Origin of the sequence: Desulfovibrio sp. (genome assembly GCF_041907885.1) — a bacterium.
In the GTDB taxonomy this organism is placed as follows: domain Bacteria; phylum Desulfobacterota; class Desulfovibrionia; order Desulfovibrionales; family Desulfovibrionaceae; genus Desulfovibrio.
On the sequence record NZ_JAYRGM010000008.1, the window covers coordinates 1,135 to 58,805 of the forward strand.

Genomic DNA, 57,671 nt, shown 5'->3' on the forward strand with positions numbered 1-57,671 from the left:
GATCAACAACATCGCCAAGCAGCACGGCGGTTCGTCGGTTTTCGCGGGTGTCGGTGAACGTACCCGTGAAGGCAACGACTTGTACCACGAACTTAAGGATGCAGGCGTTCTGGAACGCGCCACGCTTGTTTACGGTCAGATGAACGAACCTCCGGGAGCCCGTGCCCGCGTGGCCCTTACGGCCCTTGCCTGCGCGGAATACTTCCGTGATGAAGAACACCAGGACGTGTTGCTCTTCATCGACAACATCTTCCGTTTCACGCAGGCTGGTTCCGAAGTGTCCGCTCTGCTTGGCCGCATGCCCTCGGCCGTGGGTTATCAGCCCACCCTGGGTACTGACCTTGGTGCCTTGCAGGAACGCATCACCTCGACCAACAACGGTTCGATCACGTCGGTGCAGGCCGTTTACGTCCCTGCTGACGACTTGACTGACCCGGCCCCGGCCACCACGTTCTCGCACTTGGACGGCACGCTCGTGCTTTCCCGCCAGATCGCGGAACTGGGCATTTACCCCGCCGTGGACCCGCTCGACTCCACCTCGCGTATCCTCGACCCCAACGTTGTGGGCGAAGATCACTATATGGTGGCCCGTCGTGTGCAGATGGTTCTCCAGAAGTACAAAGAACTTCAGGACATCATCGCCATCCTCGGCATGGACGAACTGTCTGACGAAGACAAACTGACTGTTGCGCGTGCGCGCCGCATTCAGCGCTTCCTCTCGCAGCCCTTCCATGTGGCCGAAACCTTCACCGGCACCCCTGGCCAGTATGTGAAGCTTGAAGACACCATCAAGGGCTTCAAGGGCATTCTGGACGGCGAATTCGACCACATGGCAGAAGGTGACTTCTACATGCTGGGCGGCATTGAACAGGCCGTTGCCAAGTACGAACAGCGCAAGCTGCAGGAAGAGAAGTAAGGCGTTAATCGCAACGCTTTGAGGTTCTGGGTCGCGCCATACAGGCGCGACCCGAACCCGGCCATCTGCGTATATCAGGAGCGAAGGAGTACCTATGGGCACGCTGCAACTTGAAGTGGTTACGCCGGACAAAACCGTGGTCAGCGGCGAAGTGGAAATGGCCGTTTGCCCTGGAATCGAGGGCGAATTCGGCGTGCTGCCCAAGCACGTTTCCCTGCTTTCCGCCCTGAAGATCGGTGGTCTGCGCTACCGCACCGGCGGCAAGGATGAGCATGTTTTCATCTCTGGCGGTTTCGCCGATGTGAACAATGATGTACTCACCGTGCTGGCCGAATCGGCAGAGCTGGCGGACAGCATCGACACCGCACGCGCCATGGCAGCCAAGGAACGCGCTGAAAAGCGTATTGCCGGCCATAACGAAAAGGTGGACATGACCCGCGCTGAAGCCGCTTTGCAACGCGCCATTGTGCGCTTGCAGCTGGCCCAGCTTCGCTGAGCTACCAATTTTCAGATTTGTGGAGCCGCAGCCGCGTGGATTTATTCCACGCTGTTGCGGCTTTGCTTTTGTGGTGGATGGCATCATGGATAACATACACAAAGCATCGGCGATAAAATTCATTAAAATTCGTTACCCAGAGCTTGCAATCACTCCTTAAAATACTGTTTTTTCTACTCTCAACAAGAACAGGCCTGTTTGGTGGATGACCCCAAACAGGACAAAGTTGATAGAGATCTTTTTTTCATTCTTAGCGACAAGAACATACAATTATATGTATTTTTGATTCCAGCTCAGGGGGTATGTGATCCATTGACTGCTTTTCGTCAGCATAATGGAGATAAGGTTTCAATAGAAATATCTTCTACAGATCCAAACTTTGTTGATGTCCATAAGAAAAGCACTTCTTTCAAAAAGTTTTTTCTTCACCAAGTATCTATATCCTGAGGATTTCCTGTCATCGGGTAACACCCGCACCAGTAAATAGACTTCCGCGCGAATCTTGGATATATATTCAGGTTCAACGCGGAAAAACTCGCCGCCAACCAATCCAGTTTCCCAGGACATCACCATGCCCAAGCAGGAAAATATCCGCAATTTTTGCATTATCGCCCATATCGACCACGGCAAATCCACCCTGGCCGACCGCATTCTTGAGCTGACGCAGGTTGTCAGCAAGCGGGAATCGCGCCAGCAGTATCTGGACAAAATGGACCTGGAACGGGAACGTGGCATCACCATCAAGGCCCAGACGGTGCGTATTCCCTACAAGGCCCAAAACGGGCAGGAATACGAGCTGAACCTCATCGACACCCCCGGCCACGTTGACTTCAACTACGAAGTGTCGCGCTCGCTGGCCGCCTGCGAAGGCGCGCTGCTGGTTGTTGACGCCACTCAGGGCGTTGAAGCGCAAACCCTGGCCAACGTGTACCTCGCTCTGGATCACGACCACGAAATCGTGCCTGTGCTCAACAAAATCGACCTGCCCAGCGCCGAAGTTGACCGCGTAAAGGCTGAAATTGAAGAGAGCATCGGCCTTGACTGCTCACAGGCCATGCCTGTTTCGGCCAAAACCGGCATGGGCGTGGATGCGGTGCTTGAAGCCGTTGTAAACCGCCTGCCCGCCCCCAAGGGTGACGAAAACGCCCCCCTCAAGGCACTGATATTCGACTCGTGGTACGACAGCTATCAGGGTGTGGTAATTTTGTTCCGTATCATGGACGGAACCATCAAGCGCAATGATATGGTGCGCCTGATGAGCACGGGCAAGGAATATGAAGTGTTGCGCCTCGGCGTGTTCTCACCCGAAGCCACAGACGTGAACCTGCTCCACGCTGGTGAGGTGGGCTTTATGTGCGGCTCCATCAAGGAGCTGGGCGATGCCCGCGTGGGCGATACAATCACCCTGGTCAACAATCCCGCCAGCGAAGCAGTGCCGGGCTTTACCGAAGTTAAACCCATGGTTTTCTGCGGCCTGTACCCCACAGAGTCCGACGAATACGAAAACCTCAAAACCGCCCTTGAGAAACTTCAGCTCAACGATGCGGCCTTTTCCTTTGAGCCAGAAACTTCTCAGGCTCTTGGTTTTGGCTTTCGCTGCGGTTTTTTGGGCCTGCTGCATATGGAAATTATACAGGAGCGGCTTGAGCGCGAATTTGAGGTCAGCCTCATCGCCACTGCTCCTTCGGTGATCTACAAGGTAGACACCAACGACGGAAAAACATTACAGATCGACAACCCGAGCCATCTGCCTGACCCCACGAAGATCCGCGCGCTCTACGAGCCCTACGTGAACATGGATATCCATGTGCCCAACGACTACGTGGGCAACGTCATGAAACTGTGCGAAGAAAAGCGCGGCATGCAAAAAAACCTGCACTATCTGGCCACCAACCGCGTGGTGGTTACCTACGAACTGCCCTTTGCAGAAATAGTGTACGACTTTTTTGACCGGCTCAAGTCTGCCACGCGCGGCTATGCCTCCATGGATTACCACCCGCTCGACTACCGCGAATCTGACCTGGTGCGGCTCGACATCATGCTGAACGGCGAAACCGTTGACGCCCTGGCTGTCATTGTACACCGCGACAGGGCCTACACCTACGGACGCGGCCTTGCGCTCAAGCTCAAGCGCAGCATCCCGCGCCAGCTTTTCCAGGTGGCCATTCAGGCGGCAATCGGCCAAAAAATCATTGCCCGCGAGACCGTTTCGGCCTTCCGCAAGGACGTGACCGCCAAGTGCTACGGCGGCGATATCACCCGTAAGCGCAAGCTGCTTGAAAAACAGAAAGAAGGCAAAAAGCGCATGAAGCGCATGGGCAATGTGGAATTGCCGCAGGAAGCCTTTTTGGCAGCCCTCAAGGTGGGCGACGAATAAATCTGCTTTGGCTGCATACATGCAAGAAGGGGTGACCGTACTGGTCACCCCTTCTTTTCAATATGGCCTCAAAAAACCAGGCATGCCCAATTTTGCCGCAAAAGTGGCCCTAGCGGGCCAGAACTTCTACGCGGCGATCAGCACATCAAAAACGTCAAAAAAGAAGCTTAAACGGCCCGCACCGTCGGGGCTGATTTCACTGGCTGGCACACGCACCACCCAGCCAGATCAGGGCAGGCGCAATCTGCGCAGCTGTTCGTCGCTGACCTCAAACCGCCGCATGCACATATTGTAGTACGCCCGCCAGGGAAAATAGCTGGTGTCTCCCCGCCATTCGCTGTTCATCTGGCTTGCTTCATCACGGCATTGCCTGTTGGCAGCCAGGGCCTGCTGGTCGTCAAACGACAGCGGGGGCCGCTGCTGTGGCGTACATCCGCATACCGCACCGCCAAGGAACAGGCAGAGCAAGGCACTGCCCGCAACGGTACACTTGATTTGCACGGCTCTGCCTCCCCTTGCATGCGCGCGCCCGCATGCCCAGACCAGTTACATGTCGATACGGCTGATTACCCCGTGTACTGCATGTACGGGCATTTTATAAAACTGCACAAACGAGGGGGCCAGTTTTTTTATGATGGCATATATGCGCCACAGGGGCGAAGTGGTGAGAATGTCTTCCACCCCATAAAAGATAACGCGCGGCTTAATGCCAGCTTCTGACATGATGTGGTCAATATCCACCACTTCCATGTAACCGGCAGAAACTTCAAAAACGCGAATCCCCTCGGCCGGATCATCCGCAAAACGCCACACCACGCCCGTAGGCTCATACGTGCGCGACATGCAGAGCATGATGTTCTGCTCATAAATGATACCGTTGCTGAACATGGTTTTGACAATGTAGGGCGAAACCTTGTCCAGACTGCGTAAAAAGAAAATGGCCGAACCGCGTATGGGATGACCGTGGGCTTTTTCTTCCGCAAACTTTTTCAAAAACTGTTCCTTGCCCATGGGCCGCATGCGCTGATAGGCGGCCCGCTGCCCCTGCGTGTAAATCAGAATAACTGAAAGCGGAATGAGCGAGATAAGAATGGACCAGTACCCGCCGTGAGGAAATTTATAAAAGTTGGCGAGAAGATAAATAAAATCAAGCGCGCAGATAAAGGCCGCAATCACAGCGTTGAAATGCCGCCCTTGCAGGTGGAATATCCACACCATAAATACGCCGGTTATGGTCATGGTTCCCGTAACAGCCAGTCCATAGGCAGCTGCCAGCTTGTGTGACTCGCCAAAACCGCAGATGACACACACCACGGCAATAAACAAACCCCAGTTCACGGAGTTTATATATATCTGGGAATGCAGTTCCTTGGATGTATAATCCACCTTGAACAAGGGCATGATGTGCGTGGCCATGCTTTGATACATGATGGAGAACAGGCCGCTGATGAGGGCCTGCGATGCAATAACCGTGGCCAGCAGACTCAGCACAAGAAAGGGAACGTAGAGGTAGTGCGCCTGACTGTTGATCATCTCAAACAGCACATTTTCCGCACCTGGATTGCGAATAAGAAAGGATGTTTGCCCCATATAGCTGGCCACCAGGGCCACAAAAACGATACCCCACGCTGCGATGATGGGCTTGCGCCCCATGTGCCCCATATCGGCATAGAGGGCCTCACCACCAGTGGCGCACAATATGACCTCAGAAAGCACAAAAAAGCTCACAAGCCCGTTGTGAAGCATAAAATCAACGGCGTACCAGGGGTTGAGAGCCTTGAGCACCTGCGGGGTCTGCGCAATGGAAACACAGCCAGAAAGTGCCAGCACCCCAAACCATATGGCCATAATGGGGCCAAAAACCACCGAAACAGCACCACTGCCGCGCCGCTGCACGGCAAAAAGCACAAGGGTAATAACAAGCGCCAGGCCCACAATTGCAGCCTTGGGTGTTTCCTCAAGGCCCGGCACAAGTGTCAGACCTTCCACCGCCGAAAGAATGGAAATCGCTGGCGTGATGACGCCATCACCAATCAGCAGCGAAACACCCACAAAGGCCAGTACCGAGGCCACACCAATTTTTTTCGTAGACTTGAGCAGGGGGCGCAGAATGGAAAGCAGCACAATGGTGCCACCCTCGCCGCCCTTGCTCAGGCTCATGGCAAGCCAGGCATAGCCTACGCTTACAAGCAACAACAAGGTCCAGATAATCAGCGACAAAATGCCGATAAAGTGGGCTTCCGTGCGCTCAGTGAGCAAAAAAATGACAGCAAGCGTGTAAATTGGGCTTGTGCCGATATCGCCGAATACAAGACCCAGCGATTTGATGATCGTAGAAAAAGTTACCTGCTGCGAATCCATGTGTCCTCCAAGCATTGCAGCGCACCATAAAACACGCAGCCCCGGCTGGCAAGGTGGACACAAAGGCTCAAGTATCAAGGGATCCCGGCGCTTTCAACTCGTGACGTGGGGCAAGAAGGAAGTGCTTAGCCCACACAACAAAAAACGCCGCCCCTTGCGGGGCGGCGTCACATTACGGAAGGAAAACCACGTTTACGGCAGCATCCAATGCAGCACGTTGGACTGCAAGTAGGTGAGCACGCAGATAAAGGCCGTCATGGCCAAGCTGTGGCCAAGCGTAAAGCGGAACAGGTCGCCTTCGTGACCAACCAGATTGGTGGCAGCGGTTGCCACACTGATGGACTGGGGCGAAATCATCTTACCGGTAACACCACCGGAAGAGTTGGCGGAAACGGCCAGGGCCGGATCCATGCCCACCACTTCGGCCGTCGAGCGCTGCATACCGCAGAACAGAGCGTTCGAAGAAGTGTCCGAACCGGTAAGGAACACGCCCAGCCAGCCCAGAAGGGGCGAGAAGAGCGGGAACAGGGGACCGGTCAGGGTAAAGGCAATACCCAGGGTGGAGCTCATGCCGGAGAAGTTCATGAGGTAGGCCAGACCCAGAATCATGGCGATGGTCAGGATGGGGAAGCGCAGCTGGTGAATCGTGCGGAACAGGCAGCTAACAGCCTTGCCGAACGAATAACCGGGCATGAAAGGCACAGAGAAGAAACCAGCCAGCAGAATGGCCGTACCACCGGCGGAGAGCCAGTTGAACGTGAACACAGCTGCGTAGTTGGGATCCTTGCCAGCGGCCAGAATGGGGGCAGCCTTGTGGACCATGCCGTCAAGAGCGGGCCAGGAGAACTTGAGCACCGAGCCGGGCACGGCGTTCAGCATGTTCTTGAACTGGGGCAGGCCCCACAAGAACACCATAACGGCCAGCACAATGTAGGGCAGCCACGCACGCAGCACCACGCCCGTTGCGGGGGCGGCACCGCTCAGCACGGTTTCCTTTTCACCTTCAAAGCGCCAAACGGTCTTGGGCTTCCACACGCGCAGCAACAGCACCATAGCAATAATGGTGATCAGGGCCGACATGATATCGGGCAGGGTTGCGCCGTGGTAGTTGGAGAACAGGAACTGCGAACCGGCAAAGCTCACGCCAGCCACGATGATGGCGGGCATAACTTCCATGGCGCGCTTGAAACCGCACATGACCACGCAGAGCCACAGCGGAACCAAGATGGACAGGAAGGGCAGCTGACGGCCCACGATCTGGCTCACGTGCATTTCAGGAATACCAGAAACCTGAGCGCCGACGATGATCGGGATACCAATGGCGCCAAAGGCCACAGGAGCGGTGTTGGCGATCAGACAGATACCAGCGGCGTACAGGGGGCGGAAGCCCAGGCCCACCAGCATGGCAGCGGTGATGGCCACAGGCGTACCAAAGCCAGCGGTACCTTCAATGAAGGAACCAAAGGCAAAGGCGATAAAGATGGCCTGAAGGCGACGGTCGTCCGTAAGACGGGCGAGCGATTCTTTGATGTACTCAAATTCGCCCGATTCCACGGTCATGTTGTACACCCAGACCGCCGTGATGACGATCCAGATGATGGGGAAGAGGCCAAAGGCGGCGCCATAGCTCAGCGCGCCCAGGGCGGTGCCAAAAGGCATGCCCCACACGGCAACAGCCAGAACGAAAGAAAGGCCCACGGCAAGAGCCGCAGCGTAGTGCCCCTTAGCACGGCGCACGGCCAGCATGTAAAAAAGGCTGATCAGGGGGATACCTGCCAGCAGGGCGGAAACCACAGCTCCGCCAACCGGATCATACACTTGTGTCCAAGCCATATAACAGACCCTCAACTGTTATGTGTTACTAGGGGGCGTATGGCAGTGGGAGTCCCTTCCGTGCGACCCGACAATACTACCCTATCCCCCTCTAAGACCATTGAGAGCGAATATAATCTTTTAGCCAAAAAAACAACACGTTTTTCCTATAATGACGACACAAAACTTAGCGTTATTGTCGCAAATTGGCGGGCAGCGCGAAATACAGGCGGGCCGCAATGTCAAAAAAAACTCCCGGCAGATAACTTGCCCACCAGAAAAGCTTGTATTTAAGGCCGCTGTTTCGCCAGGGCCGCACGGCCTCGCGGGCGGCACTGTTGTGCCCCTCCCGCCACAGGGCCACTGCTTTCTGAAAACCCGCCCGGCGGGTCATCAGGGACACAAGATGCGAATATTGCTGATCATATCCAGGGTACAAAGCGCGGTGTTTTTCAAGAATACGCAGCGTTTCATCCGCAAACTGGCCAAACTTTCTAAAGGTCGTATTGGCCCCGTGTACCCGCCAGAGTGTCAGGGGTTCATCCACATGGTCCAGTTCCCAGTCGTGGGCGATGCGATAAAAAACATCGGCCTCTTCACATACGTTGAGGCTCTGGTCAAACCAACCCCCGTTGATACCCTGGCCAGAAGAAATTTTTTCTGCCGAAAGACTGGTCAGCGCCTCGCGGCTGACCATGGCCGATGACATGGATATCCACTGGCGCTGCATCAGTGCGGCAAAAGCCATGCCCCTTTGGGGCGAGGTTTCGGCAAACAGGCGCTTGAGCACCCGCCTGCCATCAAAAATCTCTGTATCTGTACACACAAGCCCCACACGGGGATTGGCTTCAAACAGGGCAACCTGCCGTTCCAGCTTGGTCGGCTTCCACAGGTCGTCGCAATCGAGAAAAGCCAGATACCGCCCACGCGCCTGCGCCAGGGCCAGATTGCGGCCCTCGCCCAGCGGAACAATGCTTTCTCCCCTGAAATAACGCACCTTTTCGCCATAGCTCTGGGCAATGGCCGGGCTTTCGTCGGTTGAGCAGTTGTCCCAAAAAACAACCTCAAAATCCGTAAAGGTCTGGGCCATGAGACTGTCCATGGCCTCGCGCAGATCGCGGGAACTGTTCAGGCAGTTCATGATAACCGAAACAGCGGGGGCATTCATGCTTTATCCTCGTTGCGTGCGGGGTGGGGGGTGGCAGCTTGCTGCACCGGGGGCTGGCCTGGCCCGAAGTTCTGTGGCGCAGACCTCTCTGTCTCAGAATTATCTGGCTCAGAACTCTCTGGTGCAGACGGCGCAAAGGAGGCCTGCTTTTTGAAGACCCATACCTTGCAGAGCATGTAGACCATGACCGGCACAAGCAGCACGGCAACGGGCATGGCCCAGGCATAGGGCACGCCCATGTTAACGAGCAGCCAGACAATGGCTGAATTGCAGCACAGGCCCACGGCCTGCGTTGCCGCAAAACGCGGCAGCATGGTACGGTGCGTGGCAATGCCCGCACCCGCCTCGGCAGCGCGAAAGGTCCACAGGCATTGCCCAAGGTAGGACACGATAAAACTGAGCGCATAGGCCAGGGCGTTGCCTGCCAGCGTGGGCAGGCCCAACACGCTGACAAACAGCAGGCCCAGCACAAAATAACACACCGAGGCCGCACCGCCCACTATGCCAAAACGCACCCAGCGCCTGGCAAGAAGGCCACGCACCAGAGCCGCAATCCCGGTGCAGCCGGGCACGCTCTGCCAGCCCCTAGCCACGGCAACCTCCGCCCGCGTGGGCAGCGGTTACTTCAGTGCGGCAATCAGTGCGTCGCACACGCTCTCCACGTCTTCGGTGCTCAGGCCGGGGTGCAGGGGCAGTGTCACCAGTTCGGCATAGAGCTGCTCGGTCACGGGCAGCGACTGCGCACCGCCGCCAAAGCAGCTCAGCAGATGGTTGGGCTTGTAGTGAACGCCGGTGGGAATGTCGCGCGCGGCCAAAAATTCCTTAACCGCGTCCTTGCGGCCCCCCAGCACGCGCACGGGCATGATGTGGCGCACCACAAAATCCTGCGCATCGGTGTGCAGCAGTGCCAGACCATCAACATCGACAAGTCTTTGCTCGTAAATGGCGGTCAGCGCCCGGCGGGCCGGGATGAATTCCGGCTCAAGACGCGCAAGCTGCACCCGGCCAATGGCTGCCATGATGTTGCTCATGTGGTAGCGCCAGCCCTGCCGTTTGACATCGGGATCCCACGAGCGGCCACCCGTAAAACGCTTTTGCGCGTCGTTGGCCACCGAAAGCAGGCGTGCATCGGAAGCCAGCTGCCCGGCCTCCTCGTCAAAGGCCACCAGACAACCGCCCTCGCCGCAGGTGATATTTTTGATGCCGTCAAAGCTGAAGCAGACCATGTCGCCAAAGCTGCCGATCTTGCGGCCATGGCTTTTGCAGCCAAAAGCATGGGCGGCGTCTTCCACCACGCGCAGGCCATTTTGACGGGCAAAGCTGTAGGTGGCATCGAGCTGCCAGGGGTTGCTGGCATAGTGAACGGGCATGATGGCAATGGTGCGGGGGGTCAGGCGGCGTTCGGCATCGGCCAGATCAATGGTGCCGGTTTCGGCCAGCACATCGCAGGCCACAGGCGTGCAGCCAGCAGCAGTGATCGCCTGAAAAGACGCCACAAAGGTAAGCGAAGGAACAAGAACTTCGGGGGTTCCCGCCACATGGCACTGGGCGGCAACGGCATCCACGGCCAGGTGCAGGGCCGCCGTGCCGGTATTGACCGTGATAACCTGGCTTGGCTTAACGCCAAGGTACTGGGCCACTTCTTCTTCAAAAAGGCGCACTTCGTTGCCCATGCCAAGATAGCCGTCTTCAGTAATGACGCGGCTAACGGCGCGGGCTTCAGCTTCACCCACAACGGAACGGGAAAGACGCATGGACATAAGGCCTCCTGCTGCGGCGGCATGACCGAGGCAGGCAGACCACCCCGGCTGGCGTTGGCTTCAGGCTGCGCGTCGTCACTCAAAAAAACCGCAGGCTCCGGGGCTTAAAAAACCCGCCGTCCGTGCAGATTCAGGGGTGCGCGCCTGGCCGCCATGCTAACCCGCATCGGCGTTCATGTCGCTCAATAACGTGTCGAGGTCAAGCAGAATGAGCAGACGGTCTTCAAGCTTGCCAACGCCGCGTATGTACTCCGAGCCGATGCCGCACACAACCGGGGGCGCGGCTTCGACAGTGGAGGCGGGAATGCGCAGCACCTCTGAAACGCCGTCCACAAGAAAGCCCACAATTTTCTGGTTGAACTCCATCACCACAATGCGCGTGTTGCCGTCGTGCTCCACCGGGGGCAGATGAAAACGCGTGCGCATGTTGACGACAGGAATAACCTTGCCGCGCAGATTGATGACACCTTCTATAAAGGAGGCGGCATGCGGAACCATGGTAATCTGCATGAGGCGGATGATCTCCTGTACAGACAGGATATCGACCCCGAACTCTTCTTCGCCGATACGAAAGGTGACCAGCTGGAGCAGATCGCCCTCGTGTTCCAGGCCAGAGCCCTGATGTGACTCAAACGTTGGTGTATTTACCGCGTCCATTGTATCCGTCATGGGATGGCCTCCATGGTATAAGGGGCGTATGAGCCCGCAAAGCGCCGCAGCGGCGGCGACTGAAACCCATTATTTGCAGTGGGTCTGCCGCAGATATTGCGGTCTTTCAGGCCCGGCTTTCTCACTTATCGGCCAATGCACAAAATACTTCATGCCCCTGCGCAAATTCGGGCGTGCCGCGTTAAAACCACGATTCCACAAGTGTGCGCTCGCCGGGGTGCAAATAATCAAGCCAAAGACCGCGCATGTAACTGTAGTGGTTGATGAGCAGATCCTTGAGCTTTGTCCTGTTGTGTTCCCACGGTTTGGGGCCGTGAAAATGCACGATTTTCGCCTCATCCCGGCATTCCGCCCGGTAGGGGGGGCAATTCCAGCAGTCGTCCAGCCGGGTAATGCGCTTGCCGAAAAAATAATTTATCAGGGATTGATCAAGGTTGCCGATACGCGATTCGTTTTCCTTACAAAAAGCCATAAAATGACCGATGAAATCGCGTTTGCGCAGCTTTTCAAGGTTAAACAGGGCCACGCCGCTGGAGTATGTCCAGATGGGAAAGGGCAAGGGCACGGTATAGCGCGCGCCCCGGAATTCATACGAAAGCTGCTGGTGCTGGTGAAAAAATGGTGCTGTGTACTCTCTGGCCATGCCCACATAGGCCGGATGCTGTGCAAAAAGTTCGTCCAGAGGGCGGTAAAAAAGCACATCCGTATCGCAGTAAAGCACGCGGTCGTCGTGGGCGAGTTCTGGCACAAGCGCAAGCTCGAGCTTGAGAAAACAGCCCGCGCAAGCCTGCCCCAAGGGCGTGAAATCATGGGGATCAAGCTGTGGAGTGTAACGCGCCACAGGAACATTCTCGGCCTCCAGCTCGGCCAGCAGGGCGGCATCCTGCCCGGCGTACACGCACAGGCAGGGGGCGTCGCTTCCCTGCACGGCACGCAACGAACGCACCGCCACCTTGAGCAGGGTCAGGTACTGAATCTTGTCGTCAAGGCAGAATACTACTTTCATGCATTCCCGCCCCGCAAACGGTGTTGCAGGGCAGCGGCCTGCCCCTGAAGCGCGCCGTTGTCAAAATCCTTTACTGCGGCAAGAACAGCGGAAAGGTCTTCTGCGTATGGAGTGCCGTCCACAAAGGGCAAAAAGCGCTCCAGCGAGCTTTCTGCATTGCCCCAGTCTGTTTCCACAAGATCTGGCAACTCGGCCAGCAGAACCAGCAGGCCTTCGCGGTGCTCTTCGTCCAGATGCATGGAACCCGTGGTGGGCGTGCGGCTTGCGCCTTCCAGACAGCGCACGCGCATCAGCACCTCGTTCATGCTCTCTTCAAATTCGTCAATCAGGCTTTCGCTGGGCGGGCTAAGGGGCAGCGAATTTTCCATACGCCGCGTGAGCCGGCACACGCGCTCGACCCCCAGGTTGGCGGCCACCCCCTTGACGGTATGCGCCAGACGAGCAGCGCCGCGCAGATCGCCGAAGGCCAGCAGCCCGCGCAATTCTCTTGCGCTGTCGCCATAGTGCTCTACAAAACGCAGCAAAAGCTCGCTGTACAGATCGTGGTTGCCACCCACGGTGGCAAGCCCGGCCTCCACATTGATGGCAGGGCAATCTGGCTCGGCAATGGCCGCAGCAGAATCGCGCATCACGTCCAGCTCCGTACCGCCGTTTTCACGCGCCAAGTTTTGCTCTGGCGCGGCGCTCTGGGCCAGGGGATTGTGCTCAAGCCCGCCGGGCAGCCATTGTTCCAGCGCGGCATAAAGGGCTGCGGGGTCAACGGGCTTGGTGAGATAGTCGTTCATGCCCACATTTTTGCCGTCCAGACGCGAGGCGGCATCGGCGTGCGCGGTCATGGCCAGAATGGGCAGGCTTTCAGAAGAATAACCCAGCTCGCGTATGCGCGTGGTGGCCTCCAGCCCGTCCATGATGGGCATCTGCACATCCATGATGACAAGATCAACGCCGCCAGCGCGCACTTCGTTTACAGCCGCCAGGCCGTTGGAGGCCACACGCACGGCCAGCCCTGCCTGCGCCAGAAGCTCGCTGGCAATCTGGGCGTTGATGTCATTGTCTTCCACCACCAGCACGGTGCGCTGCTGCATATCGGCGGGGTTGAATATGCTTTCCACCGCCTCCTGGGCTTCCTGAGCGGGCGAAGTTTCTGTTGTGCAGCAAGGCTGCACGCGCCCAAACGAAAGTTCAAAGAAAAAGCGGCTGCCCTTGCCGGGTGAACTTGCCACAGAAAGCTCGCCCCCCAGCAGATCAACCAGTTGCCGCGCAAGGGCCAGCCCAAGGCCAAGACCGCTGTTTGCACGGGTCAACGATTCGTCGCCAAGGGCAAAGGGTTCAAAAAGCTTTTCCCTAAGGGCCGCATCCATGCCGGGGCCGCTGTCGGCCACCACAAAAAGCAGGCGGCACACTTCCCCCTGCCCACCATCGTGCGCGTACTGCACGCTGCACTCCACAGTGCCGGTGCGGGTATACTTGACGGCATTGTCCAGCAGAATGCGCAACACCTCTTCCAGATGGCGCTCATCGCCTTCAATAACCGGGGGAACTGCGGGATCAATGGTAAAATTGAGTTCCAGATGTTTTTCCAGAGCACTGCCTGCCACACTTTGCCGCAGCAGTTCAAACAGACGCGACAGGTGAAAGGCGCGGCTTTCGCGCCGCAGCAGGCCCTCGTTTGCGCTCGAAAAATCAAGAATGCGGTTGACCATGTCGAGCAGCACACTGCCAGCCTTGTTTATCTGCGAAATATAGTCGCGCTGCACCCCGGTGGGGCCAGCCTGAAGGCTCAGATAACTCATGCCGATGATGGCGTTGAGAGGGGTGCGTATTTCGTGGCTCATGCGCCGCAAAAAATCCTCCTGCACGTGCGAGGCTTTTTGGGCCAGCTCAAGCGAGGTAAGGGCCTGCGCCCTGGCAAGCACGGCCTGCTGTTTGCTTTTGCGGGAGCGGCGCTCGGCCTCCTTGAGCTCGCGTATGCGCGTAAAGAGGGTTCCCTTCATGCGCTGCAAGGCCTCAAACATGTTGGAAAGTTCGTCCTGATGCCCAAGCTTGACCGGCGCGGGGTCGCCCCCCTCGGCCACGCCCCCGGCATAGCGGCTGACCTCGCCAAGAGGTTGCACCACACGCTTCTGAAAAATATAGATATTGACCACAGCGCTGGCACCAAGGGCCAGCAGGGCAACGGCCATGGCCCAGACCATCTGCGCAAGCGGGCTCTCCTGAAGGCTTATCTGGTCGAGAAAACTGCGGTACTGCACCTCGCGCAGGGCCTGGGCGCTGAACAGAACCTGCTGCACTTCGCTGTCCAAGTTTACCCTGTCGGCCCAGGCCTGCGCACCGCGCAGATCAAGGCCGTCCCTGTCCCAGTGCGGGGGGCCGCTGTTGCCAAGGGCCATGCTGACGGCTTTATCAAGCAAAGAATCGAGGTGTTTGCGCTGGGCCAGCAACGACTGCACCTGCGCCTGCATGCCCGCAGAAAGATTGATCTTGCGCGCTGTATCCTCAAAGGAAACACCGCGCGTGGCAACATCCTTCGCGGCCCCGTCGCGAATCTGGCTCAAAATCTGCCAGTTGGCGTACCTGTCTGGGCTGCCTGTAAAAATAAATGCGTGGGCTTCTTCAAAGCACTGGCGGGCATTGGTTTCCACATCCAGCAGCAATGAATCGAGCTCGTAGTAATTTTCGAGCATTCGCCTGCTGTCGTGCAGGCCGCGCCCAAAAGCCACCAGGCAAAGCCCCAACAGCAAAAGAAGCAGAAGCTGCGCGAGATTGGAAGTCTTGATAATGGTTTTGATGCTCATGCTTCTTGCTCCCGCAAACAGTAGGCCTTGCCTTTCGCCAAACCACACAGCCAGCAGGCCGATACCCGTCGCAACCCCAACCATGCCCGTCTCTTGAAGTATTGGGCTTCTTACCATAGGCTGCGGCAAAAATCATCCGCGACAATTCTGGAGAATCCGAAAAATCACCATGCCCCCCTCTGCCTCCAAACTACTGCCCCACATGGCCCTGCTGACGGCCATGGCCTTTTGGGGCTCAACATTTGTGGTACTGCGCATTGCCCTGGCGACCTTGAGTCCCCTGCAAACCATGGCTGGACGAATGCTTGTGGCCTGCGTGGTTTTTTTGCCCCTGTGCCCCCGCCTCTGGCGTGAACTGAAGATCCACGGGCATTGGGGAACCCTGGTGCTCATGGCCCTGTGCGAGCCCTGTCTGTTTTTTTTATTTGAAACACACGCCCTGCGCCTTACCACCGCCTCTCAGGCGGGCATGATCACCTCGCTGCTGCCCCTGCTGGTGGCCGCAACCGCCTTTGCCGCCCTGCGCGAACGCGCGGGCCTGCGCATGTGGCTGGGTTTTTTGCTGGCTGTTTGCGGGGTGACATGGCTGACACTGGCCGCAGTGCCCGACGACAAGGCCACCAACCCCCTCCTTGGCAATATTTTTGAAGCCCTGGCCATGTTCTGCGCCGCCGGTTACACCGTGCTGGCCCGCCATCTTTCCACACAGTACAGCGCCCTGTGCATAACGGCAGTGCAGGCCTTTGTGGGCATGGTCTTTTTTTGTCTGCTAGCCCTGACCATCCCAGAGTCAGACTCCTTTGTCAGCCTTGGCAAAACTTTTCCGGCCTGGGCTCCGTGGGCCTGCCTGCTGTACCTTGGCGGCATTGTTACCTTTGCCGGATACGGCCTGTACAATTTTGGCGTCAAACGGCTTTCTGCCGGACGCGCGGCAGCCTACACCAATCTTATTCCCGTCTTCGCCCTGCTTTTTGGCCTTGCCCTGCTGGATGAAAAACTGCTTCAGGCCCAGTACGGCGGCGCAGCCCTCATTGTGCTGGGCGTGCTGCTGAGCCAGTGGAAAGGCAGCAGCCCGGCCTGCAAGCCAGAGCCGCACACCGCAACCCCGCCCGCCTAGCCGCCGCAAGAAACCGTAACGCCTCGCGGCGCTCAGCCAAGGCCCAGCTGGGAGAGAATGGCGGGCATATCCAGTGCGGCTTCCACGGCGTCCGCCAGCCTGTCCAGCTCCGGCCCCAGGCTGTAGGTTGCCAGCGGCGCTGGCGGCAGCCCGGCCCCGTGCCGCAGGCTCTGCAACAAGGCGTGGCGGAACTCGTCCGCATCAAAAAGCCCATGCAGATAGCTGCCCCATACCCGCGCGCGGCCCTGATCATCGCAGAGACCCCAGCCAAGGGGCTGCTCCTCGCTGTCGGCCATGACCACGCGCACAGGCCGCTGCGCCAGTGCCTGCGTGCCGGGCTGCCCGGCAATGGGGGCATCAACCGGCGGCCCCGCTGGCCGGGCCGTGGACACAACCACGGTCTGCCCGTGGTGGATTTCGTATCCGCACACAGGTTGGCGCTCAAAACCGGTGAGGCAGGGGTGCGCCCAGCCTCCCGTGCGGCACAGCCGCTTGGCCGCCAGCAGCTCGGTGCGCAACGGCAGCAGGGCAAGCCCCGGCTCGCAGCCGCCTTCTTCAAGCCCCAGAGGGTCGGCAATTTCGGCTCCAAGCATCTGCAAGCCCCCACATATGCCCACCACGGCCCCGCGCCCCTCTTGCAGGCACTGATAGGCAAATCCGCGTACACAGGCGGCCAGCCCGCTACGCTGCAAAAAACGCAGATCGTCCACAGTGTTGCGGCTACCCGGCAAAATCACCGCATGCGGCGAACCCCAGTGCTCTGCACTGCGCACAATGCGCAGCCGCACACCGGGCTCGTCGCGCAGGGCATCGAGATCGGTGGCATTACTCAGGTGCGGCAAGTCGGGAACCACAATATCCAGCAACCCTGCTCCGCCTTCTGGCGCATTTTCTGCCCCGGCCCCGTGCGCGCCCGCATGCAGACCGGGCGTCAACCCCTGCTTGAAGCTCACGGAATCTTCTTCCGGAAGCCGCAGATTTTCCAGCATGGGCACAACGCCCCAGAAAGGCTTGCCCGTGCGGCGTTGCAGCAGGCTCAAGGCAGGATCAAGCAGGCTGGCATCACCCCGGAACTTGTTGAGAATAAACCCGCCCACCCTGCTGCGCTCTGCGCGGGTCAGCAGGGCCATGGTTCCCGCAAGGGCCGCAAACGCGCCGCCCCGGTCAATATCGGCCACCAGCGCCACCAGCGCCCCCGCATGGCGGGCCATGCGCATGTTTACAATGTCGTGCGCCCTGAGGTTGATTTCTGCCGGGCTGCCCGCACCTTCAATCACCATCACGTCCATGTCTGCGGCCAGGCTGCCGTAGGCACGGCGCACGGCCTTCCACGCCGTTGGCTTGTAGGTGAGATATTCGCTTACGCGCATCTGCCCCACCGGCTCGCCCAGCACAATCACCTGTGATCCCGTGTTGGATGTGGGCTTGAGCAGCACCGGATTCATTCGCACATCTGGCGCCAGACCGCAGGCCGCCGCCTGCAAAACCTGTGCGCGCCCCATTTCCTTGCCATCGCTGGTTACAAAGGAATTCAGAGCCATATTCTGCGCCTTGAAGGGCGCAACCCGCAGGCCGCGCCGCGCAAGCAGGCGGCACAGGGCAGCCGCCAGCAGGCTTTTGCCCGCATTGGAGCATGTTCCCTGAACCATCAGGGCAGGCGGCAGGGGCGGCTGCCCTGCGCGCCCTTGCCCGGTGGCAGACCGATGCGTTTTATCAAGCCCCATGCGGATGCTTCTCCTTGCACTTGCAGACCTTGCCGCGTGCTGTTTTGAACACTTTCTGTCTTTTTTCGGCAATATATGGATTGCGCGGCACTACCGCAACTGCCCTGCCCAAGACGGGAAGGGCCGTTTACCAGTTTTCTGCCCTGTTGTTTCTTCGTCTTGCACTGCTTGCGGGCATTTCGTATAAAGGAAACGGTGGTCATATCCATACCCCGCTGCCGAAAGGCACGGTCGGTTTACGCGGCCGCCAGGGCCGCGAATAGCCAGCGGAGATTCAATGAAGCGCATGATTATATGGATTCTGGGCGGCATTGCCGTGCTTGCAGTGGCGGCGGTCATTCTGATCAGCCGTGTGGACACGGATTTTGTGGTACGGCAAATCGCCGACGCCACAGCCAAGGCCACCGGCCAGCCTCTTCAGTTCGACACCCCGCCAGGAATTTCCTTTTTTCCTCCCGGCGTCCACTTTGGTCAGGCGCACTGGGGCAATGCTGACGAAGCCCAGGGCGTGTCCATTGCCGTCAAGGGCGGCATGGCACAACTGGAGCTAAGCCCTCTGCTTGCCGGCAATGTGGTTGTGCGCGAAATTCGCCTCGACAGCCCCGTTGTGGAAATTCGCGAAGGCAAATCCGTTGCCCCGCCAGAAACCACACCAGAACCGCCCAAGGCAGAAACGCCAAAACCCAATGCGTCCAAGCCTGGCAGTTCCAAGCCTGGCGCTGCCAAAAATGCGCCTTCAAAGGCCGAAACCGCCCCCGCCGACCAGCCCGCCCCTGCGGCAAAGACAGCTTTGGAGCCACCCGCCCTGCCCATTGAACTGAAGCGCCTGGTGCTGCGCCAGGGCTCGATTACCTATACGGGCGCTGCCGGGCAAATCCTGCGCATCAACGACGTCAACCTCTCGGTGGAAAATCTGCGCATCGGCCAGGAGGCCACGGTGCAGTGCGACTTTTCCTTTGCCCTTGGCAACAGCCAGAGCGATGCAGCCAAAGAGGCGAACAATCTTTCCGGCACGCTGGCCTTTACATCGCGCCTGCGCTATGCGCCGCCCCAGCTGCTTTTCAGGCAGACGGCCCTGACAGTTACCCCGCTGACCGGCGCACTGCCCAAGGAGGCTGGCCCCCTGCAACTCACCTGCGAGGGCACGTTGCGGCTCACCGATCTGCATTTGCAGCTTACGAGAGCCATCCTGGGCACCCCCCAGGCACGCATGACCATATCTGGCGAAGCGTCCCTGAGCGTGCCCACCTTTAACGGATCGCTGGAAATCGAGGGCTCGCCCCAAAAAATGGCGGCTCTTGCGGGCCATACCATCAAGCCCGCTCCCGGCAAGGACGAACTGCGCTTCAGAACCATGCTGCGGTATGTTCCCAATGCCATGAATCTCAGCCAGATGCAGTTGCAGACAGACGATATTTCCCTGCGCGGCGGGCTGCGTTTTGAATTCCCGGCAGATGCCCCTCTGGGCATAACCGCAGATATTCAGGCTGGTGCGATCAATCTCACGCCCTATCTGTCTGCGGCGGAAACCCCGCCTGCCAGCGGCAAGGCTCACGATGCCAAGGCCACCTCCAGCGAGGCAGAGACGGCACCTGCCAAAAAGGCGGCCAAGCCCGACCCCGCAGCGGCACAAAAAATGCCCGCACTGGACATTCGCGCCAAGGTTGCCTCCATCAGCAAGGGCGGTTTGCAGGCAAAGGACATTTTTCTGGCCATCAAGGGCGAAAAAGGCCGTTACGCCCTCACCTCGCTTGCTGCCACCCTTGGCAGCGGCGGCAGCATCAAGGCCACGGGCAGTGTAAATATGGCCAACGAAACCTGCGCCATCAAGGCCAATGCGGCCGATGTGGATCTGGGGCCGCTGCTGGTTGCCCTGGGCAAAAAGCGCACGGTGGATGGCCTCGCCATGCTGGAAACAGATCTCACCATGAACTGCGGCGGTGCGGCCGAAGTTCGGCAAAGTCTTGCTGGCCGTGGGCAAGTTGAAATCCGCCAGCTGCATGTACCGGCCATGGCCGAGCTTGGCAAAAGCCTGCCCATGCTTGCGGGCAAGGGCGGCCCGCTGCCCGACACGTTTGATCTGACCCGCGCGCCCTTTACGGCAAAGGACGGCGAAATCAACGCTGCCCCCATAACCGTTGCCTCGCCAAGCCTCAATGCCGCAGGCAAGGCCCGCATCAGCCTGCCCCGGCAGCACATTGATGCGGCCATGGACATCAAGACCCTGGGCCTGACCATCCCCGTTACGGCCAAGGGGCCTCTGAGCGATATTTCTTACGGGGTTGACCCCAAGTTTGCCCTTGATATGGCAAAAAAGCTGCCCGGCGCACTGCTGGATACGGGTAAGCAGGCAGGCGGTGTTACCAAGGATGCCACCAAGGGGGCAGGAGGCCTGCTGCGCGGCATTTTGGGCCGCTGATGCACTGCCTGCTGCTGCGTAAAATGCAGCTCCAGCTGTTTATCGGAGACCCGCAAATTTGGGCCGGGGCTTGCCTTTTCGGCGTCATGGGCTAAAGCTATTAGCATTGCGGGCGTTAAGCATACAAGAAGACCAGACAGAACAGCCGTGAGGCCTGCCTGAACGGGCAGCACCTTGGCACATCTGGTCATTACCGCGTTTTGCTGGACGGTCAGCCCCACACCTGACCGAACGACACGGATAGCATTGAGAGAACAGGCGGCAGTATGTACTTAATTATTGGACTGGTCATCGTTGCAGCTTCAGTCGGCACGGGCTACACCATGGCCCACGGCGAATGGGGCGTTCTTTTTCAGCCCGCCGAGTTCATTATCATTTTGGGTTGTGCCTTTGGTGCGTTCTTTGGTTCGCAGACCAAGTACACCTTTGGCCTGGTTCTCAAAAGCATCAAACACATATTCGCCGACCCCGGTTCCAGCAAAAACCACTATCTTGAAACCCTGGCCCTGCTGTACGCACTTTTTTCCAAGATGCACCGCGAGGGCGTGATCAGCATTGAAAGTGACGTTGAAAAGCCCGAATCCAGCCCTATTTTCAGCAAATATCCCAGTATTTCCAAAGACACCGTTCTGGTGAACTTTGTGGGCGACACGCTGCGCGTGTACCTGACCACGGGCGACCCCGCTGATATTGACAGCCTCATGGATGTGGACATTGAAACCATGAAGGAAGAAGGCATTTTGCCTGCCCACGCCGTGTCGCACATGGCCGAATCGCTGCCGGGCATGGGTATTGTGGCCTGCGTGCTTGGCGTGGTGCTCGCCATGGGCAAGATCAACGAACCCCCGGAAGTTCTGGGCCACTACATTGCGGCAGCACTTGTTGGTACGTTTTTTGGTATTCTTGCCTGTTACGGCCTTTTTGGCCCCATGGGCGCCAAGCTTGAAAACTATGTGGCCGAAGAGCATTTTTATTTCAACGCCATCAAGGAAGCCGTGGCTGCGGCCATTCGCGGCTCTACCCCGCTGATCGCCGTTGAATATGGCCGCAGGGCCATACCCTATCCCTTTCGTCCCTCGTTTGCCGAAATGGAAGAACGCCTCAAGAGCGGCTAGGCCGTTCGCGCGGGGCTGCCCCGCCCACATTTTGCCCTGTGGCCAAAATCTGCTATGGTTTGGCCAGATACGGGCGCTGGCGGCCAGAGGCATCTGGCCCCGGTACAAGGTGCGCGGCCCTGCGCACAATACTTAAGAAAGGAGGAAGCCTATGGGCGGTGGCGCATGGAAAGTGGCCTATGCCGACTTTGTTACAGCCATGATGGCCTTCTTTCTGCTGCTGTGGATCCTCAGCATGGTTCCGCCGGATACAAAGGCGGGACTTGCCGCGTATTTTAGCGGAGAGCGCAACTTCGACTCCAGCTCCACATCCCCCATTTCAAACAATCCGTTTATCCAGAATACGGACAAGATCGACGCACGCGACCTCAAGATCAACGAAGTTGAAAAGTCGCACTACGCCATTGCCCAAAAAATCAAGCAGATGCTCATGGCCGATGCCGTGCCGCAGAATTCTTCGGGCATCAGCGCCGACGATGTGGGCGTGCAACTGCGCGTCAATTCGGACGTCATGTTCAAGCCCGGCAGTGTCGAACTGCTGCCCGAAGGCACAAAGGTGCTTGAAGCCGTGCTGAAGCTGATGAACGAATACAACCTGTATCTTGTGGTGCGTGGGCATGCCGATTCCACAGAAGCCCGGCCACCCTACGCATCTGCCTGGGAGCTCTCTGGCGGGCGCGCTTCAGCAATGGTTCACTACCTTGCCAACCACGGCATCAAGCCCACGCGCATGCGCGCTGTAAGCTACGGCGACACGCGTCCCCTCAAGCCCGGCATTGACGAGCAAAGTCGCGCTCTGAACCGGCGGGTGGAATTTTTCTTCCATCGGCCAGAGGTCATGTCGTACAGCGTAGTGTACTAGCCTGCCCCGATTTTCAAAAGCAGCGAGGCCCCTGTGGATCACAAGGGCCTCGTTTCAGTTATGACCAACTTTGCGCCGTGCGGGGCGCATTTCTATATTTTGCGTACCTCAGTGTACCAGGCGGCGGCCTCTTCCAGCAGCTTGCCGGTGCGGGCGGCCAGGGCCTGCGGGTCTTTGAGGTAGCCGTCGAGCAGCAGGCTGGCATCAAAAAGATGACCGGTCATGTCTGCAAGAATCCTGTCTTCCGCATCGGCCCTGAAGATACGCAGCATGCTGCGCAGCAGCGGATGGTCGCGGTTGACCTCCAGCACCTTTACGGGGATGGAATCGTCCTTCTGCATGACCTTGAGCAGCTTTTCCATGGAAGAGGACATGCCGCCCTCTGGCGAAACCAGCACGGCAGGGCTGTCTGCCAGGCGGTGCGAAACGCGCACGTCCGTGACCTTTTCACCCAGAATTGCCTTCATCTTTTCCAGCAGGGCATCAAACGTTGCGCTTTCGTCTTCCGAAAGCGGCGCAGCTGCCTCGTGCTCCGGCTGCTCCTTGTCTGCAAAATCGTTCAGGGCATCGTCTGCCGCTGTTTCCACAGACTTGAATTCCCATTCCTTGTACTTGGCAAGGCTGTCCATCACAAATTCGTCAACCGGCTCGTAGAGCCACAACACTTCAATGCCCTTGCGGCGGAAGCGCTCCATGTGCGGATTGAGGCGGGCAGCCTCGCGGTTGGGCGCGGCCACGTACCAGATGGTTTTTTGCCCTTCGGCAGCGCGGGCCATGTATTCGTCAAGGCTGGTCAGCGCGTCGGCATCGGCCAGCGTAGAAGAATTAAACCGCAGCAGGGCGCAAATGCGCTCGCGGTTGGCATAATCGTGGTAGCCCAGCTTGAAAACCTTGCCGTGCAGGTTCCAGAAGCGGCTGTACTTTTCCGCATCGTCTCTGGCCAGCTTTTCCAGATGGCCCAGAGCCTGCTTTACCAGCACCTGGCTGATCTTGCGCAGCACCACGTTTTCCTGAAGCGTCTCACGCGAGATGTTCAGGGGCAGATCTTCGGTATCCACCACGCCCTTCATGAATGCCAGATATTCAGGCACCAGTTCCTTGTTGCGGTGCTGTATCAGCACACGCCGGGCGTAGAGATCGAGGCCCCAGTATTCGCGGTCTGCGCCAAAAAAATCCTGCGCAGAATCTGGCGTGAACAGCAGCGCATTGAACTGCACGGGGGCATCCACAGAAAGGTGCAGGGTGTCCAGCGGATCCTTGGCGTCGTAGGTCAGCGCCTTGTAGAAAGAATCGTACTGCTCCTTGGTTACCGAAAACTTGGGTTCACGCCACAGCGCTGGCTGCGTGTTGACCCGCTCGCCGTCCACCAGAACGGGAAAGGGCACAAAGGCCGAATGCTTGCGGATCACGGATTCAACGCGGAATTTCTCCGCAAATTCGGCGGCATCGTCCTTGAGCCAGGCCTTGATGACCGTGCCCCGCACGGGGGCCTCGCCGGTGGCGGGCTCGAGGGTAAACGTGCCCAGGCCGTCGCTTACCCACACGCTGGCCTCGGCATTGTCGCCAAAGGCAGGCCGCGAGGTAACCTCTACCTTGCTGGCCACCATAAATACGGAATAAAAGCCCACGCCGAAACGGCCAATGATATTGGCGGCATCTGCGGGCCGGGCATCCGCGCCCTCTTCGCCTGCTGCGTCGGCGTCGGCTGTACCCTTGGCGGCGTTTTCAGCAGCCACATCGGCCAAAAACTGCTCTGAACCTGACCGGGCGATGGTTCCCAGGTTTTCGGCCAGTTCTTCTGCGGTCATGCCGACGCCGGTATCGGCAATGGTCAGCACCTTGGCATCCTTGTCCAGGCTGATGCTGATTTCGAGCGGAAGGTCAGTAACACTTGGGCTTTCGCCACGGCTCATGCGATAACGCAATTTGTCCAGCGCGTCTGATGCGTTGGAAACAAGTTCCCGCAAAAAAATTTCGCGATTGGTATACAGTGAATTTGTGAGGATATGCAGGACCTTGCGCACCTCAGCGCGGAATTGGCGGGAATTCTTACCAGCCTCTGCCATGACAAACCTCCTGAAAAAAGATATGGTTGAAAATAATATCCCCTACCGAATTTTCAAGGGGTGCCACCTAAAAAAACAGCAGTTTTTTGTGTGGCCTTGGCCGTAACGCAGCAGGGGGACTGGCTGCGGCGGCACTGTATTGGCCGTCAACATGAACTTTCTTTTCAATTCAAAGGGGGATAATTTATCGCACCCGCGCCAATAAAGGCGTGTAGGGCAAAATGATATTCGTAACTACTTGCCATTCGATGGGAAAAAAGCTATCTCGCCTGAAGGATATTCAAGGAGGGCCTACATGGACGTTGTAATGCTTTCGCGTTTGCAATTCGCTGTGGCCGTTTTTTTCCACTTTATATTCGTGCCGCTGACCCTCGGTCTTTCCGTCATTCTTGCATGGATGGAAACCCGTTATGTTCGCACCGGCGACGAATTCTGGAAAAAACAAGCCAAATTCTGGGGAAAACTTTTTCTCATCAACTTTACCCTGGGCGTGGTGACAGGTATCACACTGGAATTCCAGTTTGGTACCAACTGGTCGCGCTACTCTGAGTATGTGGGTGATATTTTTGGTTCACTGCTGGCCATTGAAGCCACGGTGGCCTTTTTTCTTGAATCCACATTTCTTGCCGTCTGGCACTTTGGCTGGAACCGGGTTGGCAAAAAAATGCACCTCGCTTCCATCTACATTGTGGCCTTTGCGGGCAACCTTTCCGCACTCTGGATCATTCTTGCCAACGGCTTCATGCAGCACCCCGTGGGGTACACCATCAACGAAGCCATGGGGCGCGCCGAGCTTGCCAACTTCTGGCAGGTGGTGACCAACGGCTACGCCTGGGGCATGTATGCCCACACCGTGCTTGCCTCGTGGGCACTTGGCGGCTTTTTTGTGCTGGGCGTTTCTGCCTGGCATTTGCTGCGCAAGAGCAACGTGGAATTTTTCAGGGCATCGTTCAAGATGTCTGCCGTCTTTACCCTGGTTCTTGTTTTGCTGCTTGGCCTTTCGGGCGACCAGCAGGGCAAGACAGTTGCCCAGTTGCAGCCCGCCAAGCTGGCCGCTCTGGAATCGCACTGGGAAACAGGACGCAATGTGCCCTTCTATCTGCTGGCCTGGCCCGATGAGCAGAATGAAGGCAACAAGGTGCAGGCCATTGGCATTCCCGGCCTGCTGAGCTGGATTGCCTACGGCAGCACCGATGCAGAAGTTAAGGGCCTCAAAGATTTTGCCGTGCAGGACCGGCCCCCGGTCATGCCCACCTTCCTGAGCTTCCGTGGCATGATCGCCATGGCGGGCATCTTTGTACTGCTGGCTGTTGGCGCTTTTTTGCAACGCAAAAAGGACGAACCCTGCCCGCTGCTGCTCAAGGCGCTGGTATGGAACATTCCCCTGCCCTACATTGCCATCATGCTTGGTTGGGCAGTGGCCGAAATTGGCCGCCAGCCCTGGATTGTTTACGGTCTCATGCGCACTTCCGACGCGGTTTCGCCAGTACCGGCAGAAAATGTCGCCATATCACTGGGCGGCTTTATTGTGGTGTATTCCCTGCTGGGCCTGCTGGACATTTACTTGCTGCGTAAATACGCCATCAAGGGCCCCGACGCCCAGGAGGTATAGCCATGTTGGAAACCATCTGGTTTGTGCTGTGGGCGTTGTTGTGGGCCGTGTACTTTATTCTGGACGGATTTGATCTGGGCCTTGGCTCGTTGCTGCCATTTTTGGGCAAAAACGAATCAGAGCGCCGCATCATGTACAATGCTGCCGGCCCCTTCTGGGACGGCAACGAAGTGTGGCTTATCTCGGCTGGCGGCGTGACCTTTGCGGCCTTTCCCAAGGCCTATGCTGTCATGTTCAGCGCGCTGTACGCACCGCTCTTGCTGCTGCTTTTTGCACTGATCTTCCGGGCCGTCTCGTTCGAGTTCCGCAACAAGGTGGAACACGACAGCTGGCGCGCCCTGTGGGACTGTGTACACTTTCTTTCCAACCTCATTCCCTGCGTGCTTCTGGGTGTGGCCTTTGCCAACCTGTTCATGGGCATACCCATTGACGCCAAGGGCGTATACCACGGCAACCTGTTTAGCCTGCTGAATATTTACGGCCTTGCTGGCGGCGTGTTCTTTTTGTGCATGTTCTCGCTGCACGGTTCGCTGTGGCTGGCTATCAAGAGCACCGGCAGCCTGCAAACCCGCGCGGTTGCCTCGGCCACCTTTTTGTGGCCCCTGATGCTGGTGCTGCTGGTGGTCTTTCTGGGTCTTACGGCCATCTACACCAAGCTTTACGCCAACTATCTGGCCATGCCCGTGCTCTTTGTTCTGCCTCTGCTGGCCCTTGGCGGCCTTGTGGGCGCGCGAGTCATGCTGGGCGCGGGCAAGCTGTGGCTGGCCTGGGCTTGCAGCGCCGTGTTTATTCTCGGCGTCACCTTCTTTGGCGTGGCGGGCATGTTCCCCGGCATGATCATTTCTTCCATTGATCCTGCCGCCACTGTCACGGCCTTCAACGGCGCTTCGAGCCAGCTGACCCTCAAGATCATGCTGGGCGTGGCCCTGGTGATGGTTCCCATTGTGCTTGCCTACCAGTTCTGGCTGTACAAGACCTTCTCTGCGCCAGTTACTGACGAAGACCTCAAGGACGAGCACGCCTACTAGGCCGCTCTTCATAGTGATTGACAAAAAGTCCCGTGCTGTAACCAGCGCGGGACTTTTTTTGCTCAATACCTGTCATGCAGCACACAGCCAGGCGAGTCCGCCGCAGCGTATGCCCAAATAAAACGCACCGGCTGCGTACAACACGCCATGCCGGTGCGGAAAGAGTTTCTTTAAGGCAGAACGCCTGGGCAGATCGGTCAGTCTGTGGATTCAACCTCGCGCACGCAGTAGCCCTGTTGTTGCAGCGGGGTAAAGTAGTTGGTTCCCCAGGTCACGGCCAGCACAAACACCGCCGCAAACAGGCCAATGGCCGGGCTCCACAAGGGTGCGGCAGAAAGCGCCAGCCGCATGAGCAGCGTGCCGATAACAAAACCGGAATTGCGGAACACGGCGTGGAAGGCAGGCATGTACCGCTGTGCGATCAGCACCATGGCAATATCCGCAAAAATCAGTACCGTGTAGAGAGTTTCAAAAAAATTGTGTTCTTCACCGGTTTGCACAAAAAGCATAAAATCCCTGATGCCGGTGATGAGAAATATGCCAAAGAGGGCCAGTGCCAACATTTTTTTGCTCATGACATAGCGCATGCGCAGATCGGCTGTGGCAATAAAGTGCAGATGCTGCCGGGCGATACGTTTATAGAGCCCAAGACACAGGTACACGGCCAGAGCCCCGGCGCCCGAAACGGCAATGCTGATAACCGGCAAGAGGTCGTTGACCACGCTTACCGGTTCCGGCAAGTGGGCCAGTTCCTTAAAGGCATTGCGCAGCAAGATAAGGGTAAGAATCTCAAACTGCTTGCCCATGGATTGAGAAAGTGAACTGGGTATCACCAGTATGAGGCTCATGACCTCAAGCCCAAGTATCAGGGTAAATGCCAGGTGGATGGCATAAAAATGGCTGTGCGGCGTAATATTTGCCAGCCAGGGCGGCAACACACCCAGGCGCTTGAGCTCTACCCCAAGCAGAGCCAGCAGATATACCCAGAGGATGCACAGGGCCACGCGGCGCTGGGTGGCGGCACGCTCCCAGGCAGAATGCAGCCAGTCAAAAACATCCGTGATGGGCTGTAATTTTCCAATGAACATGCGGGGTACTCCATAGAGAATTGTCGGGCCTGCCGGGGCAGATTCCGTCTGGCAAAAGAATATATACAGCTTGCCAAATGTCAAAGACTACTAATCCTGATATGGTAACACGGCTGCCCGCAGGGCGGCTGCGGGGTGCAGAGTATGCGCACTTGCCAAGCATCAATATAGTACGTAGAGAAAAGGCTTCCCCCGCGTTACAGGACACCGGCGTACCCGGTGACACTGAAGGTTGCGGGCCGCACGCGGCCTGACAAGCGCGAGCCGCCCCACCCTGCCATGCCGCCCGACCCCGCAAGACAACGGGCCTCGGTACGGCATGTTTGGCTATTGGCGGTTTGCCGCAACAGGGCGTGGGGCAACAGGGTGCGGGTTGTGCATACTCCGCCCTGCCTCCAAGGATTTGACCGGCGGTAACGCCGCAAGAGCTTCATGAGGTAGAACGTCATGCCCCATAAGGGTCCGCATATCTCCATTTCTCCCGACTATGTGGTGAACAGAATTCTGCGTATCAACATTGATGATTTTGCAGAATGGCCCGAATCTGTGCGCAATCTGGCCATCGCCATAGCCGAAGAACTGTTTCTGGTGGCTTACAACCCCTTTATCAATGCGGAAACTGTCCGCACCAGCGTGCGCGAAAGCTTTGACAAGGAAGCCGTTTCGCTGGCGCACTACTATGCCACGGCCATCAGCGAAGGCCTCACCATGTTCTGGTCGGCCCACGAGGCCGAGACCGCCTTTCGTACCAAACTGGTGGACGCGCTGCACAAGGTTCTGCCCGATGAGTGCATTCTGACCAACCCTGCGGCCATGGTCGAATCGGCCACCGACGCCACTGACCTGCGCATGGAACTGCCCCTGCTGGTGGTGGAGCCCGACAATACCGAACAGGTGGCCGAGCTGGTAAAACTTGCCAACGACATGAAATTTGCGCTCATTCCGCGTGGCGGCGGCTCCGGCATGACCGGCGGCGCTGTGCCCGCGCGCAAACGCACTGTTATTGTAAGCCTTACCCGCCTTACGCGCATCAGCCCCGTTGATCTTGAAGCCATGACTGTCACCTGTCAGGCCGGGGCCATCACCCAGGCCGTCATCAACGCGGTGGACGCCAAGGGTGCGCTTTTTTCCGTTGACCCCGCTTCCAAGCAGGCGTCTACCATCGGCGGCAACGTGTCTGAAAACGCTGGCGGCCCCAGCGCTTTTGAGTACGGAACCACCCTCGACAACCTGTTGTGGTGGCGCATGGTCACCCCCACGGGCGAAATCATTACCGTAGAGCGCGAAAACCACCCCCGCCACAAGATACTGCCCGACGAAACGGCAATTTTTGTGGTCAAGGACGTGAGCGGCGGCGTGCGCAACGTGGTGCATCTGCGCGGTGACGAAATTCGCCTGCCGGGCCTTGGCAAGGACGTGACCAACAAGGTTTTGGGCGGCCTGCCGGGCATGCAGAAGGAAGGCGTGGACGGCATTATCACCGAAGCCTGTTTTATCGTACACCCCAAGCCCAAGCACAGCCGCGTGATGGTGCTTGAATTTTTTGGCCGCTCCATGCACCCCGCCGCTGTGGTGGTGCGCGAGCTGGTCGCCCTGCGCAACCGTATCCGTCTGGAGGGCGACTACGCCCACCTTTCGGCCATGGAAGAATTCAACGCCAAGTACGTTCAGGCCATCGAATACAAGCGCAAGTCCGAAAAATACGAAGGCTCGCCCATCTCGGTCATCATTCTGCAAGTGGATGGCGACGATCCCTATCTGCTCGACAAGTGCGTGGGCGACATCGTGAGCGTTGTTGAACAGCAGGACAACGTAGATATCATCGTTGCCGCCGACGAAAAGGAAGGCGAACGCTTCTGGGAAGACCGGCACAGGCTTTCGGCCATCGCCAAGCGCACCTCTGGCTTTAAAATGAACGAGGACGTGGTCATTCCCATGGACCGCATCCCCGATTTTGCCTTGTTCCTCGAACAGATCAACCTTGAATGCACGGCTGCGGCCTACCGCCACGCCTTGCAGGAAGTGGGACGCCTGCCGGGCTTTCCCATGGAAGACAAGGACTTCAACCGCGAGTTTTCGCAGGCCTCCAAAGCTGCCTCTGGCGATGTTGCCGCTACCGAGCTTTCAGACATGGAGCTGGCGGCCCGTGCCGAAGAATTTCTTGGCAAACTCAAGGAAAAATACCCCCATCTTGCCAAAAAAATCGACAAGATCAGGGAATACATGGACGCCAGCCGCATTGTGGTGGCCAGCCACATGCACGCGGGCGACGGCAACTGCCATGTGAACATCCCCGTCAACTCCAACGATGCCCAGATGCTGGAAGAGGCGGAAGAAACCGCAGCCCGCATCATGGCAGAATGTCAGGAGATGGGCGGCGAAGTTTCGGGCGAGCACGGCATTGGCATCACCAAGATCGCCTTTTTCGGCAAGGACAAGATGGACGCGCTGCGCGCCTTTAAAGAGCGCGTTGACCCCCGCGATGTCATGAACCCGGCCAAGCTGGTGTTCCGCGAACTGCCGGTGCGCCCCTTTACCTTTTCGTTCAACAGGCTTATCCGCGATATCCGCGAGAGCGGCCTGCCCGACAAGGAAAAGCTCATCAGTCTGCTCACCTCCATCCAGGTGTGTACCCGCTGCGGCAAGTGCAAGCAGGTCTGCTCCATGTGCTACCCAGAGCGCTCCATGCAGTACCACCCCCGCAACAAGAACATGGTGCTGGGCATGCTGCTTGAGGCTGTGTACTACAGCCAGGTCAACAAGGGCCGCATTGACGAAAGCCTGCACAAGGCCCTGCGCGATATTGTGGAGCACTGCACAGCCTGCGGGCGCTGCATGGCCAACTGCCCGGTCAAGATTCCCTCTGGCGAGGTGGCGCTTACCCTGCGCGCCCTGCTGGAGCACGAAGGTGCGGGCGGCCACCCCATCAAGGGGCATGCCCTTGAATGGCTCTCGCGCGATATTCAGCACCGCGTACCCAAGGCCGCCAAAATGGCCTCTCTGGGTCAGAAGATGCAAAACAAGTTTCTTGGTTTCTTGCCTGAAATGTGGAAACGCCGCATGAAAAGCCCGCTGTTCTCCGGGCGCGGCCCCAAGATGGGCTATACCAACCTGTACGAAGCCCTCAAGCTGCACAGGGGTTCCATCTTTGCGCCTGCCGAGCCCACACCCGGCATGCCCTGTGTGCTCTATTTTCCCGGTTGCGGCGGCGCGCTGTTCTATGACCGCATCGGCGTTTCTTCTGTCATGCTGCTGCTCAAGGCGGGTTTTGCCGTTGCCGTGCCGCCAAGGCATCTGTGCTGCGGTTTTCCCCTGCTGGCAGCCGGCATGGATACGGCTTTTGAAGACAACATGGCCCAGAACCGCCAGTATCTGGCCTCCATGCTGCGCAACCTTGCCAAGCAGGGCTTTGACTGCAAACACCTGGTAACGGCCTGTGGCTCGTGCCGCGATGGCCTTGAACGCCTGCACATGGAAACGCAGTTTCCGCAGCTTACCCTGCGCGATGTAGGCCAGCTTACCCTGCCCCTGTTGGACAAGAACAAGCTCAAAGCCCCGCTGGCCGAAGGATCGAAGGTTGTGTACCACGGGGCCTGCCACTGTGAATGGTCCGACGTACACAAGATCAAGGGCCAAAAACAGATCATCAAGGCGCTGGGCGATTTCAGTGGGGCCGATATTTCCCTCAACCCCGGTTGCTGCGGCGAATCGGGCATGGGGGCCATGACCTCGCCCGACATCTACAATCTGCTGCGCTCGCGCAAACAGCAGCGCCTTGGCGATGCTTTTGAAGAAGCTGGCGACGCGCCTGTCATCGTGGGTTGCCCCTCGTGCAAGATCGGCATCGGGCGCTGCCTCATCAACATGCACGACAAACGCCCCGTCATGCATGTGGTGGAATGGCTGGCCAGCCAGATCGACGGCGAAGACCGCCGCCAAACCTTCCGCAAGAAGGCCAACGAAGTACGCAGCGAAGTACGGGTTGTAGACGTAAAATAACACCCCGGTTCATTGATGCATCTGCCCGGTGGCGCAAAGGCGCTGCCGGGCAGTCAAGGCCGCCCTGGCGCATGGTGACAGGGCAACCAGCATATCAAGTCATAACGCGCGGTGGTTTCTGTTTTTGGCCTCCCCGCGCAAACAGAAGGTCTGTCAGCCATGGCGCAGCCTGCCAACACTGCCGCGCCACACAGCGGCACAGCTCCGGCCCATCCATCTTCCGACCGTCCCAATCTACCCGCACCCGGCTGGCTGTGGTGGGCTCTTGTGCTTATCCTGCTGCTGCCCTTTGCCTACGCCTTTGGATTTCTGTTTCCGCGCGGCGACGATTTTGATGAAGTCACCAGAGCCATGTTTCCCTTTGACCTGCCCGGCGGCCTGTACGAAGTAGCGCGCGAATGGCTCACCTGGAGCGGCCGCTACACCTACCATTTTTTGGCAGTTTTTCTTGGCAAGGCTGGTGAGCTGCGCCCGCTTTACGGCCTTGTGTGCGCCGGAGTGGTGGCCTTGTACGGTGTTGGCCTGTACGGCCTTGCGCGGGTTGCAAAAGTGGAGCGGACTCCTGCCATTTTTTGCGGCCTGCTGGCAGTGCTTGTGGTTCTTGGCGGTCATCAGTGTCTGCCCAATCTCTACATGCTTACCGATACCCTGACCATGGGCGTCTTGCAGGCCATGACCCTGGTATTTTTGTGGGCGCTCTGCCGGCTGTGGCACGCTCCCGCGTCGCAGGCGCTCAAGGCACGCAGGCAGGCCATCATTGTGGGCGTGTTGACCGTGGGCGTTTTTGAACATTCTGCCCTGGCGGCTCTGGCGGCCTGCACGGTTGCGGTGCTGCTTGCCTTTTTGGACAAGCTGGCCAGCCGCGAAACAGAGCCCGATTCCGCGCAAAATCCCCGCACCAGGTTGCGGCATGTCTGCACCTTGTGGGTGTGGATTCTGGGCGCATTGCTGTTTTCATTTCTCTCGCCGGGCAATCAGGTACGCCGTGCCACCCGCCACATTGATGCCGATGTGCAGATGCGGCAACTGGCCGCTGCCTTTGACCAGTGGCAACAGGTTGTGCTGGGGATATTCGATGGTGTGCTGCCCTGGGCGGTGCTGCTGCTTGTTCTTTTGCTGCGCGGCCTGCGTAAGCATAGGCCACTGAGGCCGCAAGCCCACGCGGCCCGATCTGGCTGGCTGCTGGCGCTCTTTGCTCTTGCCGCCTATCTGGGCCTCTCTGGACTGCTCACGGTGTTACACGCTCTGAGCGACGTAACCATCACCACTGCTGCCAAACTACCCGCAGGGCTTGCTGTTTTTGCGGCCTATGCCATGGGTTTTGCCCTGTGGGGCATACTTGATGCCTGCCCTGTTGCGGAGCGCACCCTGGCACGCCTGCCGCGTCAGGGTATCCTGTGCGTGCTGCTCATTCCCCTGCTTGTCATGCTCGCCAGCGGCTACAACTGGCGTACTACGGCAGCCAACGCGGCCAATGGCAGCATGGTACAGCTTGGCCTGCAATTACAGGAGCGTTACGACACGCTGCGCAGCATTGGTCAAAATGCGCAACCGCAAGATGCTCCACCCCGTTTTGGCCTGTTGGGCGAAATATACCGCCCTGGTGCGCGCAGGCGGGCAATTGATCCCAGCCTGCCCCAGCCAGTGGTGCAGTGCAGCATTCCTGACACGGTTTTTCCTGTGCAGATGGGCGAGACGTTGCCCGCGCAGCCTGAAACCTGGCCCAATCTGTGGGTCGCCTGGATGTACGGGCTTGGCAGCGTGCGCAGCGCACAGCCGGTTGCTGCCGCTGCCGTCACCACACTGCTTGCGCCAGCTGAAGTTGCCGCCCAAAAACCCGTAGAAATGGCAATCCCCGACGAGTTGCGCGGCGCGGGCATTGATGGGGCATGGCTCATACGCGCCAACGGTGCGCCCGCCCAGGATCAATTGGCAACGGCCGCAACATTCAGCAATCTATGGCTGGTATTGCATGGACAGAATCTGTCCCGCATCAAACGCATTGCGGTTTTAAGGGTCAACAAGGAAGACTGGCGCAGGCTCTTGCCCACAGTTTTGCAAGGCCAGGCCGCTGAACTTTTACTTAAGCAGCGGCAGCTGACAACCAATGCCGCCACCGGTCAACTGACCGATGCCCAAACACGCATAGCTGCGGCGCTGGCAGGTGAGACGCTGTATTTCGATGCTGCTGGCTGGACGCAGGGAGAATACGTGGCCGTGCCGATGTGCCCGGCGGTCAGCACTCCGCTGTGGCTTTTTATGGGGATAGACAACGGGCAGATGTTCAGGCTTGATCTGTCGCATTCCTGACCGGGACAGGCAGACACGGCAGCAGCGTACTGATTAGATGTATCTGGCCCAGGGAACGGCCTGAAGAACCGTGGTCACACTGTGAAAAAAGGCCTGCGTTTCGTCGGCAGAAGGCTTATCTGGCAAGGGGTAACGCCCACGATACCAGGGCAGGGTATGCCGCAGGGCGGCTTGCAGAAAATCCTGACCGGGTTGCAACACCTGATGCGGGCGAGTGCAGGTGGGATCCTCCCCCCGTGCGCAGGGGGCCCCGTACACGATGTACCTTCTGCACGCCATGGGCCGCACCGGGTACACGGCACACCGCCCCTCATGCAAGAATGGGCATGTGGCCCCAAGCCTTGCTGTTTCTCCCCCAAATGCCGCCAAACGCGCAGCCAACGCCTGACGCACGTCAGCGGCAAGACCCAAAACATGGTCTGTAGCGGCCGACATGCAAGATGACGCCCCGCCAGTCCCGGAGCAAGACGCAGGGGCCATACCTTGCTGCTCATGACGCACCGCCGGGGCAGCCGCATGACCAGACACCAGCTCTGGCCCCATAAAGATTCGCAAGCCAAGAATTTCCAGCGGGGTCAGCGGGATAGGCTGTGTGCAGCAATGATAGCAGCCCGCGCCGCAGGCAGGCTTTTGCCCCCTGTGGGCAATGGCCTGCGCCATACCGCAATCCACAACCGCAAAGGCATCCAGCAGCAGATCCATACCCGGCAGCGCCCGCTCAAACCGGCGGTTGTAGTATCTGTACCTTGTGTCTGCTGCCGCGCTGCCTGCCATTATTGTGCCTTGTATACGGCGACCCCGCAGCCCCCCCCCAGAGAGGATCGGCCACGGGGCCGGAGCAGAATTATTTGAGCCGCAACGTCCAGTCAGTCATAGCCTGCATGACCGCTGCCGCCTGTTTCACAAGTGCCTCGTCCTGCACATCGCCGTTGTCGGCAAAGGCGGGGGTAAAGGCATTGGAGAACAGCTCTGGCTTGTTCAGAACGTGCAGATTCAGGTATACGCAAACCTGACGCAGATGATACTGCGCGCGCGATGTGCCCATTCCCCCGCCAGCGCCCACGATGCAGACAGTTTTATCCGCAAGGGGCGCAAGGTCAGGCTCACGCGAAAGCCAGTCCAGCGCATTCTTCAGCGCCGGGGCCAAAGAATAGTTGTACTCAGGGCAGGCCAGAACCAGCCCGTCTGCGGCGCTGACCAGATCAACCAGCTTCTGCACCGCTACGGGCTTTTCCATATCTGCATTATAGAAAGGCAGCGCGGAAATATCCGCAATTTCAAGGCTCGCTCCCTGAGGAAGGTTGGCCGCGCAGCACCGCAAAAGCCCTGTATTGCGCGAGGCCTTGCGCAGGCTGCCCGAAATACCGACAAAGGTAACGTTTCCCATACACAGCTCCTTGAGGTTGTTCAGACACTAGCAGTTTACTGTGTTTTAATCCAAAAGCCCACAGCAAAACCGCTGGTTCACCGGCATGCTATGGTGCAGGCACGTGGCTCGACACCCGCTTCCATCACCAGAACATGCAGACAGAGGCGGGCGGCTGCACGCAATACATGCGCAACAAACCTATTGGGCCTGCCCCTTGGCACTGGCCCTGCTTTCAAACTTTGCCTTGTCCACTACCACGCGCTCGTGCGTGCCCTCGCCAATAAGGCCTGCCTCGTCGTGGGCGGAAACCCTGAAGCTCAAGCCCTTGCCGTTGGCAGAAACCGCCACAAGCTCGGCGCTAAAACGCACCTTCATACCCAGAGGGGTGGCGGCCACATGGCTCACGCTTATGCCGGTTCCCACGGTGGTCAGCCCTTCAGCCAGTGCAGCCTGGGCCACGTCCACGGCTGTTGCTTCCATCCATGCCACCATCATGGCTGTAGAAAAAACACAAACCTTGCCGCTGCCCACGCTGCTTGCCAGCATGGATTCCGTGACCGTTGTTTCCAGCGTGCCTGCCATACCTGGCTGCAATAGTGTACTCATTTTGCCTCGCTGCCGTATACTGTGTCTGTGCTGTACATTGCCACCAGCAATCTGAAGATCATATCTTATGGTGCATGATAAGATACTTGACCTCCCCTTTCAACGTGCCGTCAAACCATATTTTCTCAGCATCCGGCCACGCAACACCCCAAAAAATTCTGTACCATTCTGCGTAAGTCTGGCATAAATAAAGAAATACTCATTCGCGATCTTTATACCGAGGGTACCTTTCAGCGGCAACGCCCGGCCACAAGCCCCGCTGTAAAACCTGCCGGCGTCCATCGGCCCACAAGGCTGCCAAAGATCCCGCTATAACGGCAGAGCCGCCAATGCTGCAAAGAATTGGCGCTCATTCATGTTGCGCGCGCAGGCGTTGCAAGGTCTTGTTTGTTACCTTTTTTATGAGGAGACCGTGAATATGAAGGGATTTATGCGTTGGACCTGGGGCGTTGTGTTCGTGTGCCTGCTGTCAGCCGGGGCATTGCTTGCTTTCTCGCAAAGGGCTGATGCGGCCTACAAGGCAGAGTACAAACTCAGCGTTGTTCCTGGCGCCACCTCTGGCTGGGGCCTCACCGCTGCCCGTTTTGCAGAACTGGTCAACGAGCGTACCAATGGCCGCATAAACATCAAGGTCTATCCCTCCAGCCAGCTGCTGGCTGGCAAGCAGACCTCTGAATTTCTTATGCTGCGTAATGGTGCCATTGATTTTGCGCTGGCCTCGCCCATCAACTGGTCGCCCCAGATCAAGGAACTGAACCTCACGGCGCTGCCCTTTTTTATGGCCGTGCAGCCAGACCGCTACAAGGCAATAGATGCGGTTACCGCTGGCAAGTCAGGCGCAATGCTGATCGCAGCTGTCGAGCAAAAAGGCGTTAAATTTCTGGGATGGGGTGAAAACGGCTTCCGCGAAATGACCACAAGCAAAGGCCCCATAACCAAGCCCGAAGACATGCAGGGCCTCAAGATCCGCGTGGTTGGCAGCCCTATTTTTATTGATACTTTTAGGGCGCTTGGTGCAAATCCCGTCAACATGAACTGGGCAGAAGCCACCACAGGTTTTCAGCAGGGCGTTGTGGACGGTCAGGAAAACCCCACCAATGGCATCAATATTCCCCTGAAAATATGGGACTTCCACAAATTTCTCTGCGATTGGCACTATGTCATTGACCCGCTGATGCTGGGCATCAATCCCGTTGTGTGGTCGCAGTTTACCCCCGAAGACCAGAAGATTCTGCTTGCCTGCGCCAAAGAAATGGAGGCGTACAGCAAGGCTCTTTCCCGCCTTGGCATGGACGATGGCGCTTCTAAGGTCTATCTGGAAAAAATCGGCAAACTCCCCGAAATCACCGATCCCTATGCCTGCCTTGAACAGCACGGCATGGCTGTTACGCGCCTGACTCCAGAGCAGATTGCGCAGTTCCATGCGGCCACCAAGGCCGTGCGCGATGACTGGGCGGCCAAAATAGGGCCCGATCTGGTCAAGGCAGCTGAGCAGGATATGGCCGCAGCAAAATAGCATTAAAGCCCTCTCATGACGCTACTGGCCCATGAGGGGGCTTTTTCAGGGATGGGTACGAAGATGTGGAGTCTTTTGGACAAACGGTTTGAGGATCTGCTGGGTTCATTCATACTTGCCGTAATGGCAGTTATCGCCTTTATCAACGTGATAGTACGTTACTGCACTTCTTTTTCATTTGCCTGGACAGAAGAAATTACCATCAATTTTTTTGTCTGGATAACCATGCTTGGCACGGCCCGCGCCTTTCGTGAGGGGGGGCATCTGGGCATGACAGCGCTGTACGATTCGCTGCCCCTGCGCTATCGGCGCCTCTGCTACTGGGGCTCGGTATTGCTTGGAGTGTGTTTTTTGGGCGCCCTGTGCTGGACTGGCCTCACAGAGGTAATGGACGAAATTGATCTGGACGCCACCTCTGAGGCCCTGGGGATTCCTGTATGGTGGTACACAATCGCCACCCCGGCCTTTTCCCTGCTAATCATTTTCCGCATTGCGCAAAGGGCTTTTGAAGACCAGCGCACCAACAACTTTTAGGCGAGGGATACCATGGACGCACTGATTCACGACCCCGCTTTCTGGCTGTTGGCACTTTTTCTTATTCCCCTGCTTTTTCGCGTACCCATTGCCCTTGCGCTAGGTTTTTCTGCGCTTGCAGTGGTGTGGAAGTGGGATATGGGCGTCAACATGCTTTCCTACAATTTCTTTGCAGGAATTGCCAAGTTTCCGCTGCTTGCCATACCCTTCTTTATTCTGGCGGGATACATCATGGAACGGGCAGGCATAGCCGCCCGCATTGTAGCGCTTATGGAAGCCCTGGTGGGCTCCATGACCGGCGGTCTCGCCGTGGCCACTGTGGCCGTGGCCACATTTTGGGGTGCTGTCAGCGGTTCCGGGCCTGCCACCGTTGCAGCTCTGGGGCTCATTCTTATTCCCGGCATGGCCAAGGCTGGCTATAACAAGGCCTTTGCCACGGCTACCGTTTCCGTCACGTCCGGCCTTGCCATTGTCATTCCCCCCAGCATAGCCTTTATTGTGTATGGCGGCGTTGCGGATGTATCCGTACCGGCCCTGTTTGCAGCGGGCTTTGTACCGGGCGTTGTGGTGGCCATTTTTATAATGGGTGCGGTACTGCTTATCTCGCGCAAGCGCGGATACAAGGGCAAGCCTCGTCAGCAACCCGTTAGCAAGGCGCTGCGCGAAGCATTTTGGGGCATCATGACCCCGGTTGTTATTCTTGGCGGGATTTATGGCGGCGTTTTCACCCCTACAGAGGCTGCCGCTGTGGCCATATTCTACGGCCTTTTTGTGGGTGTATTTATTTACCGCACCATTAATAGCTTTGAAATTATTATCGAAATTCTCACAGAAACTGCCAAGGGCACTGCGATAGTCATGATTGTGGTCACCTGCGCAGGCCTGTACTCGTGGGTTGGTTCAGCCGTTGGCCTGGTTGAAAAATGTTCTGGCGTATTGCTTGGCGTGTCCAACACCCCCTGGATAGTGCTGCTGATGATCAACATCATCCTGCTGTTTGCAGGCATGCTGCTGGACGCCATTTCCATCTACTATGTTTTTCTGCCCTTCATGTTGCCCATTGTCAGCCACTTTCAGTGGGATCCTGTCTGGTTTGGCATCATGATGACAATCAACCTCGCCGTTGGTCAGGTTACGCCGCCTGTGGCCGTAAACCTTTATGTTGGTGCCAAGATCAGCGGCCTCACCATGGAGCAGATCAGCAAGGAGGCCTTGCCGCTTATTGGGGCAGCCCTGCTTGCTCTGGCCGTCATAACGGCCTTCCCCTCCATCACGACCTTTGTTCCCAAAATGCTGGGCCTGTACTGATCGGCGGCATTGCCCGACGATATTACCCGGTAGTATTTATTGACAAGCATCCCGACCGCAACTTCTTGCTGCGGTCGGGATGCTTGCGTACAGGGCTCGGCCCATCACACCCTGCCCCTGGGCCATGACCCACGAAAATGAAAAAGCCCTCTCAAGGAGGGCCATTTCATGTGGAGGTTGCTGTTGCCAGCGCACCAGCGCCAGCAGCGGCTATATGGAAATATCAGGCATTGGCTGCCTTGAGCATTTCTTCAACCATAGAGAGCGAGGGGGTCGCGCCAGAATCGAGCCCGCACAAACCGCGCACGGCCAGCATGAGCATGTCAAACTGAAGGGCCATTTCGGTAGCGCCATTGTGGATAACGCACACATCGCCGCGCATGAACAGCTTGTACGCGTGGCGGCTGCGTTCGGGCCCGCTGGAACGGACAATGTAGTAAATCTGCTCGTTGTTTTCAGTCACATAGAGCTTTTGGCGGGTCAGTGTACCCTGCGATTCATCGTACCATGAGCATTCTGAAAACAGACGGCCACTAAAAACAAAATCGCAGCCATTGTCCTGTTTCAGGCAAATGTCTTCCATGGTTTTCTGCGCGTCCATGCATTATCCTCCGCAGGGTCTGACCAAACAGTGGTCGCAAAAATCCCCAAACAACGTGGGGGAAAACTAGCACTGCACCAGAAGCGTTGTCAATAAAGCGCAGCAAATGAACAACAAAATCGCATGCACAAACAGCAAACAATATTCCTAACAATTTAATTTATTTGATTAAAAAAGATATGTTTTCTTTTGCGGTTCGCTGTTTTCCAACCAACTCCAGCCCTAGGGCCAACGCACTCCAAGGCAGCCACGCCCGCCGTTTTTTTTTGCAAAACACCCAATGCAGCTTGGCGCATTGCGGTTGCGGCAAAAACCAGAATCCATATGTAACAATGTGTAATATATATTATTTTTGCTGGCGCAGGCGCACAAAACGGGCATAGGCACGCGCCACAGGCGATGAGGGGTCCATGGCCTCAAGATAAAGGCCGTGCGCCTCTGGTGGTTCTGGCCTTGCAGGCCTGGCGGGCCGGATTGGGGCTGAAGTACGAACTGCCGTTTTGTCCAGCCCGGCCTTGCCCATGAGCAGGCTGACCTTGATGGCGCTGAAAAATGGCTGCTCCATAAAGGCATTAACCCTCTCCAGAATTTCATCGGCCATAAGGTGAAGCTCTTGCGCCAGCATGGCATCTTCTGCCCCAATAAGCAAAAGATCACGATGATGGCCCATGGGACGCGCCAACGGGGCCAGGTCTGGCCCCATAACCATGTCCCAGTTGAGCCAAAGCTGCTGCAACCGCGCTCTGGCCGCTCCTTGCTCTGGGGCTGCGCCAAGCCCTGCCAGCACTGTGGTCATAACCTCCATGACAGGTACGGGCTGCGCATCCTTTTGGCGCTTGCGAAATACTGCCATCTCGGCTCCAGGCATTGTTGGGTGCGGGTGCGACGGACGCCAAACTGCGTGCGCACAACGAACATATTGACTATATGCGGATATGTTGATACTTAAATCAATCAAATTTGATTTACGGGAATACCATGGCACTTCTATTTTTCAAGGCTCTCTCTGACGAAACACGTCTGCGGCTTGTGCACATCTTGCTGCATTACGAACTCTCGGTCAACGAGCTGGTCAGCATACTCGATATGGGTCAGTCGCGGGTTTCGCGCCACCTCAAGATACTCACCGAGGCCGGGCTGCTTACCTCGCGGCGTGATGGATTATGGGTTTTTTATGCCACCTCCCGCTCTGGCGAAGAACGCGAATTTTTGCGTGCCATCACGCCTTTTATCCATCCCGATGTCGCCATGCGCTCAGACCTCAACATGGCCGCCCAGATACTGGAAGAACGCGCCCTCAAGACCCGCCAGTTCTTTAACGCCATTGCGGAAGACTGGGACGAGCTGAATCGCGAAGTGCTCGGAACATTTGATCTTTCTGAAGCGGTGTGTGAAGCCGTGCCCCAAGACTGCGGAACAGCGGTGGATCTTGGTTGCGGAACGGGCGGGGTGCTGGCCCGCATGCTGCCGAGGGTGCGTGGGCTTATTGGCGTGGACGGCTCTGCCCGCATGCTTGAAATATGCCGCCGCCGCTTTACACCCGAAGACCTGGCCGCTGACCGTGTTTCGTTGCGTATAGGCGAGCTGAGCCACCTGCCCCTGCGCGACCACGAGGCAGACTTTGCCTGCATCAACCTTGTGCTGCACCATCTTTCCGACCCGGCAGAAGGCCTGCGCGAAATTCGCCGCATCATGGCCATGGGCGGCAGGCTCTTTGTGGCCGATTTTCTGCGCCACGCGGATGAAACCATGCGCAACCGCTACGGTGACCGCTGGCTTGGCTTTGACGAGCAGCAACTGGGCGAAGACCTGGCCGCTGCGGGTTTCAGGGTTTTGCACTGCAAGCACATGCCGGTAGACCGCAACATGACCCTGCTGCTGTTGAGCGCAGAGGCCTGCTGACAGAACATGCTGACAAAAGCATACTGGCAGAAACATTTTCACAGAAGCATGCCAGCAATGGCTGCGCCAAGTTCGTTCCACACCTACCAATAACGACAACAAAATTGCAGATAGGAGAATACCATGATCAAGCCCCTCGACCTTAGCCTGGATTATAAAGTCGCCGACATGTCGCAGGCCGACTTTGGCAAAAAAGAAATGCAGCTTTCCGAGCGCGAAACCCCCGGCCTGATGGAATGCATCAAAAAATACGGCCCCACCAAACCCCTCAAGGGGCTCAAGGTCACGGGCTCGCTGCACATGACCATTCAGACGGCCATGCTTATCAAGACCCTGCACGCCCTTGGCGCTGACATTCGCTGGGCTTCCTGCAACATTTTTTCCACTCAGGATCATGCCGCAGCAGCCATTGCCGAAACCGGCATGGCCAAGGTTTTTGCCTGGAAGGGCGAAACCCTTGAAGACTACTGGTGGTGCACCGAGATGGCCCTTACCTGGCCCGACGGCAGCGGCCCCGACCTTATCGTGGACGACGGCGGCGACGCCACCCTGCTCATCCACAAGGGTGTTGAGGCCGAGGACGACCCCTCCATCCTTGACCAGCCCACCGACAACAAGGAATTTCAGTGCATCCTTGACCGCCTCAAGCTGCGCCTCAAGGAAGACCCGCAGCACTGGCACAAGGTTGCCGCCAAGGTAAAGGGCGTTTCGGAAGAGACCACCACCGGCGTACACCGCCTGTACCAGCTCGAAGCCGCCGGAACCCTGCTGTTCCCCGCCATCAATGTCAACGACTCAGTCACCAAGTCCAAGTTCGACAACCTGTACGGCTGCCGCGAATCGCTGGCCGACGGTATCAAGCGCGCCACCGACATCATGGTGGCTGGCAAGGTGGTTGTGGTTGTGGGCTACGGCGATGTGGGCAAGGGCTGCGCCCAGTCCATGCGCGGCTTTGGCGCGCGCGTGCTGGTTACCGAAATCGACCCCATCTGCGCCCTTCAGGCTGCCATGGAAGGCTATGAAGTCACCACGATTGAAAACGCCCTGCCCCAGGGTGACATCTACGTGACCTGCACCGGCAACTACCACGTTATCACCGGCGCGCACATGGAGGCCATGAAGGACGAGGCCATTGTGTGCAACATCGGTCACTTCGACAGCGAAATCGAGATGTCCTACCTCGAAAACACCCCCGGCATCACCTGCCTGAACATCAAGCCGCAGGTGGACAAGTGGACGCTCAAATCTGGACGCAGCATCATCGTGCTGGCCGAGGGCCGTCTGGTAAACCTTGGCTGCGCCACCGGCCATGCCAGCTTTGTCATGTCCAACAGCTTTACCAACCAAACCCTTGCCCAGCTCAAGCTTGCCTCCGAAAAGCTTGAAAACAAGGTCTACACCCTGCCCAAGGAACTGGACGAAGAAGTGGCGCGCCTGCATCTGGAACGCCTGGGCGTCAAGCTCACCAAGCTCACCCCCGAACAGGCCGACTACATTGGCGTGAAGGTCGAGGGCCCTTACAAGCCTTCCCACTACCGCTACTAGGCCGTAGCATACAGCTTGCGTAAAAGCCGGGGCAGACCATTGCGGTTTGCCCCGGCTTTTTATTTATACATACAGGCTAATTACGACAAAAATCTTGCGTTATTGCGCACCTTTTGCAGCCTGGCAGACCTGTTCTCCGTCTGCATGTTGGCCTTGCCTGTCCATTGGCCGCAGGCCTGCTACCACGCGGTAATGCGCACGCCAGCTCTGCCAGCAGTGGCGATGACGTGCTCTTCCATGGCCCTGCGCGCTCCGTGCGGGTCGCGCAGGCGTAAATGTTCCAGCAGCGATTCGTGCTCACTCATGGTATCCCGCAGCCCTTCCTGATTGGAAAATGGCAAACGCTGGCTTTCGGAAAAAAGATCAAAAAACGGGCGCATGACATCAATAAAAAAGGGATTGTTGGCCGCCTCGATCATCTGGCTATGAAAGGCAAAGTCGAGCTGCGAAAAGTGCAGCACGTCGCCCCGCACACCGGCCTGCCGCATTTCGTCCATCATGGCCGCCATGTCGTCAATCTGGGCCTGCGTGGCGTTAAGGGCCACAAGCGCCGCTATGGCAGGCTCTATGGCGTGCCTGAACTGATATATCTGCGTTTCCTTGCCCGCAATGAACGAGCGGTCAGACCGCCGCGAGGCTGCTGGCGGGCTTTCCTGGGCGCGGGTGTACAAAAATACGCCCTTGCCCGGCAAAATGCTCACCTTGCCCATGGTTTCCAGAACAACCAGCGCCTCACGCACGGTGGGGCGGCTGACGCCCAGCGATTCTGCCAGAGCACGCTGCGGGGGCAGCTTGTGCCCCTCTTGCCAGTTATTGGCCTGAATCATCGAAAGAATGCTTTCCGCAGCTTCTTCAGAACTTGATTTCCACATTTTAGTAGAATTTTCTACTTTTCCTTGTATTTTTGCATACATAATTTCCACCAATTTGTAGATTGATTTTTTCTCTTTTTTCCACATTGACAAATTTGTAGAAACAGAGCAATCATTTTTTTACCGGTCTTACCAGATACCAACCAAAATGTGGATATTGGCCGGACTCACTTCAACATTTTCTTCGGGGGACGTCATGCAAAACTTTTTCAGCCGCCTTGGTTTCACACTGGCCGTCTTGCTGCTGACAGCAGCCCTGCCCTACGCTACGGGCGCACAGGCAGCCGACAACACACTGGAAACAATCAAAAAATCTGGCGTGCTGGCGGTGGCCGTTCCGCAGGACTTCCCCCCATTTGGCTCTGTGGGTTCCGACATGCAACCCGTGGGCTACGACATTGATACCGCCCGGCTGATCGCAAAAAGCCTGGGCGTCAAGGTCAAGCTTGTGCCGGTTACCAGCACCAACCGCATTCCCTACCTTACCACGGGCAAGGTGGATCTGGTCATCTCATCGCTGGGCAAAAATGCCGAGCGCGAAAAAGCCATTGATTTTTCCGCAGCATACGCACCTTTCTTCAACGGAGTTTTTGGCCCGGCCGACCTTGCTGTTGCCAAGGCCGAAGACCTGGCCGGCAAAACCATAGCCGTTACCCGTGGCGCGGTGGAAGACATGGAGCTGACCAAGATCGCGCCCGCGTCAACAGAGATACGCCGGTTTGAAGACAACAGCTCAACCATCGCCGCCTACCTTTCGGGCCAAGTACAGCTTGTGGCCACGGGCAATGTGGTGGCGGCTTCCATCAGCGCCCAAAAGCCCGCCAAACAGCTGGAAGTCAAATTTCGCATCAAGAACTCGCCCTGCTATATAGGCCTGAACAAAAACCAGCCCGAACTGCAAGCCGCCGTTAACGAAATCATCGCCCAGGCAAAAAAAGACGGACAGCTTGAGGCCATTGCGCAAACATGGCTGCACACCTCACTTCCGCAGGATTTTTAAAATACCGCTGGCAGTTGTCTGGCGAAAAGCGCCAAGAAAACGAGACTGCCACCTTACCGGTCTGACCGCAACGTCATAACGGTAAGCCAGACGCGTAGCAACCATGTGGACGAGCGCTGGCACGGCCCGGCCGCCGCCAGCACCACATGCAGGAAACGGTCACCAAACCGGTGACCGCCTGTGGGGAGAACAGCCATGGCCTATCAGTTTACCTTCGAGCCCATAGCGGCAAACTGGCCATTGCTGGTTCAGGGAGCAGCACTGACGCTGGTTCTTACGGCTGTCAGTGCAACAGTGGGCCTTGCCGTAGGAATATTGGGCGCGGTTTCGCGCGAGTGGCGGCTGCCCTTTCTGCACCCGATATTTACGGTCTATGTGGAATGCATTCGCAACACGCCCTTTATCGTGCAGCTGTACTTTATCTACTTTGGCCTGCCCGCTCTTGGGGTGCGCCTCAACGGATGGGAAGCCTCCGTGCTGGCTATGGTTGTCAACCTTGGGGCGTACTCCACCGAAATCATTCGGGCTGGCGTGGCAGCTGTGCCCAGGGGACTTATCGAAGCCGCCGATTCACTGGCCATGAGCCGCTGGCAGTGCCTGCGCCATGTCATTTTGCGCCCGGCGCTCAAAACCGTGTGGCCTGCCCTGTGCAGCCAGATTGTCATAGTCATGCTGGGGTCTTCTGTCTGTTCGCAGATCGCCGCAGAAGAGCTGACCTTTGAGGCAAACCTGATCCAGAGCCGCACCTTCCGCGCCTTTGAGGTCTACCTTACAAGCACGCTTATGTACCTTGCCCTGGCCGTGGCCGTGCGCAAGAGCCTGCAAGCCTTTGGCAAATACTACATCCGCAGGGGGCGCGCATGATCAGCTTTACCCTTTGGGACATGATACGCCATCTGCTTGCTGGCGCAGGCTGGACAATACTGCTCTCTGGCATAGCCTTTGTTCTGGGCGGGCCCATGGGCCTGCTGATACTGTTTGTGCGCATATCGCCCAAGGTGCAGTTTCAGGCTCTTGCCAAAACCTACATCGAGTTTTTTCAGGATACCCCGCTGCTCATGCAGTTTTTTCTCATCTTTTTCGGGCTGGCCCTGTTTGGCGTTGATATTTCGCCCTTGGCCGCCGCCACGCTGGGCCTCACGTTTTTTACCAGCGCGTACCTGGCCGAAATCTGGCGCGGATGTGTGGAAGCATTGCCCAAGGGTCAGTGGGAGGCATCGGCATGCCTTGCCATGAACCGCCGCGAGCAACTGCGCTACGTCATTCTGCCCCAGGCTTTGCGCATAGCCATCCCCCCGACTGTGGGCTTTTCGGTACAGGTAGTGAAAGGCACGGCTGTGGCCTCCATCATCGGCTTTATGGAAATAACCAAAACCGGAACCATGATCGCCAACGCAACATTCAAGCCGCTGCTTGTGTATGGCCTTGTGGCTGTGGGCTATTTTTTGATGTGCTATCCGCTGTCGGCCTTTGCCCGGCGTATTGAAAGGAGGCTCCATGCCACTGGTCGTCGTTGACGAACTGCACAAGCAGTTTGGTGAAACCAAGGTGCTGCGTGGGGTGAACCTCACGGTGGAAGAAGGCGACGTTGTGGCCGTTATTGGCCGCAGCGGATCGGGTAAAAGCACATTTTTGCGCATTCTTAACGGGCTGGAAACCTTTGATGCGGGCATTGTCAAAATCGACGGCGACCGCGTCAGCGGGCTGGAAAACGATCTGCGGCCCCTGCGGCTCAAGGTGGGCATGGTTTTTCAGCAGTTCAACCTCTTTCCGCACCTTACGGCTGGCGAAAACGTTATGCTCGCACCGCGCATTGTCAAAAGTGAGCCAGAGGCCGAGGTGCGCGCCCTGGCCGCCGAAATGCTCGCCAGGGTGGGCCTTGCCGACAAGTTCAACGCCTTTCCCGATCAGCTTTCCGGCGGGCAGCAGCAGCGCGTGGCCATTGCCCGCGCGCTGGCCATGCGGCCCAAGATGCTGCTGTGTGACGAAATCACCTCGGCCCTGGACCCGGAACTGGTGGGCGAAGTGCTTGAAGTGGTGCGCAAGCTGGCTGCCGAAGGCATGACCCTGATCATGGTCACCCACGAAATGCGCTTTGCGCGCGAGGTGGGCAACAAGCTGGTGTTCATGCACCAGGGCAAGGTTCACGAGGCCGGGGCCCCCAAGGCGCTTTTTGCCAACCCCGCCACACCCGAACTTGCTTCGTTCATTCAGACGGTAGGCTGATCTTTTTGAGCAATTTATTGTGAAATTGCTCCGGCGTCCGCACTGCGGCCGCCCGTTGCGGAGACCGGGCTGTTCCCGGCCTGAGCACATAACCTGAATCTGCTCCAGGAGGACACATGGCTTATCCAGAGGGTTTGCTGAAAACACGGGCGGTTATTCGCCCCGGCGAATATGCGGTCATTCCGCCCGAAGGCCGGGTGCGCAATGTCATTCCCGGCATCGAGGGCTGCACCATGTCCATCATTGCCTCGCCCAAGCTAGGCGCAAGCTTTGTGCAGTATGTGGGCACGGCCCTGCCCGGCGGGGGCACGGTTGCCCCCTTTGCGCAGGAACCGGGCGTGGAGGCCTTTTTGTATGTCATGGACGGCGCGGGGGCGCTGACCGCCGCCACCTGCGGGCAAAGCGAAGTGCTGTCCCCCGGCGGCTACGTGTTTTCACCCGCAGGCAAGGGGCTTGTTTTCAGCAATACCACCAATGCCCCGGTGCGCTTTCTGCTCTACAAGCAGCGCTACACCGCCCTGCCCGGCCACGAGGCCGAAGCCGTGTTTGGCAATACCGCAACAATGGAAGAACGCATCTACGAAGACATGGCCAACGTGTTCATACGCGATCTGCTGCCCACACACCTTGGCTTTGACATGAACATGCACACGCTCAGCTTTGAACCCGCAGGCTGCCACCCCTTTGTGGAAACCCACGTGCAGGAGCACGGGGCCTACCTGCTGGAGGGCGAAGGTATCTACCTGCTGGGGGCCGAGTGGATTCAGGTGCAGAAGGAAGACTTTATCTTCTTTGGCCCCTACACCCCGCAGGCAGTGTACGCCACCGGCAGGGGCAGACTTACCTACATCTATTCCAAAGACTGCAACCGCGACGTGGCCCTGTAGCCCGCCGCTCACCAATAAGGATTCATCATGTCACAGTTTGGCGAAATTTACCGGGATGAAGACGTCGATATTTCAGTGCTTGAGGGCAAGACCATAGCCATCATCGGCTATGGCAGCCAGGGCAAGGCCCAGGGCAAAAGCCTGCGCGACAGCGGCATCAACGTGATTATTGGCGTGGGCGACCGCACCGTTCACAATAGCTGGAAAGACGCCGAGGCCGACGGCTTTGCCGTGTACGACATCGAGGAAGCCGTTAAAAAGGCCGACATCGTTCACATTCTGCTGCAAGACCCGGCGCAGCCCGCCGTGTATTATTCTTCCATCCACGCCCACCTGCGCCCCGGCCAGACCCTCAGCTTTGCGCACGGTTTTGCCATTCTTTACGGTACCATCAAGCCGCCCAGGGATGTGGACGTGATACTGTTTGTGCCCAACGGCCCAGGCCCCGTGGTGCGCCGCAAGTTCAAGGAAGGCTCGGGCATCTACGGCGCTGTGGCTGTGGATCAGGATGCCAGCGGCCATGCCGCCGCCACGGCCCTTGCCATTGCCAAGGGCGTGGGCAGCACCCGCGTGGGAACCATCAAGCTGTCGTTCCAGCACGAAACCGAGGGCGACAACTTTGAAGAACAGGTGCTCTACGGCGGGGCCATCCAGCTCATGCGCTCCATTTATAAGGTCATGACCGACAACGGCTACCCCGCCTCCTTTGCCTATGCCAAGGCCGTGCGCTCCATCCGTTCCATCATCGACGATATCGACAAAGTGGGTATCGAAGAATACCTCACTCGCCGGGCCAGCCGCACCTGCGAATTCGCCGTGCGCACCTCTGGCCCGCGCGTGATCAACGAAGACGCCATCCAGCAGATTTTTGAAGAGACGGAAAAAGGCATCTTTGCCCGCAACTGGCTGGCCGAATTCAATCTGGGCATGCCCACCCTCAACCGCATGCGCCGCACCTGGGCCGATTCGGACATGGAACGCACCGGCAAACTGTTCCGCGACAAATTCGGCATGTCATAGGGAGCCCAACCCTGGAAGGGGGAAGTGTCCCACTGGCGGGGTTCGGTAGCAGGCCGTTCCCCGCCCCACAATGCGGTAAAGCACTAAGGAAGGAAAAACGCATGAACAGTGTGCGTGTGAACATGGCGCGGCTGCAAAACCGCATGGAAGCGATCTCTGCCTTTGGCGCAACCGCTGGCGGCGGGGTCACCCGGCTGGCCCTTTCCGATGCCGACAGGGACGCGCGGCAGCAGCTTTGCGCATGGCTGGCTGAGCTGGGCTGCGAAATCCATGTGGACGCCATGGGCAACATTTTTGGCGTACTGCCCGGCAAGGACAGAAGCCTGCCCCCGGTGATGACAGGCTCGCACGGCGATTCTCAGCCCCTTGGCGGGCGCTTTGACGGCATGCTTGGCGTTGTGGCTGGCGTGGAAGTGGTAAACGCCCTGCGCGATGCCGGCATTACCCTTTTGCGTGACCTTGTGGTGGCCGACTGGACCAACGAGGAAGGCTCACGCTTTACCCCCGGCTGCACTGGCTCTGGCGTGTGGGCTGGCAAACTTGAGCAGCAGGCCATGTACGCCCTCACGGATCAAAAAGGTATCTGCCTTGGCGATGAACTTGCCCGCATCGGCTACCGGGGAGATTCCTGCTATTTTCCTCGCCCGGTGCATGCTGCCTTTGAGCTGCATATAGAGCAGGGGCCGGTGCTGGAAGAAAAACACATGCCCATCGGCCTGCCACAGGGCATAGTGTGCCTGCGCTGGTACAATGTGCGCGTACAGGGCGTACCCAACCATGCCGGGCCCACGCCCATGGGCAACAGGCACGACGCTGTGTACGCCTTTTCGCTCATGGCGGCGCGTATTTTTGAAATCGCCCACAATTCCGGCCAGGTGGTGGCAACGGTGGGCGAGATACACGCCTCGCCCAATTCGCGCAACGTTATTGCCGGGGACGTGCAGTTTACCATCGACGTGCGCGGCTGGGACGAAGCCGCCACCGACGAGGTCTGCCAACACATCGAGACGGCACTTGCCGAGGCCGCCCAGCAGGCGGGCTGTCAGGTGATGCCCGAACGTATCTGGCAGGTTTCACGCGTACCCTTTGATCAGCGCCTGCGCGAAATGGTGCGCGAAGCATCTTCCGGGCTTGGGCTGCCCTGCCTGGACATGGTTTCTGGGGCCTCGCACGACATGATCTACATTGCCCAGGTAGTGCCCGGGGCCATGATTTTTGTGCCCAGCATCGGCGGGCGCAGCCATGCCGAGGTTGAGAACACCACCTGGCAGGACTGTGCAGCGGGCACAGATGTGCTGCTGCAATGCCTGCTGCGCGCGGGCAACGAAGCAGACTAAGCCGACTACGGCGTGCAGCAAACACCTGTTTCACACGCCAGCATTGAGCACCGTGCATATACGGCCCTGCGCAGGCAGACCACACACATGAATTTCCGTCACTTTCTCAGGCCGGGGCATGCCATGCCCCGGCCTTCATTGTTTCACCCGCCATTATCACGGTTGATAAATTTTCGTGCTTTATATTTTTGTATTAATGCACATACTTATAAAATTTTCGAATTCTTACTTGGCAAATAATCAATTAAAATGGAGTTATCCAACCACATCAGCATATTTTTAACGCTAAATTATAACTGTAGAAAAAAAATTTGCACAAAAAAAGAACCTTCAAATACCGCCACGGCGGATGCCTACCACGACTATGTGCATTAATTCACTTTTACAACATTAATTATGACAAAATTATTATGTATCATATTCAAACAAAACATTTAAATCGAAATTACTATGAACTATAAAAACTATAAAAACCGCCGATACTAGTAATATTGCGTATCGGCAATTAATTTTTACCCATTTTCCCTGGCAACATAGTGGCAATAACTTGCCGCTAAAATATATACAAAGGATAACAATCAAAGTGTGCAAAATGCATCAGGTGGAGAAGTATCATGAAATTGAGTGTAAAATTGTCCTTGATGGCCGGATTTTTAATGTCTCTTACAGTTGCGCTCGGATTGTTCAGCCTCGTGCAGATGGCAAAAATCAATGCTGGCACTGAAGAGATCAATACCGACTGGCTCCCCTCCACCCGTTATGTATTGAATCTCAACGTAAACACATCGGATTACCGTTTGGCTCAGGTACAGCTGGCAAGCACTACCACAGCCGACGACCACGCGCGCTTCAAAGGCCGCATGGATAGCATCCTCAAAAAAATGGAAGCAAACAAAATCAAGTACGACCCCCTCGTTTCTGCCGGTGAAGAAAAAAGGGCCTACGAGCTGTTCCTGCGAGAATGGCAAAACTACATGGAAGCCTCCAAAGATGTGGCACAGCTGGCCGCAGAGGGAAAAAACGATGAGGCACGTAACCATCTGCGGGGCAATACGCGCGCAATTTTTGATAAAAGCAGCGACCTTCTTGAAGAACTTGTGCGCATAAATACCGCAGGCAGTCAGCAGGCAGGGAAAGGCTGCGAAGAACTTTACGCCACGGCCAAACTTCTTGTCATAGGCATGCTGGCGGCCGCTCTGCTGGCAGGCGCGACCATTGCCGTCATTATCCTGCGCGGAACCCACAAGCAGCTCGGCAAAGACCCCGGCGAACTCAACTCCATTGCCCTGCGTGTGGTGGACGGCGACTACAACATCGACGACGGCAGCCCCAAGGTTGGCGTGTACGAATCCATTGTGGCCATGGTGCAGGCGCTCAAGGGGCATATCGACCACGCCAAGGAAGAATCGCGCAAAGCCCAGCAGGCGGCAGAACAGGCACAAAAAGCCCAGCTTGTGGCAGAAGAAGCAACCGCCCGCGCCGAAACCGCCCGCAGGGAGGGCCTGCTTGACGCTGCCACCCAGCTTGAAGGCGTGGTGAGCGTTATTGCGTCTGCTTCAGAAGAGCTTTCTGCCCAGATCGAGCAGTCTTCGCAAGGCGCAGAACAGCAGGCCCACCGCATTGCCGACACCGCTGCCGCCGTGGAAGAAATGAACGCCACGGTTATTGAAGTGGCCAAAAACGCGGGCGCGGGCGCAAACCTTTCATCTTCTGCGCAGGGCAAGGCGCGCGAGGGCGAGCAGATCACCGCCAGATGCCGCCAGGCCATGGACGAAGTGCAGACAGAAACCATGGAACTCAAATCCAGCATGGACGCGCTTTCTGGCCATGCCCAGGCCATCAATGAAATCATGACCGTCATTTCAGACATAGCAGACCAGACCAACCTGTTGGCCCTCAACGCGGCCATCGAGGCGGCACGCGCTGGTGATGCGGGCCGAGGTTTTGCCGTGGTAGCAGACGAAGTGCGCAAGCTGGCAGAAAAAACCATGGCCTCAACCCAGGACGTGGGCAAGGCCATCCGGGCCATACAGGACAGCTCCAATGAAGGTGTAAAACGCATGGATATGGCTGTGGGCAAGGTAAACCTTGCGGCAGAGCTGGCCGCCAGCAGCGGTGATGCTCTTACCGAAATTCTGAATCTTTCCGAACAGACCGCAGATCAGGTGCGCAGTATCGCCACCGCCAGCGAGGAGCAGTCTGCCTCGTCAGAAGAAATTGCCCGCTCGGTCGAGCACGTTAACACCATTGCCGCTGAAACGTCACAGGCCATGGGCGAGGCCAACAAAGCAGTATCAGAGCTGGCCGCCCAGGCCCAGAACCTGTCGAGAATCATCGACAACCTCAAAAATTCCTAAGTCTGCATTTTCCTCAGCGCGGGCCGGTCTTGCAGTGCAGGGCCGACCCGCGCCGTTGCAGCCCCTCGCGCACGAGGCACATTGCCCAGCGGGGCTTTGCCGTGTATGCTTGGCCCTCGCCGCAACAGCTGCGGCAGGAACAAGTGTAAAGGAACCCAATGCAAAAAGTGACCATCCATACTGACGGCTCGTGCCTTGGCAATCCCGGCCCCGGCGGCTGGGCCGCAGTGCTCAAACTCGAGGATCAGGACTACCGCAAGGAATTTGCCGGTGGCTACAAGCTGACCACCAACAACCGCATGGAAATTCTGGCCGTGGTAGAAGCGCTGGCCCAGTTGCAAAGCCCCTGCGAGGTCGAACTGTACTCTGACTCAAAGTATGTGTGCGACAGCATAGAAAAGCGCTGGGTCTGGGGCTGGCAAAAAAAGGGCTGGATCAAGAGCGACAAAAAACCCGCCCTCAATGTGGACTTGTGGAAGCGGCTGCTGCCCCTGCTTGCCACCCACAAGGTGAGCATGCGCTGGCTCAAGGGCCATGCGGGCCACCCCGAAAACGAACGCTGCGATGTTCTGGCCCGTGCCGAGGCTGGCCGCAAAGACCTGCCCCCCGATACCGGCTACAAACCCTGAGCACGTTCGTATCTGCACACTCTGCCCTTGCGTATAGAAGCGCAGGGCGCACCAAACCAGGCGTTCTTATTTCAGCATTTCAGGCCAGCCGCCAGAATCACCCGCATGACACCAAGCACTTCAGATACCGCACTTTCTCTTGCCACCCTGTGGTATTCCCTTGGCTGGCCCCTGCTGCGCCTGCTTTTGGGCCTTGCTGTTGGCCTGATGGTGGCAAATCTGCTGGAAGCCCTGCGCTGGACGCGCCATCTGGCCCGGCTGGCCTCTCCGCTGGCGCGGGCCGCCCATCTGCGAGATGTGGCAGGCGCAAGTTTTTCGCTGGCCTTTGTTTCGCCCGCCGCCGCCAACGGCCTGCTTTCAGACAGCCACAACATCGGCGAGCTGTCCAACAACGAACTTATGCTGGCAAATCTGTTCAATAGCCTGCCCGCCTATCTGGTACACACGCCCACCATCTTTCTGCTCACGTGGCCGGTGCTGGGAACCCCGGCCCTGGTCTACGTGGCCCTGACACTTGTGGCCGCTGCGGGCCGCACGGGCTTTACCGTTGTTTTGTCGCGCCGCCTTTTGCCGCCGCCACCGCCGGGCTGCATTGCCTGCAAGAATCTCAAGGAGCAGGGAACCTCGTGGGGCGACGCGCTGCGCAAGGCATGGCAGCGTTTTTTGCGCCGACTGCCCAAACTGGTCTACTTCACAGTGCCCATCTATGTGCTTATGTTTTATTTGCAGCACTATGGCTATTTTGCGCTGGCCGAGGCATGGCTGGCTAACCACATGGGCTGGCTTTCGTTTTTAAAGCCGCAGGCCATGGGCATAATTGTGCTGCATCTTGCGGCAGAGCTTGGCGCGGCCCTTGGGGCCGCTGGCAGTGTGCTGCAAACGGGCGGGTTATCCCCGCGCGACGTGGTGCTGGCCCTCATGGTGGGCAACATACTTTCCACACCCATGCGCGCCATCCGCCACCAGTTTCCTTCATACTCCGGGTTTTTCCGGCCTGCGCTGGCCCTGCGGCTGATTCTGGCCAATCAGGGTTTGCGGGCCGCAAGCATGACCGTAGTCACCGTTATCTATTACTTCTGCACACAAGGATAACAGGATGAACCAGTTGCCGGAACTTGACGAGGTTCGGGAAAATTTCAATATGGGCATCATCTGCGCCCAGCAGGTGCTGGCCCACTTTGCCGACCGGCTTGATCTGCCGGAAGCAACCGCCCTGCGCGTGGCCTCTGCCTTTGGCTCCGGCATGGGCAGGGCCGAGGTGTGCGGCTGCGTTTCGGGCGCGCTTATGGTGCTGGGCCTCATGCACGGGCCTGAGGGCCCCTGCGCCCGCCCGCAAAAACAGGCCTTTTACGACCGGCGCGATGCCTTTACCGAGGCCTTTGCCAAGGCGCACGGAGGCCTGTTGTGCCGCGAAGTTCTGGGGCACGACCTCACCACGCCCGAAGGCATGGCCGCCGTGCGCAAGGACAATCTGTTCATTACAACCTGTGCCCCCCTGGTTTGCGCCACATGCGCACTGCTGGAAGAATACCTGTAGGAGCATCATGATGACCGACACCGCTACCCCGCCCACCGAAACCCCGGCCACCGAATCTTCTGCCCCCCATGCCGCTGCGCACGCCCCCCACGTTCAGGTGGTCAAACCCGAACACACGGGCGCACGCGTCACAGTGCTGGTGCAGCCGGAAGAAAAGCACCTTTCCCTGCCGCGCCCCAAAACCTCACGCCAGCTGCTTGCGGCCCTGGGCCTTGCCGAAGAAACGGCCCTTGTGGCCCGCGAGGGCCAGCTGCTCACCCCCGACCGCCACATCTGGCCTGGCGATACCCTGCTGGTGCGCAAGGTGGCCTCTTCTGGCTAACCCAGCCTTGCCGCAACAGGCGGAAAATGGTAACCGCAACATATGCTGAACCTAGACATATCACAGGTGCTGAGCACCCTGGCTGTGGCCGCTGTTCCCGCATTGCTGGGCATCATTCTGCACGAGGTTGCCCACGGCTGGGTGGCCTACCGTTGCGGCGACCCCACGGCCAAGTTCATGGGCCGTCTGACCCTGAACCCCCTGCCGCACATTGATCCCATGGGGCTGCTGGCCTTTGTGCTCACCAGCCTTTCCGGGGCCTTTGTTTTTGGCTGGGCCAAGCCCGTGCCGGTCAACCCCCGTTACTTCCGCAATCCCGCAAAAGACATGATGCTGGTGGCTCTTGCCGGGCCGCTCACAAACTTTTTGCTGGCAACGCTTTTTGGCCTGCTGCTGTGGGCTGTGATCCAGATTTTTCCGCCACAGCAATGGCTGCACAGCACCAGCTACGTTTTTGCGCTCAAGACCATCCAGACAGGCGTGATCATTAACTTTGGCCTTGGCTGGCTCAATCTGATCCCCATTCCTCCGCTGGACGGCAGCAAGGTCGTAGCCTACTTTTTGCCCCCAAGTGCTTCATATCGTTACCTGAGTATTGAGCGTTACGGCTTTGTCATTCTTTTGTTGTTGCTGTTTACCGGTGCGCTCGGCCTGGTGCTGGGCCCGCTTGTCAGCGGCAGCGCTGTGGGCCTGCTTTCACTATTGGGCATCATTTAGGGCACAGCGGCAACATGAACACAACTTGCGGACACCTTCCGCTGCAACACGCGCTGCGGCGCGCACACTGGGGCTTGCGTTGAAATTCGTTGGCGTAGACTACGGCCTGGCCCGCACCGGCCTTGCCGTATCCGACCCGGAAGGACGGCTGGCCTTTCCCCTGATGACCGTGCGGCTTGAAGATTTTTCTGACCGCAAGGCCTTTCTGGCAGCTCTGGCCGAGCGCATAGTCGAGGCCGGGGCAGAGGCTGTTGTGGTTGGTTTGCCCCTTACCCTCGACGGCGAGGAAAGCCTGACCACCCGCCAGATCCGCAATATCACCGAGCGCCTCAAGCGCCGGGTTGATCTGCCTTTTTTCTTTATGATGGAAGCGCTGAGCTCTCAGGAAGCGTGGTCTGACCTGCGTGAAGCCGGTCTGAAAATGCGCAAACGCAAGGCCGTGCTCGACCAGCAGGCCGCCGTGCGCATACTCTCCTCCTTTCTGTCGCTTGCGCCGCATGACCGGAGACCCGCATGAAGATTCTGCTGCGCACGCTTGGGGTACTGCTGTTGCTGGCTCTTGCCGGCGGGGGTTGGGTGGCCTACGAGGCGCACTCGTTCCTGAACACCACGCCCGAAACCCCAGGCCGCGATGTTTTTTTTGACGTTCCCACCGGGGCGCGGCTGGCGCAGGTGAGCGCGGGGCT

At 57.8% G+C, this 57,671-nt stretch carries 50 protein-coding genes (1 of these 50 running past the window's edge); 31 read left to right on the forward strand and 19 right to left on the reverse strand.

Going from position 1 to position 57,671, the window contains the following annotated elements; translation table 11 throughout:
- The 3 genes from atpD to lepA all read left to right on the forward strand — a co-directional run.
- On the forward strand, positions 1-916 hold a 916-nt coding region (atpD, locus tag ACE3NW_RS06155), incomplete at its 5' end, for a F0F1 ATP synthase subunit beta (protein ID WP_374281465.1).
- A gap of 94 nt (positions 917-1,010) precedes the next feature.
- Complete coding sequence (locus tag ACE3NW_RS06160; protein WP_374281468.1) at positions 1,011-1,412, forward strand: F0F1 ATP synthase subunit epsilon; 402 nt, start codon at positions 1,011-1,013, stop codon at positions 1,410-1,412.
- A 571-nt stretch (positions 1,413-1,983) separates the two neighbouring features.
- Positions 1,984-3,789, forward strand: coding sequence for a translation elongation factor 4 (lepA, locus tag ACE3NW_RS06165; RefSeq protein ID WP_374281470.1), 1,806 nt, complete (start codon positions 1,984-1,986; stop codon positions 3,787-3,789).
- 228 nt (positions 3,790-4,017) lie between these two features.
- Here the strand turns inward: lepA and ACE3NW_RS06170 are convergent, their stop codons facing one another.
- The 9 genes from ACE3NW_RS06170 to ACE3NW_RS06210 form a co-directional block, all read right to left on the reverse strand.
- A complete protein-coding gene (locus ACE3NW_RS06170; RefSeq protein ID WP_374281472.1) occupies positions 4,018-4,290 on the reverse strand; it encodes a hypothetical protein in 273 nt (90 codons plus the stop codon).
- A 45-nt stretch (positions 4,291-4,335) separates the two neighbouring features.
- A complete protein-coding gene (locus ACE3NW_RS06175; RefSeq protein ID WP_374281474.1) occupies positions 4,336-6,150 on the reverse strand; it encodes a KUP/HAK/KT family potassium transporter in 1,815 nt (604 codons plus the stop codon).
- Between the two features lie 192 nt (positions 6,151-6,342).
- Entirely contained in the window at positions 6,343-7,983 is a 1,641-nt protein-coding gene (locus ACE3NW_RS06180; protein WP_374281477.1) for an L-lactate permease, read from the reverse strand.
- 172 nt (positions 7,984-8,155) lie between these two features.
- A complete protein-coding gene (locus ACE3NW_RS06185) occupies positions 8,156-9,130 on the reverse strand; it encodes a glycosyltransferase family 2 protein (RefSeq protein WP_374281479.1) in 975 nt (324 codons plus the stop codon).
- Positions 9,127-9,723, reverse strand: coding sequence for a GtrA family protein (locus ACE3NW_RS06190; RefSeq protein ID WP_374281481.1), 597 nt, complete (start codon positions 9,721-9,723; stop codon positions 9,127-9,129). Before ACE3NW_RS06190 ends, ACE3NW_RS06185 begins: the two co-directional genes overlap by 4 nt.
- Before the next feature lie 27 nt (positions 9,724-9,750).
- A complete protein-coding gene (locus ACE3NW_RS06195; protein WP_374281483.1) occupies positions 9,751-10,890 on the reverse strand; it encodes a DegT/DnrJ/EryC1/StrS family aminotransferase in 1,140 nt (379 codons plus the stop codon).
- Between the two features lie 156 nt (positions 10,891-11,046).
- Positions 11,047-11,547 carry a chemotaxis protein CheW gene (locus tag ACE3NW_RS06200; RefSeq protein ID WP_374281618.1) on the reverse strand — a complete coding sequence of 167 codons (501 nt, stop codon included), beginning with the start codon at positions 11,545-11,547 and terminating at the stop codon, positions 11,047-11,049.
- Positions 11,548-11,740: 193 nt separating this feature from the next.
- Entirely contained in the window at positions 11,741-12,565 is an 825-nt protein-coding gene (locus ACE3NW_RS06205; RefSeq protein WP_374281485.1) for a glycosyltransferase family 8 protein, read from the reverse strand.
- Entirely contained in the window at positions 12,562-15,444 is a 2,883-nt protein-coding gene (locus tag ACE3NW_RS06210; RefSeq protein ID WP_374281487.1) for a response regulator, read from the reverse strand. The genes ACE3NW_RS06205 and ACE3NW_RS06210 overlap by 4 nt, the downstream gene beginning before the upstream one ends.
- Before the next feature lie 85 nt (positions 15,445-15,529).
- On the opposite strand from ACE3NW_RS06210, the gene ACE3NW_RS06215 reads away from it, so the two are divergent.
- The gene (locus tag ACE3NW_RS06215) at positions 15,530-16,477 is read left to right on the forward strand and encodes a DMT family transporter (protein ID WP_374281489.1); all 948 of its coding nucleotides are present in this window, start codon (positions 15,530-15,532) and stop codon (positions 16,475-16,477) included.
- Between the two features lie 32 nt (positions 16,478-16,509).
- Here the strand turns inward: ACE3NW_RS06215 and ACE3NW_RS06220 are convergent, their stop codons facing one another.
- Positions 16,510-18,126 carry a cobyric acid synthase gene (locus tag ACE3NW_RS06220; protein WP_374281620.1) on the reverse strand — a complete coding sequence of 539 codons (1,617 nt, stop codon included), beginning with the start codon at positions 18,124-18,126 and terminating at the stop codon, positions 16,510-16,512.
- Between the two features lie 352 nt (positions 18,127-18,478).
- On the opposite strand from ACE3NW_RS06220, the gene ACE3NW_RS06225 reads away from it, so the two are divergent.
- The 3 genes from ACE3NW_RS06225 to ACE3NW_RS06235 all read left to right on the forward strand — a co-directional run bounded on the left by ACE3NW_RS06225 (position 18,479) and on the right by ACE3NW_RS06235 (position 22,597).
- On the forward strand, positions 18,479-20,620 hold the full coding sequence (locus ACE3NW_RS06225; RefSeq protein ID WP_374281491.1) for an AsmA family protein: 2,142 nt from the start codon (positions 18,479-18,481) through the stop codon (positions 20,618-20,620).
- A gap of 266 nt (positions 20,621-20,886) precedes the next feature.
- Positions 20,887-21,735 carry a flagellar motor stator protein MotA gene (gene motA / locus ACE3NW_RS06230; RefSeq protein WP_374281493.1) on the forward strand — a complete coding sequence of 283 codons (849 nt, stop codon included), beginning with the start codon at positions 20,887-20,889 and terminating at the stop codon, positions 21,733-21,735.
- Between the two features lie 151 nt (positions 21,736-21,886).
- Complete coding sequence (locus tag ACE3NW_RS06235; protein WP_374281495.1) at positions 21,887-22,597, forward strand: flagellar motor protein MotB; 711 nt, start codon at positions 21,887-21,889, stop codon at positions 22,595-22,597.
- Positions 22,598-22,689: 92 nt separating this feature from the next.
- Here ACE3NW_RS06235 and htpG read toward each other — a convergent pair whose 3' ends face one another.
- Positions 22,690-24,663: a molecular chaperone HtpG gene (gene htpG / locus ACE3NW_RS06240; protein ID WP_374281497.1), complete on the reverse strand. Its 1,974-nt coding sequence runs from the start codon at positions 24,661-24,663 to the stop codon at positions 22,690-22,692.
- 295 nt (positions 24,664-24,958) lie between these two features.
- On the opposite strand from htpG, the gene ACE3NW_RS06245 reads away from it, so the two are divergent.
- Together ACE3NW_RS06245 and cydB are read left to right on the forward strand one after the other, a co-directional pair.
- Positions 24,959-26,275 (forward strand): cytochrome ubiquinol oxidase subunit I, encoded by a 1,317-nt coding sequence (locus ACE3NW_RS06245; protein ID WP_374281499.1) that lies wholly within the window; start codon positions 24,959-24,961, stop codon positions 26,273-26,275.
- Positions 26,276-26,277: 2 nt separating this feature from the next.
- Complete coding sequence (gene cydB / locus ACE3NW_RS06250) at positions 26,278-27,303, forward strand: cytochrome d ubiquinol oxidase subunit II (protein WP_374281501.1); 1,026 nt, start codon at positions 26,278-26,280, stop codon at positions 27,301-27,303.
- Between the two features lie 197 nt (positions 27,304-27,500).
- Here the strand turns inward: cydB and ACE3NW_RS06255 are convergent, their stop codons facing one another.
- Positions 27,501-28,391: a hypothetical protein gene (locus ACE3NW_RS06255; RefSeq protein ID WP_374281503.1), complete on the reverse strand. Its 891-nt coding sequence runs from the start codon at positions 28,389-28,391 to the stop codon at positions 27,501-27,503.
- Between the two features lie 197 nt (positions 28,392-28,588).
- On the reverse strand, positions 28,589-28,840 hold the full coding sequence (locus ACE3NW_RS06260) for a hypothetical protein (protein ID WP_374281505.1): 252 nt from the start codon (positions 28,838-28,840) through the stop codon (positions 28,589-28,591).
- Between ACE3NW_RS06260 and ACE3NW_RS06265 the strand changes: the two genes are divergently transcribed.
- Positions 28,839-32,390 carry an FAD-binding and (Fe-S)-binding domain-containing protein gene (locus ACE3NW_RS06265; protein WP_374281507.1) on the forward strand — a complete coding sequence of 1,184 codons (3,552 nt, stop codon included), beginning with the start codon at positions 28,839-28,841 and terminating at the stop codon, positions 32,388-32,390. The genes ACE3NW_RS06260 and ACE3NW_RS06265 overlap by 2 nt on opposite strands.
- 159 nt (positions 32,391-32,549) lie before the next feature.
- On the forward strand, positions 32,550-34,700 hold the full coding sequence (locus ACE3NW_RS06270) for a hypothetical protein (RefSeq protein WP_374281509.1): 2,151 nt from the start codon (positions 32,550-32,552) through the stop codon (positions 34,698-34,700).
- A gap of 33 nt (positions 34,701-34,733) precedes the next feature.
- Here the strand turns inward: ACE3NW_RS06270 and ACE3NW_RS06275 are convergent, their stop codons facing one another.
- The 3 genes from ACE3NW_RS06275 to ACE3NW_RS06285 form a co-directional block, all read right to left on the reverse strand.
- Complete coding sequence (locus ACE3NW_RS06275; protein WP_374281511.1) at positions 34,734-35,474, reverse strand: YkgJ family cysteine cluster protein; 741 nt, start codon at positions 35,472-35,474, stop codon at positions 34,734-34,736.
- Between the two features lie 70 nt (positions 35,475-35,544).
- Positions 35,545-36,087, reverse strand: a complete 543-nt coding sequence (locus ACE3NW_RS06280) for an NADPH-dependent FMN reductase (protein WP_374281513.1) — start codon at positions 36,085-36,087, stop codon at positions 35,545-35,547.
- A gap of 180 nt (positions 36,088-36,267) precedes the next feature.
- Positions 36,268-36,675 (reverse strand): thioesterase family protein, encoded by a 408-nt coding sequence (locus tag ACE3NW_RS06285; protein ID WP_374281515.1) that lies wholly within the window; start codon positions 36,673-36,675, stop codon positions 36,268-36,270.
- Positions 36,676-37,093: 418 nt separating this feature from the next.
- Between ACE3NW_RS06285 and ACE3NW_RS06290 the strand changes: the two genes are divergently transcribed.
- From ACE3NW_RS06290 to ACE3NW_RS06300, 3 genes are all read left to right on the forward strand, one after another.
- Positions 37,094-38,191, forward strand: a complete 1,098-nt coding sequence (locus ACE3NW_RS06290; RefSeq protein ID WP_374281517.1) for a DctP family TRAP transporter solute-binding subunit — start codon at positions 37,094-37,096, stop codon at positions 38,189-38,191.
- 63 nt (positions 38,192-38,254) lie between these two features.
- Positions 38,255-38,725 (forward strand): TRAP transporter small permease, encoded by a 471-nt coding sequence (locus ACE3NW_RS06295; protein ID WP_374281519.1) that lies wholly within the window; start codon positions 38,255-38,257, stop codon positions 38,723-38,725.
- Between the two features lie 12 nt (positions 38,726-38,737).
- Positions 38,738-40,033 (forward strand): TRAP transporter large permease, encoded by a 1,296-nt coding sequence (locus tag ACE3NW_RS06300; protein WP_374281521.1) that lies wholly within the window; start codon positions 38,738-38,740, stop codon positions 40,031-40,033.
- Between the two features lie 223 nt (positions 40,034-40,256).
- On the opposite strand, the gene ACE3NW_RS06305 is transcribed toward ACE3NW_RS06300, so the two are convergent.
- Both ACE3NW_RS06305 and ACE3NW_RS06310 read right to left on the reverse strand, forming a co-directional pair.
- Positions 40,257-40,634, reverse strand: a complete 378-nt coding sequence (locus ACE3NW_RS06305) for a hypothetical protein (protein WP_374281523.1) — start codon at positions 40,632-40,634, stop codon at positions 40,257-40,259.
- Positions 40,635-40,980: 346 nt separating this feature from the next.
- Positions 40,981-41,487 (reverse strand): DUF721 domain-containing protein, encoded by a 507-nt coding sequence (locus ACE3NW_RS06310; RefSeq protein WP_374281525.1) that lies wholly within the window; start codon positions 41,485-41,487, stop codon positions 40,981-40,983.
- A 125-nt stretch (positions 41,488-41,612) separates the two neighbouring features.
- Here ACE3NW_RS06310 and ACE3NW_RS06315 point away from each other — a divergent pair, with 125 nt between their 5' ends.
- Together ACE3NW_RS06315 and ahcY are read left to right on the forward strand one after the other, a co-directional pair.
- Positions 41,613-42,536 carry an ArsR/SmtB family transcription factor gene (locus ACE3NW_RS06315; protein WP_374281527.1) on the forward strand — a complete coding sequence of 308 codons (924 nt, stop codon included), beginning with the start codon at positions 41,613-41,615 and terminating at the stop codon, positions 42,534-42,536.
- A gap of 123 nt (positions 42,537-42,659) precedes the next feature.
- The gene (ahcY, locus tag ACE3NW_RS06320) at positions 42,660-44,081 is read left to right on the forward strand and encodes an adenosylhomocysteinase (RefSeq protein ID WP_374281529.1); all 1,422 of its coding nucleotides are present in this window, start codon (positions 42,660-42,662) and stop codon (positions 44,079-44,081) included.
- Between the two features lie 179 nt (positions 44,082-44,260).
- Here ahcY and ACE3NW_RS06325 read toward each other — a convergent pair whose 3' ends face one another.
- The gene (locus ACE3NW_RS06325) at positions 44,261-44,953 is read right to left on the reverse strand and encodes a FadR/GntR family transcriptional regulator (protein WP_374281531.1); all 693 of its coding nucleotides are present in this window, start codon (positions 44,951-44,953) and stop codon (positions 44,261-44,263) included.
- A gap of 196 nt (positions 44,954-45,149) precedes the next feature.
- Here ACE3NW_RS06325 and ACE3NW_RS06330 point away from each other — a divergent pair, with 196 nt between their 5' ends.
- The 15 genes from ACE3NW_RS06330 to mltG all read left to right on the forward strand — a co-directional run.
- A complete protein-coding gene (locus ACE3NW_RS06330; RefSeq protein WP_374281533.1) occupies positions 45,150-45,953 on the forward strand; it encodes a transporter substrate-binding domain-containing protein in 804 nt (267 codons plus the stop codon).
- A gap of 195 nt (positions 45,954-46,148) precedes the next feature.
- On the forward strand, positions 46,149-46,817 hold the full coding sequence (locus ACE3NW_RS06335; protein ID WP_374281535.1) for an amino acid ABC transporter permease: 669 nt from the start codon (positions 46,149-46,151) through the stop codon (positions 46,815-46,817).
- Positions 46,814-47,470: an amino acid ABC transporter permease gene (locus ACE3NW_RS06340; RefSeq protein WP_374281538.1), complete on the forward strand. Its 657-nt coding sequence runs from the start codon at positions 46,814-46,816 to the stop codon at positions 47,468-47,470. The genes ACE3NW_RS06335 and ACE3NW_RS06340 overlap by 4 nt, the downstream gene beginning before the upstream one ends.
- Positions 47,451-48,179: an amino acid ABC transporter ATP-binding protein gene (locus ACE3NW_RS06345; RefSeq protein ID WP_374281540.1), complete on the forward strand. Its 729-nt coding sequence runs from the start codon at positions 47,451-47,453 to the stop codon at positions 48,177-48,179. Before ACE3NW_RS06340 ends, ACE3NW_RS06345 begins: the two co-directional genes overlap by 20 nt.
- 116 nt (positions 48,180-48,295) lie before the next feature.
- The gene (allE, locus tag ACE3NW_RS06350; protein ID WP_374281542.1) at positions 48,296-49,066 is read left to right on the forward strand and encodes a (S)-ureidoglycine aminohydrolase; all 771 of its coding nucleotides are present in this window, start codon (positions 48,296-48,298) and stop codon (positions 49,064-49,066) included.
- A 27-nt stretch (positions 49,067-49,093) separates the two neighbouring features.
- Positions 49,094-50,086, forward strand: a complete 993-nt coding sequence (ilvC, locus tag ACE3NW_RS06355) for a ketol-acid reductoisomerase (RefSeq protein ID WP_374281544.1) — start codon at positions 49,094-49,096, stop codon at positions 50,084-50,086.
- A gap of 101 nt (positions 50,087-50,187) precedes the next feature.
- Complete coding sequence (locus ACE3NW_RS06360; RefSeq protein ID WP_374281546.1) at positions 50,188-51,423, forward strand: Zn-dependent hydrolase; 1,236 nt, start codon at positions 50,188-50,190, stop codon at positions 51,421-51,423.
- Positions 51,424-52,037: 614 nt separating this feature from the next.
- Positions 52,038-53,780, forward strand: a complete 1,743-nt coding sequence (locus tag ACE3NW_RS06365) for a methyl-accepting chemotaxis protein (RefSeq protein ID WP_374281548.1) — start codon at positions 52,038-52,040, stop codon at positions 53,778-53,780.
- Positions 53,781-53,938: 158 nt separating this feature from the next.
- Positions 53,939-54,409: a ribonuclease HI gene (gene rnhA, locus ACE3NW_RS06370; RefSeq protein ID WP_374281550.1), complete on the forward strand. Its 471-nt coding sequence runs from the start codon at positions 53,939-53,941 to the stop codon at positions 54,407-54,409.
- A gap of 105 nt (positions 54,410-54,514) precedes the next feature.
- Positions 54,515-55,501, forward strand: a complete 987-nt coding sequence (locus tag ACE3NW_RS06375) for a hypothetical protein (protein ID WP_374281552.1) — start codon at positions 54,515-54,517, stop codon at positions 55,499-55,501.
- Positions 55,502-55,505: 4 nt separating this feature from the next.
- Entirely contained in the window at positions 55,506-55,946 is a 441-nt protein-coding gene (locus ACE3NW_RS06380; protein WP_374281554.1) for a C-GCAxxG-C-C family protein, read from the forward strand.
- Positions 55,947-55,953: 7 nt separating this feature from the next.
- Complete coding sequence (locus ACE3NW_RS06385; RefSeq protein ID WP_374281556.1) at positions 55,954-56,268, forward strand: hypothetical protein; 315 nt, start codon at positions 55,954-55,956, stop codon at positions 56,266-56,268.
- A 42-nt stretch (positions 56,269-56,310) separates the two neighbouring features.
- A complete protein-coding gene (locus ACE3NW_RS06390) occupies positions 56,311-56,985 on the forward strand; it encodes a site-2 protease family protein (protein WP_374281558.1) in 675 nt (224 codons plus the stop codon).
- A 79-nt stretch (positions 56,986-57,064) separates the two neighbouring features.
- Entirely contained in the window at positions 57,065-57,502 is a 438-nt protein-coding gene (gene ruvX / locus ACE3NW_RS06395; protein WP_374281622.1) for a Holliday junction resolvase RuvX, read from the forward strand.
- Positions 57,499-57,671, forward strand: the start of a protein-coding gene (gene mltG / locus ACE3NW_RS06400; RefSeq protein WP_374281560.1) for an endolytic transglycosylase MltG. 898 nt of this gene lie beyond the right edge of the window; the window shows 173 of its 1,071 coding nt (coding positions 1-173); its start codon is at positions 57,499-57,501; its stop codon lies beyond the right edge, outside the window. Before ruvX ends, mltG begins: the two co-directional genes overlap by 4 nt.

Bases quoted from the DNA above. Each gene is read 5' to 3' on its own strand.
- ACE3NW_RS06160 (WP_374281468.1), top strand. From the start codon at position 1,011: ATGGGCACGCTGCAACTTGAAGTGGTTACGCCGGACAAAACCGTGGTC.
- lepA (WP_374281470.1), top strand. From the start codon at position 1,984: ATGCCCAAGCAGGAAAATATCCGCAATTTTTGCATTATCGCCCATATC.
- ACE3NW_RS06175 (WP_374281474.1), bottom strand. From the start codon at position 6,150: ATGGATTCGCAGCAGGTAACTTTTTCTACGATCATCAAATCGCTGGGT.
- ACE3NW_RS06180 (WP_374281477.1), bottom strand. From the start codon at position 7,983: ATGGCTTGGACACAAGTGTATGATCCGGTTGGCGGAGCTGTGGTTTCC.
- ACE3NW_RS06185 (WP_374281479.1), bottom strand. From the start codon at position 9,130: ATGAATGCCCCCGCTGTTTCGGTTATCATGAACTGCCTGAACAGTTCC.
- ACE3NW_RS06195 (WP_374281483.1), bottom strand. From the start codon at position 10,890: ATGTCCATGCGTCTTTCCCGTTCCGTTGTGGGTGAAGCTGAAGCCCGC.
- ACE3NW_RS06200 (WP_374281618.1), bottom strand. From the start codon at position 11,547: ATGGACGCGGTAAATACACCAACGTTTGAGTCACATCAGGGCTCTGGC.
- ACE3NW_RS06205 (WP_374281485.1), bottom strand. From the start codon at position 12,565: ATGAAAGTAGTATTCTGCCTTGACGACAAGATTCAGTACCTGACCCTG.
- ACE3NW_RS06210 (WP_374281487.1), bottom strand. From the start codon at position 15,444: ATGGTTGGGGTTGCGACGGGTATCGGCCTGCTGGCTGTGTGGTTTGGC.
- ACE3NW_RS06215 (WP_374281489.1), top strand. From the start codon at position 15,530: ATGCCCCCCTCTGCCTCCAAACTACTGCCCCACATGGCCCTGCTGACG.
- ACE3NW_RS06220 (WP_374281620.1), bottom strand. From the start codon at position 18,126: ATGGTTCAGGGAACATGCTCCAATGCGGGCAAAAGCCTGCTGGCGGCT.
- ACE3NW_RS06225 (WP_374281491.1), top strand. From the start codon at position 18,479: ATGAAGCGCATGATTATATGGATTCTGGGCGGCATTGCCGTGCTTGCA.
- motA (WP_374281493.1), top strand. From the start codon at position 20,887: ATGTACTTAATTATTGGACTGGTCATCGTTGCAGCTTCAGTCGGCACG.
- ACE3NW_RS06235 (WP_374281495.1), top strand. From the start codon at position 21,887: ATGGGCGGTGGCGCATGGAAAGTGGCCTATGCCGACTTTGTTACAGCC.
- htpG (WP_374281497.1), bottom strand. From the start codon at position 24,663: ATGGCAGAGGCTGGTAAGAATTCCCGCCAATTCCGCGCTGAGGTGCGC.
- ACE3NW_RS06245 (WP_374281499.1), top strand. From the start codon at position 24,959: ATGGACGTTGTAATGCTTTCGCGTTTGCAATTCGCTGTGGCCGTTTTT.
- cydB (WP_374281501.1), top strand. From the start codon at position 26,278: ATGTTGGAAACCATCTGGTTTGTGCTGTGGGCGTTGTTGTGGGCCGTG.
- ACE3NW_RS06255 (WP_374281503.1), bottom strand. From the start codon at position 28,391: ATGTTCATTGGAAAATTACAGCCCATCACGGATGTTTTTGACTGGCTG.
- ACE3NW_RS06265 (WP_374281507.1), top strand. From the start codon at position 28,839: ATGCCCCATAAGGGTCCGCATATCTCCATTTCTCCCGACTATGTGGTG.
- ACE3NW_RS06260 (WP_374281505.1), bottom strand. From the start codon at position 28,840: ATGACGTTCTACCTCATGAAGCTCTTGCGGCGTTACCGCCGGTCAAAT.
- ACE3NW_RS06270 (WP_374281509.1), top strand. From the start codon at position 32,550: ATGGCGCAGCCTGCCAACACTGCCGCGCCACACAGCGGCACAGCTCCG.
- ACE3NW_RS06275 (WP_374281511.1), bottom strand. From the start codon at position 35,474: ATGGCAGGCAGCGCGGCAGCAGACACAAGGTACAGATACTACAACCGC.
- ACE3NW_RS06280 (WP_374281513.1), bottom strand. From the start codon at position 36,087: ATGGGAAACGTTACCTTTGTCGGTATTTCGGGCAGCCTGCGCAAGGCC.
- ACE3NW_RS06285 (WP_374281515.1), bottom strand. From the start codon at position 36,675: ATGAGTACACTATTGCAGCCAGGTATGGCAGGCACGCTGGAAACAACG.
- ACE3NW_RS06290 (WP_374281517.1), top strand. From the start codon at position 37,094: ATGAAGGGATTTATGCGTTGGACCTGGGGCGTTGTGTTCGTGTGCCTG.
- ACE3NW_RS06295 (WP_374281519.1), top strand. From the start codon at position 38,255: ATGTGGAGTCTTTTGGACAAACGGTTTGAGGATCTGCTGGGTTCATTC.
- ACE3NW_RS06300 (WP_374281521.1), top strand. From the start codon at position 38,738: ATGGACGCACTGATTCACGACCCCGCTTTCTGGCTGTTGGCACTTTTT.
- ACE3NW_RS06305 (WP_374281523.1), bottom strand. From the start codon at position 40,634: ATGGACGCGCAGAAAACCATGGAAGACATTTGCCTGAAACAGGACAAT.
- ACE3NW_RS06310 (WP_374281525.1), bottom strand. From the start codon at position 41,487: ATGGCAGTATTTCGCAAGCGCCAAAAGGATGCGCAGCCCGTACCTGTC.
- ACE3NW_RS06315 (WP_374281527.1), top strand. From the start codon at position 41,613: ATGGCACTTCTATTTTTCAAGGCTCTCTCTGACGAAACACGTCTGCGG.
- ahcY (WP_374281529.1), top strand. From the start codon at position 42,660: ATGATCAAGCCCCTCGACCTTAGCCTGGATTATAAAGTCGCCGACATG.
- ACE3NW_RS06325 (WP_374281531.1), bottom strand. From the start codon at position 44,953: ATGTGGAAATCAAGTTCTGAAGAAGCTGCGGAAAGCATTCTTTCGATG.
- ACE3NW_RS06330 (WP_374281533.1), top strand. From the start codon at position 45,150: ATGCAAAACTTTTTCAGCCGCCTTGGTTTCACACTGGCCGTCTTGCTG.
- ACE3NW_RS06335 (WP_374281535.1), top strand. From the start codon at position 46,149: ATGGCCTATCAGTTTACCTTCGAGCCCATAGCGGCAAACTGGCCATTG.
- ACE3NW_RS06340 (WP_374281538.1), top strand. From the start codon at position 46,814: ATGATCAGCTTTACCCTTTGGGACATGATACGCCATCTGCTTGCTGGC.
- ACE3NW_RS06345 (WP_374281540.1), top strand. From the start codon at position 47,451: ATGCCACTGGTCGTCGTTGACGAACTGCACAAGCAGTTTGGTGAAACC.
- allE (WP_374281542.1), top strand. From the start codon at position 48,296: ATGGCTTATCCAGAGGGTTTGCTGAAAACACGGGCGGTTATTCGCCCC.
- ilvC (WP_374281544.1), top strand. From the start codon at position 49,094: ATGTCACAGTTTGGCGAAATTTACCGGGATGAAGACGTCGATATTTCA.
- ACE3NW_RS06360 (WP_374281546.1), top strand. From the start codon at position 50,188: ATGAACAGTGTGCGTGTGAACATGGCGCGGCTGCAAAACCGCATGGAA.
- ACE3NW_RS06365 (WP_374281548.1), top strand. From the start codon at position 52,038: ATGAAATTGAGTGTAAAATTGTCCTTGATGGCCGGATTTTTAATGTCT.
- rnhA (WP_374281550.1), top strand. From the start codon at position 53,939: ATGCAAAAAGTGACCATCCATACTGACGGCTCGTGCCTTGGCAATCCC.
- ACE3NW_RS06375 (WP_374281552.1), top strand. From the start codon at position 54,515: ATGACACCAAGCACTTCAGATACCGCACTTTCTCTTGCCACCCTGTGG.
- ACE3NW_RS06380 (WP_374281554.1), top strand. From the start codon at position 55,506: ATGAACCAGTTGCCGGAACTTGACGAGGTTCGGGAAAATTTCAATATG.
- ACE3NW_RS06385 (WP_374281556.1), top strand. From the start codon at position 55,954: ATGATGACCGACACCGCTACCCCGCCCACCGAAACCCCGGCCACCGAA.
- ACE3NW_RS06390 (WP_374281558.1), top strand. From the start codon at position 56,311: ATGCTGAACCTAGACATATCACAGGTGCTGAGCACCCTGGCTGTGGCC.